This window comes from Spirosoma jeollabukense, from assembly GCF_054777855.1.
In genome coordinates this window covers 980,413-1,038,083 of sequence record NZ_BAAHAD010000002.1, presented here as the reverse complement: position 1 = coordinate 1,038,083, position 57,671 = coordinate 980,413, and the positions used below count along the sequence as shown (strand labels likewise).

At 48.0% G+C, this 57,671-nt stretch carries 49 protein-coding genes and 1 tRNA gene (2 of these 50 only partly in view); 22 read left to right on the top strand and 28 right to left on the bottom strand.

Going from position 1 to position 57,671, the window contains the following annotated elements; genetic code table 11:
* The 5 genes from ACYVEA_RS12685 to ACYVEA_RS12665 all read right to left on the bottom strand — a co-directional run.
* Positions 1-1,108, bottom strand: the beginning of a protein-coding gene (locus ACYVEA_RS12685) for an FG-GAP-like repeat-containing protein (RefSeq protein ID WP_461113792.1). 4,979 nt of this gene lie to the left of the window's left edge; only the first 1,108 of its 6,087 coding nucleotides appear in the window; the start codon lies at positions 1,106-1,108; the stop codon falls past the left edge of the window.
* Positions 1,109-2,560: 1,452 nt separating this feature from the next.
* On the bottom strand, positions 2,561-2,818 hold the full coding sequence (locus ACYVEA_RS12680; protein ID WP_461113791.1) for a hypothetical protein: 258 nt from the start codon (positions 2,816-2,818) through the stop codon (positions 2,561-2,563).
* A gap of 682 nt (positions 2,819-3,500) precedes the next feature.
* On the bottom strand, positions 3,501-3,638 hold the full coding sequence (locus tag ACYVEA_RS12675) for a hypothetical protein (protein WP_461113790.1): 138 nt from the start codon (positions 3,636-3,638) through the stop codon (positions 3,501-3,503).
* A gap of 647 nt (positions 3,639-4,285) precedes the next feature.
* A complete protein-coding gene (locus ACYVEA_RS12670; protein WP_461113789.1) occupies positions 4,286-4,780 on the bottom strand; it encodes a transposase in 495 nt (164 codons plus the stop codon).
* Between the two features lie 320 nt (positions 4,781-5,100).
* A complete protein-coding gene (locus tag ACYVEA_RS12665) occupies positions 5,101-5,544 on the bottom strand; it encodes a hypothetical protein (protein ID WP_461113788.1) in 444 nt (147 codons plus the stop codon).
* Positions 5,545-5,757: 213 nt separating this feature from the next.
* On the opposite strand from ACYVEA_RS12665, the gene ACYVEA_RS12660 reads away from it, so the two are divergent.
* Positions 5,758-5,976: a hypothetical protein gene (locus tag ACYVEA_RS12660; RefSeq protein ID WP_461113787.1), complete on the top strand. Its 219-nt coding sequence runs from the start codon at positions 5,758-5,760 to the stop codon at positions 5,974-5,976.
* 118 nt (positions 5,977-6,094) lie between these two features.
* On the opposite strand, the gene ACYVEA_RS12655 is transcribed toward ACYVEA_RS12660, so the two are convergent.
* Positions 6,095-6,307, bottom strand: coding sequence for a hypothetical protein (locus tag ACYVEA_RS12655; RefSeq protein ID WP_461113786.1), 213 nt, complete (start codon positions 6,305-6,307; stop codon positions 6,095-6,097).
* Between the two features lie 276 nt (positions 6,308-6,583).
* Here ACYVEA_RS12655 and ACYVEA_RS12650 point away from each other — a divergent pair, with 276 nt between their 5' ends.
* Entirely contained in the window at positions 6,584-6,919 is a 336-nt protein-coding gene (locus ACYVEA_RS12650; protein ID WP_461113785.1) for a winged helix-turn-helix transcriptional regulator, read from the top strand.
* Between the two features lie 651 nt (positions 6,920-7,570).
* On the opposite strand, the gene ACYVEA_RS12645 is transcribed toward ACYVEA_RS12650, so the two are convergent.
* From ACYVEA_RS12645 to ACYVEA_RS12630, 4 genes are all read right to left on the bottom strand, one after another.
* On the bottom strand, positions 7,571-10,672 hold the full coding sequence (locus ACYVEA_RS12645; protein ID WP_461113784.1) for a type ISP restriction/modification enzyme: 3,102 nt from the start codon (positions 10,670-10,672) through the stop codon (positions 7,571-7,573).
* A 151-nt stretch (positions 10,673-10,823) separates the two neighbouring features.
* Positions 10,824-11,690: a DNA/RNA non-specific endonuclease gene (locus ACYVEA_RS12640; protein ID WP_461113783.1), complete on the bottom strand. Its 867-nt coding sequence runs from the start codon at positions 11,688-11,690 to the stop codon at positions 10,824-10,826.
* A 117-nt stretch (positions 11,691-11,807) separates the two neighbouring features.
* Positions 11,808-11,891, bottom strand: a tRNA-Thr gene (locus tag ACYVEA_RS12635).
* Positions 11,892-12,026: 135 nt separating this feature from the next.
* Positions 12,027-14,384, bottom strand: a complete 2,358-nt coding sequence (locus tag ACYVEA_RS12630; RefSeq protein ID WP_461113782.1) for a DUF349 domain-containing protein — start codon at positions 14,382-14,384, stop codon at positions 12,027-12,029.
* A 94-nt stretch (positions 14,385-14,478) separates the two neighbouring features.
* Between ACYVEA_RS12630 and pdxH the strand changes: the two genes are divergently transcribed.
* The 7 genes from pdxH to ACYVEA_RS12595 all read left to right on the top strand — a co-directional run bounded on the left by pdxH (position 14,479) and on the right by ACYVEA_RS12595 (position 24,174).
* Positions 14,479-15,120 (top strand): pyridoxamine 5'-phosphate oxidase, encoded by a 642-nt coding sequence (pdxH, locus tag ACYVEA_RS12625; RefSeq protein ID WP_461113781.1) that lies wholly within the window; start codon positions 14,479-14,481, stop codon positions 15,118-15,120.
* Positions 15,121-15,261: 141 nt separating this feature from the next.
* Positions 15,262-16,824, top strand: coding sequence for an MFS transporter (locus tag ACYVEA_RS12620; protein WP_461113780.1), 1,563 nt, complete (start codon positions 15,262-15,264; stop codon positions 16,822-16,824).
* 70 nt (positions 16,825-16,894) lie between these two features.
* Entirely contained in the window at positions 16,895-17,155 is a 261-nt protein-coding gene (locus ACYVEA_RS12615; protein ID WP_461113779.1) for a DUF6814 family protein, read from the top strand.
* Between the two features lie 82 nt (positions 17,156-17,237).
* Complete coding sequence (gene acs, locus ACYVEA_RS12610) at positions 17,238-19,133, top strand: acetate--CoA ligase (RefSeq protein WP_461113778.1); 1,896 nt, start codon at positions 17,238-17,240, stop codon at positions 19,131-19,133.
* Positions 19,134-19,227: 94 nt separating this feature from the next.
* Complete coding sequence (locus ACYVEA_RS12605) at positions 19,228-19,812, top strand: Uma2 family endonuclease (RefSeq protein ID WP_461113777.1); 585 nt, start codon at positions 19,228-19,230, stop codon at positions 19,810-19,812.
* Positions 19,813-19,984: 172 nt separating this feature from the next.
* Positions 19,985-21,757, top strand: coding sequence for an ABC transporter ATP-binding protein (locus tag ACYVEA_RS12600; protein WP_461113776.1), 1,773 nt, complete (start codon positions 19,985-19,987; stop codon positions 21,755-21,757).
* Between the two features lie 824 nt (positions 21,758-22,581).
* Positions 22,582-24,174 carry a collagen-binding domain-containing protein gene (locus ACYVEA_RS12595; RefSeq protein WP_461113775.1) on the top strand — a complete coding sequence of 531 codons (1,593 nt, stop codon included), beginning with the start codon at positions 22,582-22,584 and terminating at the stop codon, positions 24,172-24,174.
* Positions 24,175-24,300: 126 nt separating this feature from the next.
* Here the strand turns inward: ACYVEA_RS12595 and ACYVEA_RS12590 are convergent, their stop codons facing one another.
* The 4 genes from ACYVEA_RS12590 to ACYVEA_RS12575 form a co-directional block, all read right to left on the bottom strand.
* Positions 24,301-25,458, bottom strand: coding sequence for a DUF1624 domain-containing protein (locus ACYVEA_RS12590; RefSeq protein ID WP_461113774.1), 1,158 nt, complete (start codon positions 25,456-25,458; stop codon positions 24,301-24,303).
* Positions 25,459-25,473: 15 nt separating this feature from the next.
* Entirely contained in the window at positions 25,474-26,376 is a 903-nt protein-coding gene (locus tag ACYVEA_RS12585) for a 3-keto-disaccharide hydrolase (protein ID WP_461113773.1), read from the bottom strand.
* A gap of 92 nt (positions 26,377-26,468) precedes the next feature.
* A complete protein-coding gene (locus ACYVEA_RS12580) occupies positions 26,469-27,437 on the bottom strand; it encodes a Kelch repeat-containing protein (RefSeq protein ID WP_461113772.1) in 969 nt (322 codons plus the stop codon).
* 250 nt (positions 27,438-27,687) lie between these two features.
* Positions 27,688-28,152 carry an Lrp/AsnC family transcriptional regulator gene (locus tag ACYVEA_RS12575; protein WP_461113771.1) on the bottom strand — a complete coding sequence of 155 codons (465 nt, stop codon included), beginning with the start codon at positions 28,150-28,152 and terminating at the stop codon, positions 27,688-27,690.
* A 177-nt stretch (positions 28,153-28,329) separates the two neighbouring features.
* Between ACYVEA_RS12575 and ald the strand changes: the two genes are divergently transcribed.
* Both ald and ACYVEA_RS12565 read left to right on the top strand, forming a co-directional pair.
* Positions 28,330-29,484 (top strand): alanine dehydrogenase, encoded by a 1,155-nt coding sequence (gene ald / locus ACYVEA_RS12570; protein WP_461113770.1) that lies wholly within the window; start codon positions 28,330-28,332, stop codon positions 29,482-29,484.
* 160 nt (positions 29,485-29,644) lie between these two features.
* Entirely contained in the window at positions 29,645-30,127 is a 483-nt protein-coding gene (locus ACYVEA_RS12565; RefSeq protein WP_461113769.1) for a group II truncated hemoglobin, read from the top strand.
* A gap of 7 nt (positions 30,128-30,134) precedes the next feature.
* Here ACYVEA_RS12565 and ACYVEA_RS12560 read toward each other — a convergent pair whose 3' ends face one another.
* From ACYVEA_RS12560 to ACYVEA_RS12535, 6 genes are all read right to left on the bottom strand, one after another.
* Positions 30,135-30,422: a hypothetical protein gene (locus ACYVEA_RS12560; protein WP_461113768.1), complete on the bottom strand. Its 288-nt coding sequence runs from the start codon at positions 30,420-30,422 to the stop codon at positions 30,135-30,137.
* A complete protein-coding gene (locus ACYVEA_RS12555) occupies positions 30,419-31,957 on the bottom strand; it encodes a hypothetical protein (RefSeq protein WP_461113767.1) in 1,539 nt (512 codons plus the stop codon). The genes ACYVEA_RS12560 and ACYVEA_RS12555 overlap by 4 nt, the downstream gene beginning before the upstream one ends.
* A 121-nt stretch (positions 31,958-32,078) precedes the next feature.
* Positions 32,079-32,876, bottom strand: a complete 798-nt coding sequence (locus ACYVEA_RS12550) for a DUF3298 and DUF4163 domain-containing protein (RefSeq protein WP_461113766.1) — start codon at positions 32,874-32,876, stop codon at positions 32,079-32,081.
* Positions 32,877-32,979: 103 nt separating this feature from the next.
* Positions 32,980-33,714, bottom strand: coding sequence for a LytR/AlgR family response regulator transcription factor (locus tag ACYVEA_RS12545; RefSeq protein WP_461113765.1), 735 nt, complete (start codon positions 33,712-33,714; stop codon positions 32,980-32,982).
* A gap of 105 nt (positions 33,715-33,819) precedes the next feature.
* Positions 33,820-34,938: a sensor histidine kinase gene (locus ACYVEA_RS12540; RefSeq protein ID WP_461113764.1), complete on the bottom strand. Its 1,119-nt coding sequence runs from the start codon at positions 34,936-34,938 to the stop codon at positions 33,820-33,822.
* A 133-nt stretch (positions 34,939-35,071) separates the two neighbouring features.
* Positions 35,072-35,710, bottom strand: a complete 639-nt coding sequence (locus ACYVEA_RS12535) for a histidine phosphatase family protein (protein ID WP_461113763.1) — start codon at positions 35,708-35,710, stop codon at positions 35,072-35,074.
* Positions 35,711-35,877: 167 nt separating this feature from the next.
* On the opposite strand from ACYVEA_RS12535, the gene ACYVEA_RS12530 reads away from it, so the two are divergent.
* From ACYVEA_RS12530 to ACYVEA_RS12510, 5 genes are all read left to right on the top strand, one after another.
* Positions 35,878-36,294, top strand: a complete 417-nt coding sequence (locus ACYVEA_RS12530) for a hotdog fold thioesterase (RefSeq protein ID WP_461113762.1) — start codon at positions 35,878-35,880, stop codon at positions 36,292-36,294.
* Positions 36,295-36,334: 40 nt separating this feature from the next.
* On the top strand, positions 36,335-37,357 hold the full coding sequence (locus tag ACYVEA_RS12525) for a hypothetical protein (RefSeq protein ID WP_461113761.1): 1,023 nt from the start codon (positions 36,335-36,337) through the stop codon (positions 37,355-37,357).
* 76 nt (positions 37,358-37,433) lie between these two features.
* The gene (locus tag ACYVEA_RS12520) at positions 37,434-39,701 is read left to right on the top strand and encodes an NADP-dependent malic enzyme (protein ID WP_461113760.1); all 2,268 of its coding nucleotides are present in this window, start codon (positions 37,434-37,436) and stop codon (positions 39,699-39,701) included.
* 111 nt (positions 39,702-39,812) lie between these two features.
* Positions 39,813-40,790, top strand: coding sequence for a tryptophan--tRNA ligase (trpS, locus tag ACYVEA_RS12515; RefSeq protein ID WP_461113759.1), 978 nt, complete (start codon positions 39,813-39,815; stop codon positions 40,788-40,790).
* A 57-nt stretch (positions 40,791-40,847) separates the two neighbouring features.
* On the top strand, positions 40,848-41,573 hold the full coding sequence (locus ACYVEA_RS12510; protein WP_461113758.1) for a TMEM175 family protein: 726 nt from the start codon (positions 40,848-40,850) through the stop codon (positions 41,571-41,573).
* A gap of 72 nt (positions 41,574-41,645) precedes the next feature.
* Here ACYVEA_RS12510 and ACYVEA_RS12505 read toward each other — a convergent pair whose 3' ends face one another.
* Together ACYVEA_RS12505 and ACYVEA_RS12500 are read right to left on the bottom strand one after the other, a co-directional pair.
* Positions 41,646-42,428, bottom strand: coding sequence for a TIGR03915 family putative DNA repair protein (locus ACYVEA_RS12505; protein ID WP_461113757.1), 783 nt, complete (start codon positions 42,426-42,428; stop codon positions 41,646-41,648).
* Positions 42,428-43,681, bottom strand: a complete 1,254-nt coding sequence (locus tag ACYVEA_RS12500) for a putative DNA modification/repair radical SAM protein (protein ID WP_461113756.1) — start codon at positions 43,679-43,681, stop codon at positions 42,428-42,430. Before ACYVEA_RS12500 ends, ACYVEA_RS12505 begins: the two co-directional genes overlap by 1 nt.
* 224 nt (positions 43,682-43,905) lie before the next feature.
* Here ACYVEA_RS12500 and ACYVEA_RS12495 point away from each other — a divergent pair, with 224 nt between their 5' ends.
* The 6 genes from ACYVEA_RS12495 to ACYVEA_RS12470 all read left to right on the top strand — a co-directional run bounded on the left by ACYVEA_RS12495 (position 43,906) and on the right by ACYVEA_RS12470 (position 51,669).
* Positions 43,906-44,607, top strand: a complete 702-nt coding sequence (locus tag ACYVEA_RS12495; RefSeq protein ID WP_461113755.1) for an NUDIX hydrolase — start codon at positions 43,906-43,908, stop codon at positions 44,605-44,607.
* Positions 44,608-44,807: 200 nt separating this feature from the next.
* Positions 44,808-46,478, top strand: coding sequence for a ribulokinase (locus ACYVEA_RS12490; protein ID WP_461113754.1), 1,671 nt, complete (start codon positions 44,808-44,810; stop codon positions 46,476-46,478).
* Positions 46,471-47,967: an L-arabinose isomerase gene (gene araA / locus ACYVEA_RS12485; protein ID WP_461113753.1), complete on the top strand. Its 1,497-nt coding sequence runs from the start codon at positions 46,471-46,473 to the stop codon at positions 47,965-47,967. Before ACYVEA_RS12490 ends, araA begins: the two co-directional genes overlap by 8 nt.
* 105 nt (positions 47,968-48,072) lie before the next feature.
* Positions 48,073-49,614: an alpha-N-arabinofuranosidase gene (locus tag ACYVEA_RS12480; protein WP_461113752.1), complete on the top strand. Its 1,542-nt coding sequence runs from the start codon at positions 48,073-48,075 to the stop codon at positions 49,612-49,614.
* A 15-nt stretch (positions 49,615-49,629) separates the two neighbouring features.
* Positions 49,630-50,328, top strand: coding sequence for an L-ribulose-5-phosphate 4-epimerase (locus ACYVEA_RS12475; RefSeq protein WP_461113751.1), 699 nt, complete (start codon positions 49,630-49,632; stop codon positions 50,326-50,328).
* Positions 50,329-50,499: 171 nt separating this feature from the next.
* Positions 50,500-51,669 carry an aldose epimerase family protein gene (locus ACYVEA_RS12470; protein ID WP_461113750.1) on the top strand — a complete coding sequence of 390 codons (1,170 nt, stop codon included), beginning with the start codon at positions 50,500-50,502 and terminating at the stop codon, positions 51,667-51,669.
* A gap of 166 nt (positions 51,670-51,835) precedes the next feature.
* Here ACYVEA_RS12470 and ACYVEA_RS12465 read toward each other — a convergent pair whose 3' ends face one another.
* The 6 genes from ACYVEA_RS12465 to ACYVEA_RS12440 form a co-directional block, all read right to left on the bottom strand.
* Entirely contained in the window at positions 51,836-52,177 is a 342-nt protein-coding gene (locus ACYVEA_RS12465; RefSeq protein WP_461113749.1) for a hypothetical protein, read from the bottom strand.
* 154 nt (positions 52,178-52,331) lie between these two features.
* Entirely contained in the window at positions 52,332-52,898 is a 567-nt protein-coding gene (locus tag ACYVEA_RS12460) for a porin family protein (RefSeq protein WP_461113748.1), read from the bottom strand.
* A gap of 113 nt (positions 52,899-53,011) precedes the next feature.
* Positions 53,012-54,550 (bottom strand): tetratricopeptide repeat protein, encoded by a 1,539-nt coding sequence (locus ACYVEA_RS12455; RefSeq protein WP_461113747.1) that lies wholly within the window; start codon positions 54,548-54,550, stop codon positions 53,012-53,014.
* A gap of 477 nt (positions 54,551-55,027) precedes the next feature.
* Positions 55,028-55,429, bottom strand: coding sequence for a hypothetical protein (locus ACYVEA_RS12450; protein ID WP_461113746.1), 402 nt, complete (start codon positions 55,427-55,429; stop codon positions 55,028-55,030).
* A 117-nt stretch (positions 55,430-55,546) separates the two neighbouring features.
* Positions 55,547-56,476: a sugar phosphate isomerase/epimerase family protein gene (locus ACYVEA_RS12445; protein ID WP_461113745.1), complete on the bottom strand. Its 930-nt coding sequence runs from the start codon at positions 56,474-56,476 to the stop codon at positions 55,547-55,549.
* A 78-nt stretch (positions 56,477-56,554) separates the two neighbouring features.
* Positions 56,555-57,671, bottom strand: the 3' portion of a protein-coding gene (locus ACYVEA_RS12440) for a glycoside hydrolase family 3 protein (RefSeq protein ID WP_461113744.1). 1,223 nt of this gene lie beyond the right edge of the window; 1,117 of the gene's 2,340 nt are visible here — the last part of the coding sequence; its start codon lies off the right edge, out of view; the stop codon is at positions 56,555-56,557.

The following is a 57,671-nucleotide window of genomic DNA, read 5'->3' as shown; positions in this document are numbered from 1 at the left end:
ATATCTCCTGCTTGCCATCCCCGTCATAGTCACCCGAAACCGCCTGAATGCCATTTCCACCCGGGATGGCTGTATTGATGGTCGTGGTCTCTACCGGCGTATCGCCGTACTTAAAAATGGTTGGGTTTAGCGGGGTATTGTCACTACCGAATTCGGTGACTGATTTTAGAAAGGAATTGATGGTATCGTAGCCATAATCAAACTGGTATTTCTTAACGACGGTGCCCTCTGCTTTTACCGTAATCAGGTCCAGCAGATACTTGCTCAGAACCGATGATCCTCCCTCGTAGGTCGTTCGAATATCGGACCGAATTTTATAGGCAAATTCGATGACATTGTAGGGGGCCAGGGACGAGCCAGGCGTATCATTGCCGGTATATTTGATGGCAGCGATGCGGGAGTCGCGTTCGGTCGACGTATCGGTGTATTCATACTCGATATAGTTGCCATCTGGGTAGCGGATTTTATTTAACCGCCAGACCATAACCGCGTTGCCCGTCTGGCTCACGAACCGGGAGCTGGCCGTATTGCCAAACTCCATTTTCGTGCCATCTTTGGCGAGCACCACAAAGGATACAGGGCCACTACCCTGGGTCCCGACGGAGGTGATGGTGGCAAAGCTTTCACTCTCGGTGGCGTAGATTGTCCCGTCAGAGCCATAGGTTTGAGTCGTATTGGTACTAATGAACCGGGCTCCATCCAGGGCAAACCGGTCATTGGCACTTAATTCCACTGGCCCGGCTGCTCCATCGTGATAAACCGTGCGGGCTACACGGGTAATCGCCGACAGACCAGATAGATTCCAGCCCATGCCCAACAGGCCATTGCCGCCCATGGAATTGTACTCGACTGAAAGACTGGGCGCAATGCCATTGGTGCCGGGTGGCACCGCGATGGGAATGGAATAGGAAGCCCCGCCCGAAGCGCCCGCCGAACCGGCCAGACTCCCCACTGGCAGGCTGACATTAATGGATTTTGCCGCAAAGGTAGCAGGCGTTGCTAAAGAGGAATAATTAACGTTTTGAGCCAGACCCGCTGAGGCAAGCAGCAGTAGCAGAAAGCCTTGGAGAAAGGATAATTTTTTACCCAGGTAAAGCGATACGCGCATAAATCGTGTGGACTAGGGATGAAAGATTTTCTGAAGAAGGGGTTAAAGGGCACTGACGAATCTGGCAGCAAGATTAGGCTCAATTGTTTTAAATCTATACGGGTTTTATCCAAATTTTGACTGAAATCACCCTTTTCCCGGACGAAATCAACTAAAAAGCAGTTATTATCACTTATTATATATTTATCTTTATAATGAATATTTTGTAGTACTCAAATTAATTAATAAGTACAATTACTTATAATATTATTACGAGATTAAGTATACATGAAGCTAAAATCATTTATATTGAGCTGTCTTATAACTTAGTTGAATTCGCATTGGTATATAAAAAAAGTACAAATTCAATCTTTTTGTTAGTTGACGGGGATAACAGTTGAATGACGGGGTCATAAGTGATGACTAGTGGAAAATTATGATCGCGTATCGCCAGCAACAAGGTCCTAAGAAGTTAGCCTGTTATTGAACCTGTTAACTGATCACTGGACGACGAAGCTGGTTCAACCTGATGCATGCTCGAAGAGGATACGAGGGAAAAGATCGGCCCATTCCGTACCGGCTTGACTCAACGTCTGCCTCTTCCTCCACTACTTCGATAAGTTGAACCGCTACTTTTTGATCGATAGCTACTGCCAGAGCTCCGTGTCCGAGTTCCCCCAGTTGACCCATAACTACTAGGACTACTCGACCGGCTTGATCCATTGCGGGGTAAGTACGTTTTGTTGCCGTGGCTATTGATGTAATACCTGCCTCCTCGTGGTCCTGTATGAATGGTAGCCCCAGTGGAAGGCGTATATCCATAGTTGTCAGGTAAACTTGTCGAATTATCGGGCACCGAAAGACGCATTCGGCCTGCATAGGCAATACCGGGAATTGCGGCATCACGTTTACGTTTAACTTTAACAATCCGGACGAATCTAGCACGAGCAGCGGGTGAGTAAAAGCGGTAGCCCCTATATTCTACAGGCACAGTTCTACCTAATGCCATTTGCCTGGTACCTGTGGCCGATACAGTGTCACCAACAGCAGCGGTCAGGATGGGAGTCCCAGAGAAAGAGGGAAATTCATATAGGTGGATAGGCTCTTCTGCTATATATATGTACCGATCAACTCGGCAACCGATTAAGCAAAAGCAGGTAAGCAACACAGCGATAAGGAAAGATAACTTCATGCGGAATAGCTGGTGTGTTTTTCCACAAAGAATATTATTTTCCCCTATTCATACAGCTGGATATATTAAGCGGTCATAAAAAAGCCCCGAATCGACAAGAATTCAGGGTGAATGGTAAATGCTCCTAACATAGTTACCTCCAACGACGGAGCTATTCGTTAGTCGTTACGTAGTATAACACTATGGCCGAAAATAGGGTGGGCATTTCTGAATCTAGCTGATCTGTGGCCATTGCCACTAAAAGTGTAGGCATAAAAAGCCTCCGCCCGCGTTGACTACTATTAGTTCAGGCGTTCTGCGTTCCAGAACGCAGCTATTTGCTCCGCTTCTTTGTAGGCATCATTCCGAGCCCGTAATGCTTTTTGACTCAAGTTTATCGCTTCAAAATACCGTCTTTGTGTTTCCCGGTGAAGATGATCCATTTGCTTTCGTTGTGCATGAACCTGCTTGAGAATCCGGTTCGTACGTACATAACTAAGGTAAGTCAGCCCTAAAAGTATAAACGCGATGCCAATTGTAATAGCCTCTGCCACGAGCATGGTGATTAATGTAAGGTTTATGAATCAGTAGCTGTTTTTACGAACTGAATAGGGTAAGTCTTGAGCAATAAAGTGGGCGGGTGCGGCTAAGTTTTGCGGCAAAACAAAACCCCAGTAAATACCAGGGCCTGTCTTGTCATATTCTAAACACGTAGACTTTTCATTAATACAAAAGTCACGTTGGTACTATGCTCTTTCCTGATTCGGTTGGAGTTTTTAAATAAGCTTACCTATGATCATCGACGCGTCAGTCCGCTTTCGCTAATCCTAATCTTTATTCTATTGGCGAAGGTAGAACAGGGTACGTTTACTTTTCTGATTAATAGACCATATGCCGCCAAACACCGACTAATAGTCGGTATAACTCGATAACTATATCAGCTCAAAAGAACGTAGAGGGGGCTTTTGGGCCATTTATTGCTCAGGTTTTCGACGCAGTAGGACGATATGCTGGAGGTAATTTAGTCAGCCTAAGTTTTCAACGACAGAGATCTAGCTGGTAGCGCTTCAACAGTCAGATGGCAATGATGAGATGGGAAGTATTTTGGGCGATTCAACCGGGCCCATCTATAAAGCCTCCTAGTGCTACAAAAACCAGCGTTGCGGTAGTTTAGTTGAGCGTGGGGATAAGGCCCGGTTTGCCAAGAAGGTAAGCTGGGCCTTTTTGATGTATTATTGCTCATTACTCATCATCCTCACTTTTCTCCGTCTTGGTGGTCGTTACTGGGCCACCCGGTTGTTCCTTCCCGTTCTCCTGGGAATCAGTCTTGACGGTCGTTGTTTTAGTGGTCGTTGTCTTGGTTTCTTCTGAATCTGGCATGTTGCTTTTGTTTAAGGTTCCTACTGACAACTAGTTAGTCGAAAACATGTTATCAACACTAACAAAAGATAAAGACAGCTTTAGCTAACTTACCAGCGCCCATATCCAGCTTAGAGCGAGCGCCACAAAGACCGTTATGGCGAAAACTACCCATACCCAGGGTCTATCAAGGAGTGAAAAAGTTTTTGTTTCCATACTTTACTAGACTAGTTATTACCTATCGAGTCACATTGTAAACAAATTATAGTGTAAACTACCTATTGGCAACAAAACGGAAGCCGCTTGTAAGTAGCTGGGTGTGCTTACCTAAAAGGCTACACGATCCGTGAGATAGAATGAAGTCCGGCTATTTCAGGCCTTTGTTGGTAAGCCTGGTGTAGGTAGGGTAATGTCCATCTCTTGCCTGTATAGATTTACCACAAAGGGTGGTTAAGAGTAGAAGAATTGAGCTAATTTGTCAGCTGTCAATTCACCTGACCGTTTCAGAGTGCCTACTGACTTGGTTGCCACCTAAAAAGAATATGATCCAACAGACTTTTATCTCTGAAGGACTCTAAATCGTTTCATAATACCGTTTGAGAAATCAAATCGCTTCGGTCAGTCCGCCGGTGCGGCTCCGATGAGCGATAATAAGCAAGATCTCAATTCTAAACGGCCCCTATAACTATTCGTAACGCCTTCGTCAATGTGTCTTTTTCCTCTTCTAGCACGCGTATTCTGTCTAATAAGTTATCGACTTGATCTTGTAAAAAACGCCAGTCTTTCTGATTCGGAATTTTATCTTCTTCACGCTCTATAGGCAAAGCAATTGCCACCTCTTCCTTGGCTTCCGTTTGCTCTGGCTGCCCTTCTCTTTTCCATTTGAAAAGTGTAACTTTTGAAACCCCCAGGGACCGAGACAATTTCGAAATAGTCACCCCATCTGCGATCTTATTAAGGACATCTCGTTTAAATTGGTCGTCATACAACCGACGTCCGTCACTTGGTGGGCGGGATGGATTCAGGTAGTAGCGTTGCCAGTAATAAACTTTACCAATGGGTAGGTTTAAGTCCGTTGCTATCTGAGAAGCTTTTTGTCCTTCTTTTAATAGTAGTACTGCCTTTTCTCGAAGCGTTTTAGGGGATTGAAAATGAGATTCCACAAAAGCAAATTCAGCTATAAACCCCTATATAATCCTTAGTTATCATATGTTGTTTGTGGATTTATGGAAAAAGATAACATTTTGATAGACAGACAGGAGGATTAACGCTTGCGCCAAGCTAATCCCACGGCATTTTATGTCATGTTGCTTAACTCTCATCCGCTTTGAATCAGGGGGTAGCTGACTCAGTTGGCACGGTCCGGCGACGGCCGACCGTGCCGCTGCCGTAGATCCGCCACGGGAAGGCTGTACACCAAGTCATGTACTAGCCTAGTCTTTTTTTCGGACCTTGACTTTGGTACGGACAATATATGATTTGACTACTTGACGCCCCACTGGGCTTTAGTCGTCTCAATACGCGCCTGTAGGGCATCCAGCCGGGCAAATAGCCTGTCGGTTCGTTTCTTTAGTTGCTCTTGCCGAAGACGTATACGGGCCTGGGTAGCCAGGGCTTGATCCCTGATACGCCACCCAGGTTCATGGTTCCCCAAGACGCTCGAAAAGTCGTCAGGATAGTCTAAGAGCGTATGCCAGGTGCGCTCTAACTGGGCCAGATGGTCAGCTACTACGTCGCCATCAAACGCCTCAACCGGTAATTTGAGTAGCTTATCTGGAGCCTCTCTTAGGGAAACTTCGTGCAGGTGCCAGCCCGCAGCCACCAGCATATTGAGAACATCAAAACAGGACTCTATATCGTCACCCCCATAACTACAGTTCCGATAGTCGCCTAGGGGGGATGTACAGGAGAATCGAATATAGACCATATGGCTGGGGGTTAAATTTGCCAGGCGGCAAAATAAAAAAGATCCGCTGGGCAGTTGGTTCCTCTAAGTTAGGGAATGGCCTAGATGGAATTACGTCAACTATGCCCTATTTTATGGGTATATAGATTGCCATATACATACAGCCGTTTCCACCTGGCTTTCTTGTTTGCTGATTACTAGGTTGTACCTTACTTGAGAGTAGATTCAACCTTTATGGAAAGACAAAACAAAGAGCACATATCGGAGGCTTTAATTAGAATGGAACTTACCAACCAGCTACTCACTCAACAACGACACACCGCTATAGCGAAACGAGAAGAACAGATGGGTAGGGGTATCCTCTTGCGGCATAGGATGCAGGTGATTGATGAGCGACTACTAGCCCTGCAATTTGAGGTTGACCGCTTCAAGCACGAATGCGGCCTACTTTGAACGCGAGCGGAAATTATCCATTCATCATCCAGCCTGGTAGGTTACCTTCGGAATGGGACTGTTGTCCAGGGTGTAACAGGGTTGAACCCGCAACGGTCAAAACCAACAGTGTAGCGTTTCAACCGTGACCCTGTTGGCCGACAAAACGATCAATCTCTTGCTGCATCCGATCCCTCGACTGGCGCATTTGCTCAATATCATTTTGGGTTAGCGCCCCCATCTGGTCAAGTTGCCAGGCCAACTCAACCGTCTGTTGCCGCCATGATCCCGCTGGCGTTGCTGGGTCAAGGGCATCAAAAATGGCTAGTTCAATTTCATCTCGGCTCATCATACCATGTCTTTACGTTGGGTCTAAAGATAGATGTCTTTCAGGGAATGCTAAAGGCTCTGGCTACAATGTTATCTACAGCACATCTACGCCGGGGGTATGGAATCTCCGTACTCCTTTACAGGTAAGTGACTTTTGAACGGTACGGTATCTCCATACTGTTTTGATGGCAAGTATCTTTCTTAGATTTGATCGAGATCAGCCTAAACCTCGTCTTAAAATTTCAATGGGTCAGGTTTCAACCGTGATCCTTGCCGCTGGCAAACACTACATTTGCTTATGCACAAAGAAGTTAGTAGTCAACAGCCGGATGAGCGGGCCAGGCTGGCTTTAAAGAAAACGCTGGCTATTGTTACCGGCAAATGGCGACTCCAGATCATCTATCTCCTGGCCGAGAGAACACACCGGTATGGGGACTTACGCCGTGCGATGCCCCAGATCAGTGAAAAGGTACTCATGACGGAACTGAACGAATTAGTCGCCTTGGGCTTCGTACAAAAAGAGGCCTTCCCCGAAAGGTCGCCCCGGGTTGAATACAGACTGACGCCAAAGGCGCAAACGATACTACCTGTTCTTGATCGGCTTGTCCTGGCGGTCGAGGCTTTTTTGACTTAATAAGGCTGATTATGCCCCTTTGGCAGTCCTGCAAGCGCCCTGTATCCATCAGGTGGCGAACCAACATTGGTACACAAAATCGGAATTTTGTTGCATCATTTCGGCCAAGGATAAAGCTTGGTGATTGCTAGCGACTAGATCCTAGGCCAATCTGTGTAGGAAGTGTAGAAAATGCAGGCAAAAAAAACATCTTTTTATTTTTCTTACCGTTTGTCCATTTCTAGTAACGGCAAAAAAAGCCTCCTTTTTAGCCGAATTTGGGAGAAAATAATGAAAGTAATAGACGCCTGAATTCCCACATTTTCCTTTTATAGGGTAGCAGGCGGAGTGCATTGAGTACATCGAGTCAGTACATTCAGCCAGGCCCATTCTGGCATTTCTCCTTTTTATAGATTTTTATCCACAGGGCCGAGGGGATGGCTGTGGATAAGGTCAAAAAGGGGTGTATAGGGGGCTTTTTCTGTGGGCAGATATACGCAGGTCATTACGGGCAAAACGTCCTTTTATAGTCGTGTTTTGGGTATGTTTAGTACGTTCCGTGACCTGCTAATCATACCCTTTTGTAGGTTTTGTAGGGTAGTCGTATAGGCGTTTTAGAAAAAGACATTATTGCTCAACAACAAGTTTAACAGTCAGAAAGACTTTTTATGATTAGTCTGTCTTTGGCATCTGATCAATGACTTTCATCGTTTCAACGCTTACTGTACACACGCGTTGCAACAGATCAATTACATGTTCTTTATAGTCAGCGAATCGGTAAGTATTGAACTTAGCCGCTATAGTTGGATCTGAGGGTTTTTTCTCTTTATATTGGTCTAGCACCCACTCCAGCGCTGAACGGTTGCCCAGTTTGTACTCCCAAGCAATAGCTGGAACGCCAGTAAGTGTCGTTAATTCATCAATTATGATTGCCCCCGCTGACTTATCTGTTTTTAAGTAAACTTTAGGTAATTTGCCAGCTAGTGGTGTATCAGCTTGAGGTAATTGGGTTTTAGGGATTGGCAGGCTGAACAAAGTTGGTTGTTGAGGGCCAGGTTTGCCTTCTCTGCGCTCCAAGGCATAAGGGGTAACGGTTTCGTACTTGATGTGCAAATCCATTAATGCTTTACCCCAAATGACCCATTGATCAAAGTTGGTATAGAAAGGTAGACGAGGAAATTCCCGCTTTAAATTTAGTCCGTATTTGGTGCGATATTCCGGGTGATGTAGTACTGCGTAGGTATAATGAAAGATAGCTTCCTTAGTTATACTATCATCTTTATAATTGACTATGAATTGCTGCAATCCCCAGTCTGTGATATTGTCCAAGCGGTTGCCGTTGCCATCATAGCGGTAAAGAGGGAGGCATTGACTATCCCCTGTAGCATGAAGGTCTATTATCTTATCTGTTCCCAAACAGTGAAAATCTTTATTATTACCCACAGTATTAAAGGCAATAAAATAGTTAATTTGGTTTGAACTATAAATATCTATCCATTGATAAGTCATTCCATTAAAATGTTTATCAAAATAGAAATGTTGCTTTATAAAAGGCCGATAAAGACTTGTAATAATTTTATTCTTCTCAAATTTCTTTGATACTCTTCTTTTTAGATAACCTTCTAGCTCTCTATCCCATTTTATATCAAATTTGTTTTCGAAATTTAGTTTATTCAATGTAAGATTGTATACGTCAATAAAAAACGCCATACGCTTTGATAAGGCTTCTTTATTAAAATCATAAACCCATTCATCACGTTGTGTCTTAATACCGCTAGTAAAAAGTTTAAAAACGGATTGTGCAGTTCCTTTCCCTTTGGCTCTTTTATCTATAATGGGAAGTAGCGTTTCAAAGTCATTCTCTGACTGATTTATCCAATTTTGTTTTGCATCTGGTATAATAAAATCGAAGTCAATTTCTTTTAGATGGTGCTCATCAAACCAACTTAACTTTTCTTTACGAGTCCACTCATCCAGCATAGAAGTATACCGAATTTGACATTTTTGCCCTCTTTCTTTTGTTTGCTTTATTAAAAACATTATTGCTACCCCTGTTTGAATACCAAACACATTATTTTTAGTGCCAGAAATTTTTGGATTAGCCCTTACATCGCTTTTCGTATCTATAATGTAAGCGTAGGTGTATTCTTCCTGTATACTTTTACGAAAACCGTCAAATGAACGACTATCAATAAAACTTCGATTTGTAATGAAAGCTATAATGCCATTATCATTTATCCGATCCATCGCCCACCGATAAAATCGGGTGTACATGTCATATACAACGATCTGATTTTGAGCTGTACCATTTTTAATGAACGTGTCCTTTATACGCTTATCAATTTGCTTATAAGTGCGGTTTGCATTTTGATAGTTGTAATTTTCCTGTTTTGCGTTATAGGGAGGATTACCAATAATAACCGAAATCTTGCGAGCATTTTGTGCCTTTACCCGCTCAGCATTTTCGGCACTCATACTTCCGAAAAGACTAGTCTGCTTTCCGGAAAATCCAAATCCTATATTATCGAGTGTATCAACAAAACATATATTAGGATATTCTTCATAATATCCCATTTTTTGTTTAAATGTAGCCTCAATATTCAGATTAGCTATGTAATATGGTAAAATAGATACTTCGTTACAATGAATTTCGTTCTTATATTTGTGAACTAATTTATTTTTTGGTAAATGCTCAAGTATATCACTTATAAATGTTCCAGTTCCTGTTGCGGGATCTAAAATTTCTACACCGTCACTTTCCAGAAATTTATTAAAGTGTTTATACAATAAGTAATCTGTACTATCAACCATAAACTTTACTATTTCATTAGGGGTATAGACAATTCCTAACTTGTCGGCTGCTTTAGGATTATAAGCTTTGTAAAAGTTCTCATACATTACTTTTAGAAAATGTTTTTTCTCTTTATGATCAGCAATTTGACTAGCACTACTTTTGATAACTGAATAATAAGGCTTAATATTATTTAATGTAGCACGTTTCACATTTCCTGTGAAAAATGTATTTTCTAATTTTTGCAGCTCTTTACTAATATTATTCTCTTGATGAAACATCGTATCATCAAAAATAGACACAAAAATATCCTCTGTTAAAATATGCTGAATGAGCATCTCATCAATTTCGGCCGAGGTAATATCGATGTTAATACTTTCCTTACAAAGAGACAAAAAATTTGTTTGTGCCTGTTTGAATGAACTATTATCAAGATTTTGTTTATCAATCATTTCCCGCAGGGTGCGAGCTATTTGGGGTAAGTCAGATTTGAGCTGCTCTAGAGCCTGTCTGAATCCCTTAACTTCGGGCCTTGTATAGCTGACAAAATCAGTAAGTAGATGGTGTAAGGGTTCTAGCTCTTGAACCGGGCACCTACCCAGTTCACTACCCTGACGAAATAGAATAGCTGTCTGGCTGTCCTCAAAGAGAATATTGCTATTAGGATAGCCAGCGGCAAACTTTCGCTCAATCTCTCTGCCTAGATCATCATTAGTGTCCTTACTTTCCCAATAGCCCCAGTCTAATCGTAAAGCATCCTTAAGGGTGCCATCTGGGGTAACCTTTTTGCCAAAAGGTGTCAGAAAATCCAGTTCAGGAATGAGTAGTAGATCTCTTGGTATAGCATAGCTATTTATTAGGTCTTCGAATGGTCTCCGGATTGACCGCTCGTTTTTAGATCCCCCATAATGAATACTCTTTTCAATCTGGGTATAGTATTGATGTATATTATATGTAGACATTAGAAAAGGTATATTTTTCATAGTAAAAACTTAATATTTTAAATTTCCAACTAAAATTATTAAGCGTACCTTTTACTAGTTATATCTTATTTATATATTTTAGTTATATTATAATTATTTTTTTAATGTAATAACTTGCATTTAATAAAAACAATAAACTTTTATTATAGAATCATAGATTTAAAGTCTTGTCTACCATCGTTTCAATCACTCGATGCACGCTCTCCGGCACATTCGACAGTAAATCATACCCCGTCTGTCGCTCTATTTCATCCACACTGACCCGATAGCTTCCCCAGGCTCCCTCGCCCGTAGCGTTTGTGTTCGGCATCCAGACCGCAATAACCCGCGTCTGCGCGTTGATCCTATTCACATCGTCCAATCCCGGCAGTACTACAATCACCTTCCAGAGCGCAGCAGGAACGCTAAGTTTGCCACTAGCAATAGAAGTAGCCTTGCCATTGTCGCCTTCACCACCTTTACCCGCTGTTCCCGCAATAATGTATAGCTCGTTTCCCTGAGCTACTAGCGTACGGGCGTAATCCTCCAGCCGTAGCCACGATTGCCTGTTAAAGGTAGGCGCTTGTGGTATAATGTTGGAGAGGATAAACGTGGTTTTATTCTCTTCCGCCGTGCTATCCCGATCATCCGACGGGCAGAGGTGGCCACGATCAAAACCCGTATTGGTGTAATCTGCATGCCTGGCGACGTACCAGCTAGCGGGTAAGAGCGTTTCGGGAATGAAGTTACCGGCGTATCTAGTAGCCGATCCTTTCCAGGCTGTGCTTAAATGCCAGCTACACCAATTGGCAATACCAGTAGACTGGTCGTAGGAAAGCGAATATGTTGAACGGGTGATCAGATAAGCGTTAGGACTGGACTCTGACGCCTTGGCTCCATCAGGATTACCCAGCGCCATATTATCGTCACGGGTAGGTGTTGTATTAGCCGGAACGGATGGCTGCTTACAATGGTCGAGGGCAAGAATTAGTACTAAGCCAACGAAAGTCCGGGTAATCCAAAAGAAATAATTTTTCATTTATGCCATCAGAGTGAAAGCCATATAAAACGCACTGTATGCAAATTCGTATGCAAACAAAAAGCCGCCAACATTGCTGAAGGCGGCTTTTTGTTTGTAACTATCTGTTAATCAATGAGCCAGTGGAGGGATTCGAACCCCCGACGCGCTTGCGCATCCTGATTACAAATCAGGCGGAATCGACCGCTATCCGACACTGGCATTAATTCTACAACTCATTTCTGAATCGTGATGCAAAAGTAGCCTTTTTAGCGGTTATGTGCAAGACCAGGTTTCAAAAAAAACGAAAAAGGAGGCTAGTTTTAAAACTAGCCTCCTTTTTCGTTTTTGACTTCATTAAGCCTGCGCTACACGTAGCTGATGACGCAGATCCTCCAATTGCTTTTCAGCATCGGCAATTTTCCGGTCAATATCAGCACGGAGTTTATCCGCATTTTTTGAACGGGCGAAAAACTCGATATTGTTCCGATACGTAGCGATATCATTTTCGATCGTCGTAATGCGCCGACGAATATCGCTTTCCCGCTTGTTGCCAGCATTACCACCGTCGCGGTCACCCCGATTGAAATCGCGATCACCCCGGTCGCGCCCACCACTACGTGTGGCTTCGGCTTCGCTTTGCAGCATGATCCGCTCTTTGTCTTTCGCCGGAATTTTACCCGTCGAGCCAACCAGCGCGTTTACGGCATTGATATATCGCTTTTGAATAGACTGCATGTCTTTCTTCGGAACAAAGCCAATGGCATTCCACTCTTTCTTGAAGTCATTCAATTGAGATAGGTCGGCATTTGCCGTGGCAGCCGCTTCAATACGTTCGATAAGCGCAATTTTCTGGGCTAGATTCCCTTCAAACTCGCGTTCTGTCGCCTGATTTTTAGAGCGCTTCTTGTTGAAAAATGCATCGCAGGCTGCTTTGAACCGGTCAAATATGGTATTTTTCTGTTTCTCAGGTACCTGACCAATATTTTTCCACTGGCGTTGCAATTCGATGACCGTCTGCGTGATTTCAGGCGACTCCTCTCCTGCCGCCAGGATGGCTTCTACCTGTTCGCAAAGGTCAATTTTAGCGCGCAGGTTTTCTTCCCGCTTACTTTCCAGTTGCTTGAAAAATTCACCTTTATTGTGGAAGAATGTTTTCAGAGCCGCCCAGAATTTCTTACTCAGTTCTTTACCTTCCTCACGAGGCATTGGTCCTTTGATGGCATTCCAACGGTCCTGCAAGGCCATTACAGCCTTCGTCTTGTCGTTCCAGTCGTTGATGCTGTTGGACGCAAACGAAGTGATCGGCACTAATTCTTCGTAAATCGCCGACTTCTCTTCGTACAGTTGGGCCGACTCTTTCCGCTGCTCATTCGTCTGACCACGACGTTTGTCGTATAGTACGTCCAAAGCAGCTTTCATGCGGCCCCACAGTACTTCCTGCTCAGCTTTTGGGGCTGGACCAATGTGTTTATACTCCTCAAACAAGGCGTTGGCTTCGTCAATTGTCTGGCGCGTTACCGGTGTTTCTTCCGACGCCTTTGCCATCGCTTCTACCTTCTCAATAACGTCCGTTTTGAGGGTGGTATTCCGCTTGCGGTCGAGTTCTTTTAATTCAAAATAGATATTGCGATTGCTGTAATACCGATCGACCAGCGCGTGATACGTAGCCCAGAGCGTGGCATTGTGCGGGGAGTTCATATTCCCGGCCGCTTTCCATTCGTCCTGAATTTTCTTGAACTCGTTCCAGCTTACCTTCGGATCACCCGCGTTGTTTTCGTCGGTTTCAACGAGTTCGCGCAGACGGGTCAGCAGTTCCGTTTTCGAGGCAAAATTGGTGTCTTTCGCTTTATCTAGATTCTGAAAATACGTATTCTTCTGGCTCTTGATCTGTTTGTACAGCTCCTCGAACCGCTGAACCAGTTCATCGTATTTGTATTCGAAACCTTCTTCAGAACCGGTTTCAGCCACGTAAGCCTGCAAAGCAGCCTCCCGTTCGGCCCGTTTCATCTGGTCGAATAAGGGCTTAACTTCTTTCAGAATTTGATCGGCTTTCTTGAAATCGCCGGGCGTAACAGACGCCACGCCAATAGCTGCCGTCTGGCCCTCAAGCAGGTTTACAAAATCTGCCTTCGAAAACTGGCTATAATCAACAGCGTGTTGAACCGGACTTTCGTCTTCTTCTTGTACGTCAGCATACTGAGCCGTAATTTCTTCGCTAAGCGCAGGTTCATCACGGGTTAGCTCAGGTGCTGTTGCTTCTGGAGTCACCACGTCTGGGGTCTCAGCAACGGGTGTCGACTCGGCTACAGGCTGCGCTGTCTCTTCAGCCATTACGTCCGGTACAACCGCACTGGAACTATCCTCCGAGTCAACAACGGGTGCCGTATCCTCTACCGGAGACGTTTCTGCTGAAGCAGTTGGAGATTCGATAGAGGCAGCCGGAGCGTCTGTCGGCTCAGTGCTGGCAGTTGGCGTATCGGTTGATTCTGTAGGTATAGCCTTAACACCCGCAGCGGCTGGCTGCGTCTCGTCCACTGGTGCGGATGATGCATCTGTCAACTCGGGCGCAGTATCTATGTCTTCGACCGTAGGTACAGATTCGACTGCCGCAACGGACGTTGTGGTATCTTCGAGCGTATTGACTGCCAGCTTGTCAGAAGCCTGATTAGTGGTTTCTGGCTGCTGGTTAATTTCCTGTTCTTGGTTTGCCATGTTGGGAACGTACCGATTACTTTTGCAAAACTACGACAATATGCGAATTTTCTTGTAGTATAGTCATCGAAAAGCCGTTAATGCACGCGAAAGAATGCCATCCATAATCAGCGATTTACGCAATGAATACACCCTAAACGGGTTAGACAAAGCCGATGTTTTACCCGACCCGGTTGCTCAGTTTCGGCAATGGTTCGATGCTGCCCTCACGGCTAACGTACCAGAACCAAACGCCATGCATGTTAGCACCGTTACGGCTGAAGGTCGGCCCGATGGGCGGATTGTACTGCTTAAGGACGTATCAGACGCGGGTTTTGTCTTTTATACCAATTATGAAAGCCGCAAAGGTCGTGAACTTATAGGGCATCCTTTTGCTACGCTTACCTTCTTTTATCCGGAACTTGAGCGTCAGATACGTATTGAAGGCCGCGTGGAGAAAGTTAGTGCCGAAGAGTCAGATGCTTATTTTTCGAGCCGTCCACGAGGGAGTCAAATTGGCGCGTGGGTATCGCACCAAAGTTTTGTTATCGACAACCGGGAAGTGCTGGAAACGCGTCAACGTGAGCTTGAAGCCCGGTTTGCCGACCAGCCCATCCCACGTCCTCCTTACTGGGGCGGCTTTCGGGTAGTGCCCGACGTGCTGGAATTCTGGCAGGGACGACCTAGTCGACTGCATGACCGCATCCGGTACCGCAAAGAAGGCGATAACTGGATCATCGAAAGACTATCTCCTTAGAAAGATTTATTGAACACAGAGGCACAGAGAACACAAAGAAAAAAAACTCCGTGTTCTCTGTGCCTCTGTGTTCAATAAATACGGTAAAATCTACCGCTTGGCCACTTTGACGGATAAGACTCTTCCTTTTCCCACGTAACTATGCCCGGCAAACAAGCCAAAGTTCAACGAACGGTTTCGAACCAAACGCTCTTCAGTGTGATTTCGGCCTCGTCGGTTGGCACGCTCATCGAGTGGTATGATTTCTACATTTTTGGCAGTTTAGCCGCCATTCTTTCCTCCCAGTTTTTCCCGAAAGACAATCCCACGGCCGCGCTCCTGTCGACACTGGCAACTTTTGCCGCTGGTTTTGTCGTACGGCCCTTTGGAGCGCTGGTTTTCGGTCGATTAGGCGATTTGGTTGGCCGCAAATATACGTTCCTGGTTACGTTGGTCCTGATGGGCGGCTCTACGTTTGCCATCGGGCTTATTCCCGGCTACGCAACGATCGGTTTCTGGGCTCCCCTACTCGTCCTGCTGCTACGGTTAATTCAGGGACTGGCGCTGGGTGGCGAATATGGGGGTGCCGCTACGTATGTGGCCGAGTACGCCCCCGAAGGACGGCGCGGTTACTTCACCAGTTTCATTCAGACGACTGCTACGTTAGGGCTGTTCGTGTCGCTGGGCGTTATTCTTATTACGCGGGAGTCGCTGGGCGTCGATAAATTCTCGGAATGGGGCTGGCGAGTGCCGTTTTTGTTGTCCATTCTGCTGGTCGGCGTTTCCATAGTGATCCGGTTGCGCATGGCCGAATCGCCCTTATTTTCCAAATTAAAGTCGGAAGGAAACCTCTCAAAAAACCCATTGGCCGAAAGTTTTGGTAAGAAACAAAACCTGAAAATGGTCCTGCTGGCGCTGTTCGGCGCCACGGCTGGCCAGGGCGTTATCTGGTATACAGGCCAATTTTACGCGTTATCATTTATTCAGAAAGCCTGCAATATTGAGTTTGTCCAATCGAATATTATCGTCGCCGTAGCCCTGCTCGCTGCCACACCGTTTTTCGTTATTTTCGGAGGATTGTCGGACCGCATTGGCCGCAAAAGTATTATGCTGGGCGGTATGTTGCTGGGCATTCTAACGTATCGACCGATTTATGACAAATTATATAGCCTGGCCGATTTAACGACCAAAAAAGAATTTGTCGACGCCCGAACCATTGACCGCAAACTGGCCAAACAGACCAACGGTGATCTGCTGACGACGACGACCACAACGCATTTTTTTGCAGATGGGTTAGTTGCCAAAGACATCGAGAAAACCGTTACGTCGACAACGAATCAGTCCACTAAACCTGAACTCACAAAAGCCGTTACGTTGCCCACGAAGAGTTTCTGGATCATGATTCTGCTGGTGTTCCTACAGGTGATTTATGTAACGATGGTCTATGGTCCAGTGGCGGCATTTCTGGTTGAGCTATTCCCCACCCGCATTCGCTATACGTCGATGTCGCTTCCCTATCACATTGGCAATGGAATCTTTGGCGGCCTAACGCCCTTTATCGCAACGGCCCTCGTCGCAACGGCCACAAAAGCGAACGAAGTCACACCGGGTTCGGTCGACAAGCCGTATCTCGAAGGACTCTGGTACCCCATTCTCGTCGCCGGGGTTTGTTTTGTCATTGGGCTGCTGTATTTAAATAACAAGAGTGAAAGAGCGCAAGAGTGAAAGAGCGATTTTCTAATACGGTTAAAATTACCTGCGTCAGCTTCTCGCTCTTTCGCCATTAAATAATCTTATGGAACTCCTCAAAAAATATCTCGGCATCATCTGGATAGTACTTGGTATCTACGTCGGCTACTCCCAAATTACGGACAGCTTAACCAAAATTGGCAGTGATAAACTCGAAGACCGCGTCTTTGGCTGGGTTATCCTCTGTGTGCTGGTGCCCATTGTTGTCGGCGGTTTAATTCTGTTCGGCAAGTATGCGCTGGATGGCGAATACGATTTTAAAGCGCGAAAGAGTGAACCGGAACACCGGAGCGGAGCGAAAAAGTAAATAAATTTGCCCACCCTTTAGTTAGAGCGGACAGTCGCTCATTCACTCCGCTTCGGCGGTCCGATTTTACTCTTTAGTCATTATGCGTATCCGAACCTTTGATGAGTACCAGGCCGCTTACCAGAAAAGCGTTGAAGACCCCGAGGAATTCTGGGCCGAAATCGCGCAGAATTTTCAGTGGCGCAAACCCTGGACCAAAACCCTGCAATGGAACTTTGACGAACCCAATATAAAATGGTTCGTTGGCGGCAAGCTCAACATTACCGAAAACTGCCTCGACCGGCACTTGGCTGAGCGGGGTGATCAACCGGCGATCATCTGGGAACCCAACGACCCGAATGACGCAGGTGTTACGTTAACCTACCGGATGTTACACGATCAGGTATGCCGGTTTGCTAACGTATTGAAACGCAATGGCGTCGTGAAAGGCGACCGCGTTTGTATTTACATGCCGATGGTGCCGGAGCTGGCCATTGCCATTTTAGCCTGTGCCCGTATTGGCGCGGTTCACTCGGTGGTATTTGGCGGATTTTCGGCGCAGAGTATCGCCGACCGGATCAACGATGCCCAGTGCAAAGTTGTCGTGACGGCGGATGGCGCCTACCGGGGAAACAAAGAAGTGCCGCTGAAAAATACGGTAGACGACGCGCTGATTGGCTGCCCGAGTGTTCAGAAAGTGATCGTGCTGACCCGTACCCGGACACCGGTTTCGATGCTGAAAGGCCGCGATATCTGGTGGGAACAGGAACTGAAGCAGGTTACGGCCGACTGCCCCGCCGAGGAAATGGATGCTGAAGACATGCTGTTCATTCTGTACACGTCCGGCAGCACAGGTAAGCCCAAGGGCGTGGTGCACACCTGCGGTGGCTACATGGTTTACGCAGCTTATACGTTCCAGAACGTCTTCCAGTACGAACCCGGCCAGATTTTCTTTTGCACAGCGGACATCGGCTGGATTACGGGCCACAGCTATATCGTGTATGGTCCGCTGGCGAGTGGTGCTACGTCGATCATTTTCGAAGGCACGCCCACTTACCCTGATTGCGGCCGTTTCTGGGATATCACCGATAAGCATAAAGTCAATATTTTATATACCGCGCCTACTGCCATCCGGTCGTTGATGGGTTTTGGTCTGGAAAAAGTCGAGAACCACGACCTGAGCAGTTTACAGGTATTGGGCTCGGTCGGTGAACCGATCAACGAAGAAGCCTGGCACTGGTACGATGATCACATCGGCAAAAACCGCTGCCCGATTGTCGATACGTGGTGGCAAACTGAAACGGGTGGTATTCTGATTTCGCCGTTAGCCGGTATTACCAAAACCAAACCGACTTACGCTACATTGCCCCTGCCGGGTGTTCAGCCGATTCTAGTGGATGAAAACGGCAAAGAAATTGAAGGCAATGGCGTCAGCGGCAACCTCTGCATGAAGTTCCCGTGGCCGGGTATTCTGCGTACTACGTATGGCGATCACGAACGCTGCCGTCAGACGTATTTCGCTACGTATCCGGGTCTGTATTTCACGGGCGACGGTTGCCTCCGCGACGAGGACGGCTACTACCGCATCACGGGCCGCGTGGACGACGTACTAAACGTATCGGGCCACCGCATTGGCACGGCCGAAGTCGAAAATGCGATCAACATGCACACGGGCGTGGTCGAAAGCGCCGTGGTAGGCTATCCGCACGACATCAAAGGCCAGGGTATTTACGCCTACGTCATAACCGATCAGCAACCCTCCGACCACGACGCTGACCTGACCAAACGCGACATTCTGGCAACGGTAACCCGCGTGATTGGCCCCATTGCCAAACCCGACAAAATACAGTTCGTAACGGGTTTACCCAAAACGCGTTCCGGCAAAATCATGCGCCGAATCCTCCGCAAAATCGCCGAAGGCGACATCAGCAACCTCGGCGATACGTCGACACTGCTTGACCCGGCCGTGGTTGATGAGATCAAGGCGGGGGTGATATAGGTTTACGGTTTTAAGTTTATAGATTTTGGAAAGTGCCGGGCGGAAACGTCCGGTGCTTTTTTGTTTATCTTTGGTGAAAACAGACGCGCACAAGATGGAAACGCCCACAATCCAGATCAACGCCTATTCTTACGGTATACCGAAACACGCCGGACAGCGTATGACGAAAGCCGATTTCCTGCGCTGGAAACCGGACGATTTCTACGTATATGAGTACAGCAACGGTACCCTTGAGCCCACCATATCCATGAGACAAGATGAAAACTATCTTTTAACAAACCTCGAAAATCAGTTTTTCAAAACATCAGCTTTTCAACATGGAGATCGTTTGCGTCCTGAAATGGATTCCTGGTTAACAGACGTGCAAATGCGCCGACCTGACGTTTCCTATTTTACAAGTGACCAGTTACGACAAATGGCTATCGGTGCCGACGTGGTTCCTGGTTTCGTCGTTGAGTCCGCATCGGAGAGTGACAGCGAACAGAAAGGCATTATAAAATTGCATGAATATTTTGTCGCTGGCGTTCAGGTTGTCTGGTGGGTGTATCCCTTATACAAAGAAGTTTACCTGTATACTTCGCCCAAAACTGTAACCATTTGTACCGACAATGATTTACTGAGTGCGGCACCTGTTCTGGCCGAATTGGAAATGACAGTCGATGAGTTATTTCAGAAATGAAAGAGCTTTATTTAGTCCACAATCATCGCCGAGCCACCAGGTCCGGCGTTTTTTGTGCGATTGAATTGACTCAAAACGCCACTTTTTTTGTTGCAGGGAGAGATGCAGTCCGGCAGTTAGTACGTCCGAATTATCACCAGGCATTGACTGCTGCCTTACCACCAACAAATCTATGCAACTCCTTTACAGTTATTTACGGCGCTATTGGGGCCTGTTGGCTCTAGCGCTTTTTCTGGCAGCCATTAATCAGATTTTCTCGCTGCTCGACCCCTACATTTTCCGCAAAATCATTGACCAGTACGTTGTTAAGCCGGGTGGCACACTACGTCCGCTGGGTTTCTGGGGCTTCCTGAAAAACGGGGCGGGTCTACTGATTTTGCAGGCGCTGGGCGTGGCCATGGTGAGTCGCATCGCCAAAAATTTTCAGGATTACTACGTTAATGTGATCACCCAGCGGCTCGGGGCACGACTGTACACAGACGGTCTCCGTCACTCGCTCGAACTACCCTACCAGGTATTTGAAGACCAGCGATCGGGCGAGACGCTGGGCAAGTTGCAGAAGGTTCGCGCCGACGTGGAGAAGCTGATTCAATCGTTTGTGAATGTGCTCTTTACGTCAGTGGTGGGCATTATTTTTGTGATGTGGTATGCCGCTACGGTGTACTGGCCCGTCGCCCCGGCTTATTTCCTGACCATTCCGTTGTTGGGATTCGTGAGTTCGCTGCTGAGCAAAAAAATCAAGACGGTTCAGAAAACGATTGTCGCCGAAACTACCGCACTGGCGGGTTCGACGACGGAAAGCCTGCGCAACATCGAGCTGGTCAAAAGCCTGGGTCTGGCGCAGCAGGAAACCGAACGGTTAAATGCAACGACGGAAAAAATCCTGAAGCTCGAACTCAAAAAGGTGCGCTACATCCGGTCGCTATCCTTTATTCAGGGCACATTTGTGAACCTGCTCCGTAACGCCATCATGCTGCTTATGCTGTTTCTGGTGGTACGGGGTGAAATTACAGTGGGTGAGTTTTTCTCGTTGTTCATCTACTCCTTCGCCATTTTCGGGCCATTGCAGGAGCTAGGCAACATCATAAATATCTATCGCGAAACGGAAGCATCGCTGGCTAATTTCCAGCAAATTCTGGATACACCCCGCGACGTGCAACCAGCGCTGCCACAACCCGTCAAAGCGCTCAGGACGCTGGCCTTTGAGGATGTTCATTTCAAACACCTCACGGCTGAAAAACCGGCCCTCGATGGCATTTCGTTCAACGCACAGGTCGGTGAAACCGTGGCATTTGTCGGTCCGAGCGGTTCAGGAAAAACTACGCTGGTAAAGTTGCTGGTAGGCCTCTACAAACCGCTGAGCGGCCAGATTTTATATAATGACATTCCGGGTTCCGAAGTGAACCTGGACGAGTTGAGGGAGCAAATCGGCTTTGTGACCCAGGATACGCAGCTTTTTGCCGGAACTATCCGCGAAAACCTTCGCTTCGTTGCGCCCAACGCCACTGATGCCGAATGCCTCACCGCCCTGCATCAGGCCGCTGCTGACTCACTACTAGCCCGCGCCCCGCAAGGACTCGATACAGTCATTGGCGAAGGTGGCGTAAAAGTGTCTGGTGGTGAAAAGCAGCGGCTCAGCATTGCCCGCGCGCTGCTCCGCAAACCGGCTCTGCTGGTATTTGATGAAGCTACCTCGGCATTGGACTCGTTAACCGAAGAGGAAATTGGTCGAACGGTACGTGATTTGTCGGGTTCCCGTCGGCACATTACGATCCTGATCGCCCACCGCCTGAGCACGATCCTCCACGCAGATCGGATTTTCGTGCTGGAACAGGGACACGTAGTGGAGCAGGGCCGCCATGCCGAATTACTGGAGCGCAAAGGGCTTTATTACGCTATGTGGCGTCAACAAATCGGGGAACGTAAAGAGCTGGTACCCGCCTGATTTATAGAGCGCTGATTTTTATAGCTGCCACGTCCGCGCATCAGGCTATCGCTGGGGAAATTAGAATCGCCGGGTTTACTCTGCTTGCCATTACCTAAGTAACATATGTTTTCATAAGTCTACCTGGTTTGAGATCACGGATCAACGATCAGGTAGATTCTTTTTAACGCCTTGCTGCATACCGTTACATATACATATAGTCTCTTGCCAGTATACTACTCAGGAAAGCGCTAATCAACATACCCCAGGTTGTACTTTTTATCACTAAAGCCTGCTCTCCTCTCCTGACTACACCCTAATTTATCCTAAAAATAAAAATACAGTTACTTTTTAATTTAAGTTACCACATACTGTAAACATAAATAAATTACATTCCACTAATTCACAACAATCTGCAAATTACTAACCTTAGCGACAAGAAATATATCATTCTATTAATTCTAAATAATTAAAAAATGAGTTAATTATTTAGCAGTATAACGTAGTATTTATATAAACTATTAATAATAACCCCACTTATTTAACCCATCGTTATTAAATGATTTTTGTTACTAAATCCTCAGTAATTTTATTACTAAGAATGAAAATCCTATTGTAAAATATATTCAAGTTATCAGATTTAATAAAGTGCAATAAATTACATATCAAGCATTTACACAAAAAATATATGCTTTAAAATTCGGTTACAAAAATACCTCGCTTAATAAATTTCCAAAAAACAAGTATGGCGAAATTTGTTTGCAGAAGCAATTTATAAAACATTTATACCACCTTTTAAAAAACCCTACTTATTAATCACACCACTCATTTATTTATTCTCATTTATGAAATTTTTTACTAGTGCAAAGAGTTTTCTTTTCGTCTTATTATTCTTATGTACGGCGTTTACCGATAAAGTAAACGGACAAAATCCTTTAACGCCAGCCGGCGTTTTTAATGTATTTGTAGAAGGAAATTTTACTGTCTATAGTAGTGAGACAGAAGGTTCAGTAGCGGTAGGTGGTAATCTGATCGTAAATGGTGGCTACGGCATTGCCGCTTCGACAAGAACCTTACCCCTCTACAAAGTTGGTGATATTCCAATCGGGCTGGTGGTCAATGGGGGGGTTAGTCTCAATGGTGGGTTGCAGGTCCTTAATAACACCTACATGAAAATTGGCAACTGCGCATCGCCGGACCCATTAATCACGTATTACAAAGACAACAACAATACATTTTCCCCTATCCGGATCAACAAAACGTCTACCCCCTACGGTCAAAGCCCTACGATTTTGTTGTCAGCGGCAGCCAACTACTGGACACCTGCCAACCCCGTCAGTGCCTCAAACAATCCCGTATGCGGCACAACCGGCATTAACTTCTCGACGGCTTTCTCCAGCCTGCGCACCAACTCAACTACCCTGGCGTTGTGTACTGGCAATACAGAGGTCACTAACTCAAATGGAACGAAAATTCCAACGACGAATCTGCCGAATCAGATTAAGATCAATTTGCACTCGGGCGTGAATGTGCTAAACATAACCGGTTCGGACCTGAGTAAAGTTCAGGATTTCATCCTTAACAACTCTCCATCGGCAAGCCAGATTTTAGTGATTAACGTAGCGGCAGTTGGGGCCTACAGCTGGAGTGTACCTAACATTAATGTGCCGGGCGATAAGTCAGCCTTACGTTACATCCTGTGGAACTTCCCGTCCACCACGGTCTTAACCATCCAGGGTGCACAAATTGAGGGTAGTGTGCTGGCGCCCAATGCCGATGTAATCAAAATGGGGTCGTCAAATATTGAAGGGCAGTTTATTGCCAAATCGTTCAGCAATATTGGTGGCGAAATGCATGACTATCCCTTTAACGCCAGCGTTCCTTCGTGTGCCCCCATGCCGGTGCGTCTGGTCAAGTTTACGGCCGCGCCAGAAGGATCGGCCGTACGCCTGGCCTGGGAAACGAGTTGGGAATATAATAGTGACTATTTTGTCGTAGAACGCAGTAGCGACGCCATCGAGTTTGGTTCATTGGGCCGTGTATTGGCGGGTGGACAAACGAGCCAAAGCCAGCGCTATTCGTTCACCGACCAACTTCCATCCGCCCAGACAGCCTATTACCGCTTACGGATGGTCGATAAGGATGGAAGTTTTGATTACTCTAAACTAGTAGCCTTTTCCCCCAACAGTGATGAGCCGCTATTGCAGTTACTGGAAAATCCAACGACGAACCAGGTCCTTCGCATCCAGCTACGTTCCTGGACGGTAGCTGACCTGCGACTGACCAACATGCAGGGTCAACTTGTGCCGTTCAAGGGAATGGCAGAATCGAATGGGACTATGACGCTGCGACCAGACCAGACTTTACCAGCAGGCGTTTACGTGCTGACGGCCAGACGGGGTATTACGCATCAGCAGGTGCGTCTGGTAATTCTGTAAGCGTCTTATTTGTACCCAAGTCACAATACGTCAGGAAGATAATTGGAAGCAACGCGATGAAAAAGTCCACCCGGCTGGGTGGGCTTTTTTTGTATCTTACGGAAGAGCGATTTAGTCAGCATTCCCTCACACGTACCGCAACCATCCAATCTCCGGATGAGATGCTTTGTAGCGGCCATACCAGTTGCACAGTGGATAGAGCACTAACACTAAGCTGATCCAGACGACGTAGACCCATCCAAGCGAAATGCCAGCCCCGGCGGGCCGACCAAAATTCAACGGACCGGAAGGGATATCGGCCAGGGAATAACCCTGAAGCAGGCTCATCCCAATCATCGAGAGATGGACCAGATACCAATGCAGAATGTAATAAAACATAGGCACTTTTCCGTACACTGTCAGCCAGCGCGTGAAAGCGTTATTAGCCCCATCGGCAGCGAACAGAATCAGGAACATACAACCCAGCAGAAGCAAATCATAGAGTAGCGAAGGCGGATATTTCGATACGTTGATAAACGACAGGAACGTAAACAGGCCGTCTTTTTGGGAACTCCAAGGAGCGGGGTCGCCATATACGTTCAGGAAACGCAGCAGAATAAATAAAGCCAACGAGCCCAAACCAATACGTAGCAGTAAGGGCTTTCGCTGTTCCATAGGCCGCTCCATCAACGGCCCGCACGCGTAGCCAACCAGCATAATACCCAACCAGGGAATCAGTGGATAAGCCGCCAGTAACGCAAATGAAGGGCTAACGGGAAAAAACTCGGTGCGGAAAAGTAGCGCCCAGACCAGCCTAGCGGCTGGGTCGGTAAAAGGCCGGACGATTTGCAGAATATTATGGCCAAACACGATGATCAGCCCGATAATTCCAACCCATTTAACGGGTAATTTTGCCAGCAACGACAGGATGATTAACCCGCCACCAATCGCATAAATGACCTGTAACATCAGGGAGTGAAAGTGAATATCGAACCAGAATGCGAAGTTGACAATCGTTAGTTCGAGCAAAATGAGCACGAGACCACGTTTGAGCAAAAATCGCCGGGCCGACACGTCATTTCGTTTCCGGAGTGACAGATACGCCGATGTCCCCGACAGAAAGACGAACGTGGGGGCGCATAAATGCGTAATCCACCGGGTCAGAAATATCTCGGGCGTTGTGGTCGCTAAATCGGCGGGATTCTGGGTTAGTGCGGGCGTATGCAGCAGGTCACGGACATGGTCCAGCGCCATAATCACCATTACCAAACCACGCGTTACATCAATGGTCGTTACACGCTTCATGTAGCAAACAGGAATTTATTTCTTCTTATACTGACACTGCGTATTGTCCGATTTGACGTAGTAAGACTTATAATTCAGCGCTTTAGGGTCCATGCAGCCTTTGAGATTAAGCACTTCAACCTGCTTGAAATCAATGGGATGGCTTTCGGCCTGAAGCGCAATGTATCCTTCCTTCAACGACGTATTGGCCCGATCATTCCAGTATTTGGCCGCTTCAGGGCTAAAGTGCCCCGCACTCCAGTCATGATCCTGACTGACGAAGCCGCCCCCAACTTCCGGTTTCTCGTAGGTCAGTACGGTGTCGCCGTTGATGAGCTGATGCACAATCGAATCGCCCAGCACGATGGCTTCGGCCGTTACCCATTGGTCCCCATCGTAGGTTTTCGAGTCGGAGTCGGTGCAGTGTTCGGGGCGGAGTTTGCCACTCATGTACACCTGCGTGCCGGGTGTGCATAAGTTGCCCGTCGAGCGGGGTCCTTTACCAAGCCCACCCAGGAACTGCATTTCGAGTGATACGGGAAACGTCTGCCCGATTGATAAACTTTTCGCCGACTGCGAGTGAAGCATGATACCGCTATTACGCACGTTCCAGCTATCGCCACCGGGCGTCTGATCACCGACAAACCGATACGTTACCCGCACCTTGTAGTAGGAAAAAGGCTTGTTATAATAGATATGTCCGTATTTACCATCGAAGGTTTTATACTGGTCATACATTACCCGCATCATGCCATCTTCGACGCGAAAGGTGTTTTTGTAGTTGTCATTCAGCGGTTGACCGGCAATTTTTATGTCCCAGCCGCTGAGGTCTTTCCCATTAAAAATGGGAACCCACTCCGGCTGATCAGGCCCTTTTTGGGCGACTATAGCCGTAGCAGAAAGTAGTAGGGCAAGAAGTATGTAGCTTATCTTTTTCATAATGGGTTCAATATCCAGCCGGGTTTTAACCCGGTGCAAGTGATAAAATTTGATGCATTGCGCCGGATTTTAACCCGACGAGAGAGTATTCATTATTTCATCACCTCTACCGTATTCAGCTCTGGCCCTCCACCATGATTGGCTGATCCGGCAACGATGTAGATTTGACCCATGTAAACAACCGCCTGCGTACCGTGTCGTCCCTGGTTCATTTTCGGGCCAGCCGTCCAGCGATTTGTTTTTGGGTCGAGTGCTTCGGCTTCGTTGTGCGACAGCAGTTGCACCGTTTCACCACCCATGATCCAGACTTTTCCGCCCTGCGTTACCGCCGTGGCTCCAGCCCGCTGAGTCGGGATGTTGGACGTAGCGGGCAGTGTTGTCCAGCGGCCCGTTTTGAAATCGTACACATCCACCTCTGCAATAGTCGTTTCCAGCACTTTATTGATCCGGGCCGTCGAGTTGCGGCCACCCGCCAGATACAATTTATCATCGACAACGGCCGCACTGATATGGTCGCGGGTGCGGGGCGCATCGGGCAGTTTTTTCCAGGTATTGGTTTTCGGATCATACTCGTCCAACCAGGCCACGTGCCCATCATAATGACCGTCGGTGATCCCGCAGGCTACGTAAATTTTGTCTTTATACACCACAACGCCTGCCGATCCCCGAAGCCGCTCTTTCGGAATCTCCGGCCCTACCCGCCATTTCCCCTGTTTAGGATTATAAATGTAAATATTCGGGATAGGCGTCTCGTGTGGGTATTTTCCCTCAAACGCACAGATGGCATACAGTTCACCACCGTAGGTAATGGCCTGAAAGTGATTCATTTCAACGGGTGGAGCAGGGTGCGTTTGCCATACCAGCGTTTTCAGATTAAGCGCTTCCAGGGGTTTCATACCCCGTCCGCCAACGGCATATAAACTATCACCAATTAACGTAGCAGCATTTTCGTGCCGGGATGAGCAAGCATTTTGCGTTGTAACGGGTTGCCAGCTTTGCGCCTGAACCGTCAGGGCCGTGCTGCTAATCAGGCCAAAACCGAGTACAAATCGTAACGTCATAACAAAGAGGTTGCAGGGAATAAATAGTCGTTTTTTAACAAGTTAAATTTCTTACGATACTACTTTAAAATAGTATTCATTCCTTCAAAAAGGACCAGACTATCCCACTGAGTAAACCTAATCATCGATAGTGAAGCCCTTCGGGTTTATACAGACTGCCTATGACTATTTCAGGTTCCATTTTACTGGATAAGCTGTCTACAACCCAAATAGGCAAGTGTTTCTGTCCCCATTTAGCTCAAAAATCCAATTACTCCAACTGAACAACCGTTGAGTTTTTTACCTCAGCCATTACAAAAAAGCTGCTGATGTGCAACGTCCCCGGAATGACTGACAGTTGCTCCTGATAAAAATGATTGTAGGTTTCCATATCGCGGCTAACAATCTTAATCAGGTAATCGAACGTACCCGATACCCGATTGCACTCCAGCACATCGGGCAGTTCCCGTACGGCCGCTTCATAATCGGCGAAGGCGTCCCGGGTCTGCCGGTCAAGCGTCACCTGGCAGTAGATCATGAGAAGACTTCCCAGCTTTTTTTTGTCTAAAATGGTCACGTAGCGGTCAATGACACCAGCGCGTTCGAGCCGCTTGATACGTTCGTGAACGGGTGTTTTCGATAAGTTAATCCGCTGGCCAATCTCCTGAATTGTGAGTCTTGCATCGACCTGCAATAAGCTCAGAATTTTACGATCTATTTTATCCAAAATTTCCATAGCGGCATTTTTTACGAAATGACAGTACTTATTTGGGTGACGTGCAGGACAATATCCTTTAAAGAAAGAAAAAAGTATTCATATATCCCAAAATAAGAGCGTATGTTAGAAAATAGTCATAGCAATTTTACCTTTGTATAGTAGTTAATCAAACCCAACCCAATCCACTCAGACGTTATGGTCATTGGCGTTCCCAAAGAGATTAAAAATAATGAAAACCGGGTGGCGCTAACCCCCGCCGGTGTGACGGAGCTTCGCAAATATGGCCACACCGTTTACGTGCAGGTCAATGCAGGTGAAGATAGTGGATTTGAGGACGAAGGGTATATCGAGGCTGGTGCCATCATGCTGCCAACCATCGAAGACATTTACGGCATTGCCGAGATGATTATGAAGGTTAAAGAGCCCATCGCGGCTGAATACGACCTGATCAAAGAAAATCAACTGCTGTTTACGTATTTCCACTTTGCTTCGTCAGAAGAACTGACGCAGGCAATGCTGGCAAAAGGGGCCGTTTGTCTGGCCTACGAAACAGTTGAGCGTCCTGATCGTAGCCTGCCGTTGCTGGTTCCTATGTCGGAAGTAGCAGGCAGGATGGCGATTCAGGAAGGCGCCAAATACCTGGAGAAACCATTGAAGGGCCGGGGTATTCTGCTGGGTGGTGTACCGGGTGTAAAACCAGCCAACGTACTTATCCTGGGCGGTGGCATCGTTGGTACACAGGCCGCTAAGATGGCTGCCGGACTCGGTGCACACGTAACGATTATGGACGTGAGCCTGCCCCGTTTGCGCTATCTGTCGGACATTATGCCACCGAACGTGCAGACGATGATGTCGAACGAATACAACATTCGGGAGATGATCAAGGTATGCGATCTGATCGTGGGTGCGGTCTTGATTCCGGGCGCCAAAGCTCCTCACCTCATTACGCGGGAGATGCTGAAGCAGATGCGTCCCGGTACGGTATTGGTCGACGTAGCCGTTGACCAGGGTGGTTGCATCGAAACCTGCCGCCCGACGACCCACGAGAATCCAACCTTTATTATTGATGAAGTTGTGCATTACTGCGTTGCCAATATGCCGGGCGCTGTGCCTTACACCAGCACTGTTGCGCTAACCAACGCTACGTTGCCCTACGCTCTGCAATTAGCCAACAAAGGCTGGCAACAGGCGTGCCGCGACAATATGGACCTCAAACTTGGCCTGAACGTAGTGGAAGGCAAGATTGTCTATAAAGGCGTTGCTGACGCTTTTGGATTGCCTCTTACAGATGTGAATGATGTTTTAATTGAAGAAGACACTCCGTACCAACGGGGTGATATGTACGCTTAGGCATCGGCTTTCTATTATTAGTGGGAAAGTGAGTTAGAAAATTTCGCTTTCTCGATCAACATTACCTATTCATCGACAGACGTAGGCCACATTCTTCGGAGTGTGGCTTTTTTTTGGCTAAATCGTTTTATCTTAATCGAAAAATCAACCAGTTGATCCGATGGAAACGCAATCAAACACCACAGTGCCGACCTTGTATGAGTGGGCGGGGGGCATGGAGAAATTTGAAGCCTGGACTCGTTTGTTTTATCAGCGCGTTAATGAAGACCCCATCCTGGAACCAGTTTTTCGGGGCATGTCGCCGGAGCATGCCCGGCATGTCGCCCATTTCATTGCCGAAGTATTTCGTGGGCCAGCCACCTACAGCACCAGCGAAGGCAGTCATTATGAAATGATTCACCATCACTTGGGGAAGAACCTGACCGAAGTCCAGCGCCGTCGCTGGGTTAATTTAATTCAGGAAGCGGCCGATGAGGTTGGTGTACCTGATGACCCTGAGTTTCGCTCAGCGCTGGTGGGTTATCTGGAATGGGGCTCTCGACTGGCCGTGATCAACTCCAATACCGACACGATCGGCGAGGCCGTGGACGCGCCCATGCCTAAATGGGGATGGGGTGAAACCGGTGGCCCTTACGTTCCCTGATCTGTAGCTATAAATTCTGCTGTACCAATTCCCTCCATTCCTCCTCCAGCGACCCGTCGAAGAACGTAGCTTTTGCCCGACGATACCAATAATTAGCATTGAACCGATCGCCTTCCTTTCGGTGCAGGTAGGCATGTAGTCGATCGTACGACTGCTCACCTTCGTGACTTTGTGCAATGTTGTGCGCCTGTTCCCAATCGCCTTTGGCATCATACCAAAGCCCCTGAGCAACGGGGTGAACATCAGATGGTGGCTGAGATTGCGTGAGAGACGCGTTGAATTGTTCCAGTGTCATTTCAGTACGGGTTTACTTGATAAGGAAGCATTTACGTAGGATTCGTAGGCTGGCGTGACGAAAATAGTGTAAGCGGCCAAAGGTATAGATCGGTATGGTTTTTTCATGACCCTCGGCAAGCGTGCCCCCAGTTTCTGAAAGTCCCGTTTGGGAATAATAGCCAGGTCGGCATTTTCCCACTGGTTGTCCGTCGGCCAGATGTTGTAATGTTTATGAAATATCGGGATTAGAAAATCGAATACAAACACGTTGGAGTGCGCCGGAATTATCTGGGCCAGGTTCTGAATCACAGCCACATCCGACGCCGGTAGTAAAGGTTCTTTTAGAGGGTCGAAACGATGCCTTACTACGTTGCGCAACAGGGAAACCCAGCGAACATCAGGGCGGGCATACTGAACAATGGGTAGTTGCATGAGGATCAGCACCAGCCCTATTAATATGGGTTTCCAACTGGCTATTGGTCGCTCGCCAGCGTTGAACCAGATCCAGACAATCAGGGTATACGTTACCGAGAAGGCGTAGACCAGCACAAAACGAGGTGGCCACGTTAATGACACCAGATCAAATAGCGCGTTTGTGCCATAATAAGTGGCGCCCTGCACCCAGTTGGAGAGTAGCAACGCCAGTTGCGCTACCCCATATACGAGCAGAACACTCCCCGCCTGTCGCCAGCCAACCCGATACAAGCCATACAGCAAGATGCTTATGGAAGGCAGAAGCAGCAGCCATGTCTGGAATAGCAACGTAGCATTTTTGCGAATAAAGTCCCGGCTATGCAACCCGTTACGTATAGCTGTAAGCGCCTGTTGCAACCGGGGTTCTGGTTCAATCGCGTGGTTTTTATAAGACAGAAAAGCCATGCCCGCAATGAAAACTGCCGCCCAGCCAGCCAGCACAATCCAGAATCGGGGCTGGGTCAGCATACCAAAAATGTTTCGCTTCCGATCAGCAGCCAGGTAGTGTATGCTCAAAAATCCCAGATGAATCGCGCCGGCCAGCAACGCACCATCTTCCTTAACAAGGACAATGAGGGCCGCCGTTAGCAGAAACCAGCCCCGTTGATACGTAAATAGCGCCAGCATGAACAGAATCGAAAGCGGGAAATAGGTCAACTCAGGATGCCACCCAATGCCAGGATGGTCATTGAACCAGAACCAGACAGGGCCTACCAGCAACACCAACAGAACGAGCCAGACGACCCAACTGGCCATTCTCCTGCTAAGGCTACGTAGCAGCAGTCCATAACTCAGGAGCGACAGAATCGTTTGAACAGCAAATGCGCCATAGGCTCCGCTTACATAGATCAGCGGCCCCCAGAGCAACATCGCGTAATTGTTGTGAATCCGGTCGTCGTACCCCCAGATATTCTCGTACAGCAACGGTCGTCCGTTCATCCAGCTACAGGAAGCCTGCAGGAAGATGTACATGTCGTTGAAGGAGTAATACAAGCCTTGAAAGCGAATTACTTTAAACCCGAAAAACAGGAGTATAATCAGACTGCTGGCAGCAACCGGTACAATCCACTTTGTTCTCATACAGCAAGCAAACGACCCATCGTCAGGAAACGACAGGCTCCTTGAAAGGGGCAAACATACGGAAATAACGGCGGGCAAGGGGTTCCGACCGATCAATTTCGGTTGAACTGGGTCCAACCGACTACAACCAATCCTTCTCCAGAATCCCCCCAAGCTGGTTATAGGGAACCGTCACCTGAATGGGTCCGACGGCATAAGCCGCAATTTCGTAGGGGTTGTAGTAGAAAATCAATCCGTCTCGACTCAGGCCCACGTTGGCCGGGAGAAAAAATTGGCCATCCCGCAAGAAGTATCCCTGTTCTTCAAGATTCGCTTTTGGAGGCAGCTTCTGTTGTTTGCGAAACGTTTTTTCAACCAGACCCAGCAAGGCCGTCGTATCGGAAATCATGTCGGATAGCGTTAACATTGCCCCTGTCTCCCGATCAAATGTGTAAAACGACAGGCTGGAATTTGGATGCGCTCCGCCCGTGTAGGCATACGTATCGAACTTGACGGTTAGCGCTTTTGAGCTGGCGTGAACGGTATCGGCACTGGTTTTCAGCTCCCAGCAACCACCCAGGCCACCAATATCTTTCCGCATGGCTTCATAATCGGAGGCAAATAACGTAGCGGCTTTGACCAGGTTGGTGCGGGCTTCAGGATTTCGACCTACAGTTGCACTGTCCAGCCAGCCGACCACGCTACCAGCCGCCAGTAACCGCAGGCTATCGTTGATTTTTCGTGCTCCTTCCGAATCATCCTTCAACAAAATATACGATACCGATACGTCAACACCTGTGTTACGGGTTGTGTCGCAGTGGGCAGAACCGGAAAATGTATATTGCTGATGATCTAAAGTGGGTGGCCCAGAATATGTTGACGAACAAGACGAAAAAATACCGATAGAACTGAAAAATATAGCTACAAGAAGATACTTCATACAGAGCAAGCAACCGCCGTTTGGTAGTCGGATTAGTTGCTTCAGAAAGATTGTATTCATTAAGCAGAGTGAGCGTTACTACTGCAACGCTCACTCTGACTTACTACAAACTTAACAAATCTTTAAACCGAATTGCCTGTCGGCGGCTAATTTCAATTTTATCGCCCCCCCGAAGCGTAACCAGTAAACCCCCGCTAAACCAGGGTTCAATTTTTTCAATCCACTGCAAATTGATGATGTGCTTGCGATTGGCCCGGAAGAACGTAGCGGGATTAAGTCGATCCTCCAGCGCATTCAGCGACTTGAGAACGAGTGGCTTCTGGTCATCAAAATAAAGCCGGACGTAGTTACCCATCGACTCGAATAACCGAACTTTCCCTAGTTTGACAAACCAGCACTTCTCGCCATCTTTTACAAATACCTGGTCATTTTCGCCCAGCATTTTTGTCGATATCCCCGGCGATACGCCCGAGGATTCAGGTACGTGCTGCTCCTCTTCTACCCGATGAATAGCTTCGGATAAACGGGCCAGTTCGACAGGTTTGAGCAGGTAATCGAGGGCATTGAACTCAAAAGCCTTGATGGCATACTCATCAAAAGCCGTTGTAAAAATAACTTCAGGGGTTTTACCTTCGATAGACTGCAATAACTCAAAGCCGTTTTTACCCGGCATCTGAATATCCAGAAACAGCAGATCCGGCTCCAGCTCATCGATCATGGGCAGGGCCTCGTCGGCGTTAGCGGCTTCGCCTATGATCTGGATTTTAGGAAAGTTTTCGAGCAGCCGACGCAGTTCGTTGCGGGCTAACCGTTCATCGTCAATGATAAGGGTTTTCATATTAATTAGTAATGTGTTAGGCAGTCGGCAAGTGGTTATCAGTTAATCAATACGTGAGTCAGTAGCTAATAGAAGGAAATTTAGGCGTGTCAATCGCACACCAACTTACTGAATTACTGACTGGCTGACTGATTTTCGGAACATCCCTTCCGATTGGGCAGGAATCGTTATCTCAGCACAAACGACTGGTCCACCGTTGTGCAATACACCGGGTCGATCGGTTTGATCACGACTGTCTTCCTGAAAAATATGAAATTGTGCTTCGGGGCCGTAAAGGAGTTCGAGCCGTTGAGCCGTATTGGCTAACCCAAACCCACCCGACGCTTCTTTGTCACCCAACACCCCCGTATTTCGAATAATGATATGCAATTTATCCATTACGATCGTAGATCGAACCTCCACAAACCCGCCACCAACCGCCGTTGATACCCCGTGTTTGATCGCATTTTCGACCAGCGTTTGCAACATCATCGGCGGCACCTGCCAGAACAAGGTCCGCCCATCAAGATCGATATGTGACTCTAAGCGTTCTTCGTAACGAACTTTTTCCAGTGCCAGATAATCCTCAACGGTTTTAATTTCTTCACGGAGTTCAACCGTTTTACGCCGGTCGGCCAAAAGTGAGTTACGCAACAGGTTAGAGAGTTGCGTAATACCCTGCTGTGCTTTGGTTGGGTTTTCGTACACCAGCGCCCGAATGCTGTTCAACGCGTTGAATACGAAGTGAGGATTCAATTGCGACCGTAATACCTTAGCTTCCGTTTCGCGAATGCTTGACTTGAGCAAAATCTTCTCAATTTCGGCATTTCGGTTCTCCTCCACGTAGTGATAGGTTGTATAACTGAGCACCCAGGTGAGCATACTTTTACCCCAGCTTATCAGATAGCCGATTATGATCCACGGTTCTTGAGAGAAATATTGAGGGAACAATTTTCGGTCAACAGGGATGTTAACCATTGTCATGATCAGGGACAGCACACAAATGGACAGCAACACACGCGGTGCCAGTCGAAAAAAAGGCAGCCGAACCCAGTTCCACCGCCGGAGCATGAGCCGATAGAGATGGGTAAGGGTAATGCCAAGAAAAATGTTGGCAACGGCTAAATATAACGCGTCGGGATCAAAGCCAGAATCAGATTCCAGTACGTAGGCCACATACTCCACCATAATGAGGAGCGACCAGCCGAAAAACTGACAAAACCAATATATTTTCTGCTTTGACATATCCATTTCATCGCGCCCCTGATACCGGACAATGAGCGAATATACAGTAACCTAAACACACTACCCAGCTATCCGTTATCAGCGGGGAAATGTCTGGATTATTGGTTAACCCAACCCGTTGACTGGTAATGAATCAGTGCATCATGGCCAGCGACAGCAAATGCGACGTATCATTAGACAGTTCGATGGTGAACGTCTTTGAATCGTAATCATACTGAAGCTTGTATAGACAAACATTACTGTGCTCAAAGTGATCCATTTCTGAAAGCGGCTGATTGGTAATCCAGCAAAGCAGAATACGCATCGCCCGGCCATGCATCGCCACTAAAATAAGCTCTTCGTCGGGATGCGACAGAATCGTATCAATGGCTACTTTCTGGCGAACAACAACCTGATCGGGACTTTCGCCCCCTTCTGTCGTCACGCTGGTGTCACCTGAGGACCAGGCTTTAACCAGACTGCTGTAGTATTCATTGTCTAGATTGCCGGGGGCTTTCCCTTCCATTACACCCCAGCTAATTTCATTCAGGCCGGTCAGTTTTTCGTAGGGCAGCCCCAATTCGATAAAGGGCTCGGCCGTTTGGTAAGTACGTTTCAGACCGGAGATATAAATCTTGTCAAAGGGCACATGCTGATAGGCCTGAAAGAAGGCCATTGCCTGCGCGCGTCCCATATCGTTGAGGTCAGAATCGACGCCACTTCCCTGGACCACGCCCCGTCGGTTGTAGTCAGTTTCGCCGTGGCGAATCAGATAAATTATTTTTTGTGTCAAGCGTACTGGTGTCGAATGGCAAATTTTTCCAAAATTGACCCGCAAAATTACACAAAAACGCTGCATTTATCCGTCACAACGCATCATGTTTCCTAGTCCATTATCAATGTTAATACGAAACTTGAGCGATGATTTTCGTATTTATAACCTTTTCAATTTAATATAGTATGAAAGCTGGCTTTGATCTGAGTAACCTTGACTTTGCCCACACCGATTCTATTGTTAAACACCTGGGTATTGAGTTCACCGAAGCCGGCGAAGGCTATCTAATCGCCCGAATGCCGGTGGATGGCCGAACCCACCAGCCATTCGGGATTCTACACGGCGGGGCATCCGTTGTGTTGGCCGAATCACTGGGCAGTGTAGCCTCGTGGATGCTCCTGGACGACCCTGCCAAACAACAGGCCGTTGGTCTGGAAATCAACGCGAACCACATTCGGTCAGTACGTGACGGATGGGTCTATGGTCGCTGTACGCCTATTCATACGGGCCGCACCACGCATGTCTGGGACATATGTATCACCGACGGGCAAGGCAAGCTGGTGTGTATAAGCCGGTTAACCATTGCCATTATTGGAGGATAGGGCAAAGTGAAGCGCTACCTTTACGAAAACGACTTGTCCGATGGTCAGTCAATATGAACGAATTTTCAAGGTTAGCCATAAAGCGCTACGCCTTCAATGGCTGATGCTGTTGCTGCTTTTCACGTCAACGATTTTTATACCCATCATGATCGCCACCAGCGGTCAGGAATATCCTGATCTAAATGTCGCACCGATCTTCTGTGCGGCATTTGGCTTTATCTGGGTGCCGCTTTTGGCCGAGTGCTGGCGGCAAACGACCCGTATTGAGTTGGCAGCCAATCATTTCATAGTCAGGAAACTGGGACAAACATCGAAACAGTTTGATTACAAAGCTATTCTGGCCTACAACGAACGGCTGAAAGTCGGTAGAGGAGGTACGTTTAACGTATTAACTGTTTACCTGCCGAATGATTATATTAGTATCAAATCAAATGAGTTTGAAGAATACGAATTACTAAAAGCCTGCCTTTGTCAGCATGGTCAGTCCATCACCTATCAGCAGGTTATGACGCTGCCTGAACGAAACAGGATCCGGTGGAAGATTAGCGGGTTAGCTCTATTCATTATCGCAAACATTGCATTCGGCTACCTGGCGCATAATCCGGCTTCTCCAGCTAAACTTATTGCTTTCACCGATCAGATTACCAGCGTTCATGACGATAGGCCAAAAGGCATGCTTAAAGGTGTAACATTGTCACTACGTTCTTACCCGACCTTTTCGTTCTATGTTTCGCGCCGGGATTACGCCATCCGTTTAGATACCTTAAAATGGGCTATTGCCACCGGACGACCTATTGAGTTACGCATTCGGGAAAGTGACTACCGCAAAAAACTGATAAAAATCGAGCCGCTTACCGTTGGTGATAAATACGACAATTACAAACAGATTCCGGTTTTTGGGTTGAGTCAGCGGGGCAGCGTTCATATTCAAACGGCCAAACCTGTCCATGAACCAACCCACACAAACCCGCTTCAGCGCACTATGCTGCTAAGTTTTTTTCTGCTCCTTTGCTGGACGGGATGGGTGTATGTCGATCAGCATAAAGTTCTCCGGGTGGATTGATACGTTACCCCGCTAACTTTTTCCGTACCTTCGCGCTCCCAAACGTTGAGACAGAAAACGCATCAACAACCGTAGTATGAATCAGAAAATCCGGCGCGAAGATGCCCTTGATTACCATGCCAAAGGGCGTCCGGGGAAACTCGAAGTCATTCCGACCAAAGAGTACAGCACCCAGCGCGACCTCTCATTAGCCTATTCGCCGGGCGTCGCAGAGCCTTGTCTGGCCATCGAAGCCAATCCCGACGATGCCTTTAAGTACACAGCCAAAGGCAATCTTGTCGCCGTTATCAGTAATGGGACGGCCGTTTTAGGCCTGGGCGATATTGGTCCGGCGGCCAGCAAGCCCGTTATGGAAGGTAAAGGATTACTCTTTAAAATTTATGCCGACATCGACGTATTCGATATTGAATTGAATACCAAGAACATAGACGAGTTTGTGCGTACGGTCAAGATTATGGAACCGACGTTCGGCGGGGTCAATCTGGAAGACATCAAAGCGCCGGAATGTTTCGAGATTGAAGAGCGGCTTAAACGCGACATGAACATCCCGGTCATGCACGACGACCAGCACGGCACGGCCATCGTGAGTGGAGCCGCTTTGCTCAACGCCCTCGAACTGGTTGGCAAAAAAATCGAAACCGCTCAGTTTGTTATTCTTGGCGCCGGAGCCGCGGCTATTTCCTGCACCCGTCAATACGTAGCATTGGGCGCTAAGGTCGAAAACATTGTCATGTTCGACGTCAATGGACCGCTACGTGCCGACCGCACCGACCTGAGCGAGATTATGCGGCCATTTGCCACGTCGCGGGATATTCGTTCCCTGGCCGATGCTTTTGCGGGAGCCGACATATTCGTGGGCCTTTCGAAGGGCAATATCGTTAGTCAGGACAACATACGTTCTATGGCGGAGAACGCCATTGTCTTCGCTATGGCCAATCCGGTGCCTGAAATAAGCTATGACGATGCGATGGCTGCCCGGCCCGACATTATTATGGCAACGGGTCGCTCAGACTATCCGAATCAGGTCAATAACGTACTGGGTTTTCCGTACATTTTCCGGGGAGCGCTGGACGTGCGGGCTACGGAAATCAATGAAGCCATGAAATTAGCCGCTACGTATGCATTGGCGGATCTGGCAAAAAAATCCGTTCCCGATCTGGTCAACCTGGCGTATGGCGAATCGAACATGATTTTTGGGCGTACATATATATTGCCCAAACCAGTTGACCCGCGCCTGTTATCGACTGTAGCGCCAGCCGTAGCGAAGGCGGCTATGGAGTCGGGTGTTGCGCGGTTACCCATTACCGACTGGGAGGCCTACGAGCATCAACTCGCCCGACGGCTGGGCCATGACAATCAGATTTCGCGTGTCATTCTGACCAAAGCCAAAGCGAATCCGAAACGTGTCGTCTTTGCTGATGCCGAGAATTTGAAAGTTTTGAAAGCGGCCCAACAGGTTCGGGATGAAGGCATTGCCCATCCAATTCTATTGGGAGAGACGGCTAAAATTCAGCAGATCATTCAGGAAAGTGGCCTCGATCTGGGGCAAATTCCGATCATTGATCCACGGTCCCCCGAGCAGGAACCGCTGATTCAACGGTTCGGCGATCTGTATTTCCAGAAGCGTAAACGCAAGGGTGTCAACGCTACTGAATCCCGAAAGTTGATGAACATCCGCAATTATTTCGGCGCTATGATGGTCGAAACGGGCGAAGCCGACGCGCTCATTTCCGGCTTGACACGTAGTTATCCGGACACCATTCGGCCAGCCTTGCAAGTTATTGGCAAGGAACCGGGCGTGCAGAAAGTAGCCGGGATGTACATTCTCCTGACCAAACGCGGCCCTCTCTTTTTCTCCGATACGACGGTAAATTTTAACCCCACCGCCGAAGAGATTGTCGAGATAACGGAGTTGACGGCTCAAACGGTGGAGCGATTCAACATCAAGCCACGTATCGCCCTGGTAACCTATTCAAACTTTGGCAGTGCGAAGGGCGAGGATGCGGAGAAAATGAACCGCGCCGTCGAGATTCTGCAACGAAAGCATCCTGATATGGTGGTAGATGGCGAGATTCAGGCTCACTTAGCCTTTAATACCGAATTGCTTCAGCAGAATCACCCGTTCAGTACGTTAGTTGGTGAAGGGGCGAATACGCTCATTTTCCCAAACTTATCGGCGGCTAACATTGCCTATAACTTAATGAGCGAAGCCGCCGGTTTCGACACCATCGGCCCGATCCTGCTTGGTATTCGTAAACCGGTTTATGTACTTCAATTAGGCTCTTCCGAGCGCGAAATTGTCAATATGGTGGCCATTGCGGTCGTTGAAGCACAAGGAAAATGAATTATAAATTTTGAATGATGAATGATATTGGCGCAAGGTTTGTCTGGCGCAGGCATCATTCATCGTTCATCATTCATCCGCACGGGCGGCCCCGATTTATCATTCAAAAAAATGTCACGAATCTTAACTGGTATCCAAAGCAGCGGACGGCCGCATTTGGGTAATATTCTGGGGGCTATTAAGCCCGCTATCGAGTTATCGAAACAACCCGACAATGAGTCGTTTCTATTCATTGCTGATCTACATTCGCTAACCACCATAAAGGACGGGCCGATGCGTCAGGAATTTACCCGAGCCGTGGCCGCTACGTGGCTGGCGTTTGGATTAGATACGGAGAAAAACACATTCTGGCGGCAGTCGCGGGTGGCTGAGCACACGGAATTAGCCTGGCACCTGAGTTGCTTTACGCCCTTTGCGATGCTCAACAATGCGACCTCGTTTAAAGAAAAATCCGATCGGTCAGCTTCTGCCGTGAACGCGGGCTTATTCGTCTATCCAGTCTTGCAGGCAGCCGATATTCTTCTCTACGACGCCGAAATTATTCCCGTTGGGAAGGACCAGCGGCAGCATATCGAAATGACACGCGACATTGCCAGTACGTTCAACCATCAGTATGCCGATGAGGTATTTGTGCTTCCAGAACCACGAATCGACGATCGACTGATGACGATTCCCGGCATTGACGGTGCCAAAATGAGCAAGTCCTACAACAACTACATCGACATTTTTTTGCCCGAAAATGAGCTATGGAAAGTGATCAAAAAAATCAAATCGGACTCCACACCACTCGAAGAACCGAAGAATCCTGACACCGACATTACGTTTCAGTTATATTCACTACTGGCATCAGACGAGCAGATCGCCACGATGCGTGGCCTTTACGAAGGTGGTAATTATGGCTATGGGATGGCAAAGAAAGCCTTCTACGAACTTATAATCGAGCAATTTGCCACCGAACGGGAACGCTTCAATTATTACATGACGCACCACGACGCCCTGGAAGCCGAGCTTCAGGCGGGCGAGAAAAAAGCCCGGATCGTGGCCGGGAAAACCATTGCACGGGTACGGGAGAAGCTGGGGTTTAGCTAAGTGCCGAATGAGTCTTTACATAGATTTTATCCTAAGTGTTGACAAAACGCAAGAGCCGTGTTAGCAGAAGATGAACGAGAGAGGGCTGACAACAAAAATCTGCAACTGGAGCGCCTGGTTTTCTTCAGTGACGCGGTTGTAGCGATTGCCATAACACTACTGGCGTTGGACATAAAAATTGAGCCTATTCCAAGCGGTCATTTAAGTTTTTCGAATATATGGGGAGAATGGAAAGTGTTTTCTGCTTTTCTGTTATCGTTTATTAACATCGCTAATTTCTGGAAAACGCACCACGCTTTCTTCGCCTATATCAAAAAAATTGATGAGCGATTGCTATGGTATAATATTATCTGGCTTTTTTTTATTGTGCTACTCCCGTTCTCTACGTCGCTGGTCAGTTCCTATTTTTTCGACACGCCCGCCATTTTTCTTTACAGTCTGAATATACTGCTCATTGCCTCCTTCCAGAATCTTATCTGGGATTATGCGTCTGATACGAGCTGGTTCTCTGAGCAAAAGCCTAATCGGTACGAGTTCTTAAAACAGAATACCATAACCGACTCTATGATTTCTCAATACCGGTTATTTTGTAATCTGGATATGATCAATGCGCTGGTAGCCTTAGTCCTGTCGTTTATAAGTCCGGCGGTTGCCTTCATCTCCCTTTTCACTAAACTGCCACTCATTGTTATAGCCCGACTAGTTTACGGAACGAGAGATCAGCGATCCGATTTAAAACGACCCGGCGCCACTAACAAAGGCCCCAAAAGCCGAAACAAGTAAGTGAATAATTAAAAGTAACAATCGGTACGTCTTTATGACTGGATTTGCCAGCATTTCATAGAGCAATTTCACTTAGACCAGCCCCAGATCGTCAAGTTTTTCTGTGAGATAGCGCCAGTACCGCTTGGGCACATGCTGTAGATGAAGTCTTGTATTTTTACGCTCGACAATGTTGGTACTTCGAAAATAATCGCCCCATAACGTAGCGTAAAGCTGTTCGCAGCCATCCAGCCCAATTTCCAGACCGTCATGCCTGGTGTATTCCTTTGGTTTACTGGACAGCACAACTTCGCAAACAGTGTTTCCATCATAGTAAATCCCGTAAGCCCGTCGTTCATCGTAAATGATCCAGGGCTGATCGGCGTATCGGTTACTGAAATGTTGGCAAATCAGGGGCAGTACGTTGAAATCAGGATTTACGGTGGCCATAAACAGACCGTTCTGGTGTTTTTTGAAGCGCACGAACGCTTCCATCCGATGCTTTTCCCGATGCACTTTCTGGGCAGCCTGCGTCATAGCCAGCACATCCGCGTTCCCGTAATTTTCGGAATAGCCACCGGGATGACAAAAAACGTATTGCGCAAAATTGAACAGATGCTGGTAAACGGCAGGATCTTCGGATAGAAAGGCTTTATAAAAACGCTGTTGTTCCTCCCCGACCAGTTTCTTTTTAAGGCCCAGCCATACGCGTTTTGCTTTACCAGGATCGGTGACGATACGTACTGACGTACTAAAAAAAGCGGGTTCAAACCGTTTTCCTTCCGTCAATCTTACCACGCTCTGTTTCCGCACAAAGGAGTCAAAAATAGCGGTTAACAGACCATGAAAACTGCCATCGAAGGTGTAGACAACCATCAGAATAAACTCAATTGCTGGTGCTGGTTCATACGATATTTGCTCTGACTGCTTCGTAAAATAATCCGTTTAATCGTCTCAGGATCATTCTCATTAAGCCGAAATGGCGTATCGACACAGCGAATAAAATGCTGAGCCTTGTTATACGCTATACCAATCTTTTTCAGCTGATCGATACGCAGTTTGCCAAACCGCCGGGCGGCCACTATTTTCTGCGCCGAACCGATACCGATACCGGGTACACGTACAATTAGCCGATAGTCGGCCGTATTGACATCAACCGGAAACAGATGTACATTCCGTAGCGCCCAACTCAACTTGGGGTCAATGTCGAGATCGAGATGCGGATGCGTCTCGTTCAGAATTTCCGCTACCTCGAAGCCATAAAAACGCATCAGCCAGTCTGTCTGATACAGCCGGTTTTCCCGGATTAACGGTGGGGCTGTACCGATGGCAGGCATTCGGGCGTCGGTACTGATGGGAATGTACCCGCTATAGTACACCCGTTTCAGCGTAAACGCTTTGTAATACTGATCCGCCGTTTGCATAATTTCCTGGTCAGTTTCCGCCGTCGCACCAATAACCAGTTGTGTGCTTTGCCCGGCCGGAACAAACCGGGGTGTGCTTTTGATAAGTTTCCGTTCATCGGCAAACTGAATAGACTTCGCCCGGATTATGCCCAGTTCCCGCTGCACCTCCGCATGCGATTTATCGGGAGCCAGTAGCTTGAGTCCTGTCTCGGTTGGCATTTCCAGATTGATACTCATCCGGTCGGCGTATAAACCGGCTTCCGTCACCATCTCCTCACTGGCACCCGGAATCGTCTTCAGGTGGATGTACCCATGAAAGTTTTCTTCCAGCCGCAGTTTCTTCACGATACGCAGCATCCGCTCCATTGTATAGTCGGCATCCTTGAAAATCCCCGAACTGAGAAACAGCCCCTCAATGTAGTTCCTGCGGTAAAAATTCATGGTCAGCGCCACAACCTCCTCCACGGTGAAGGCCGCCCGTTTGATATCATTACTGGAGCGCGAGACGCAGAACGCACAATCGTAGATGCAGTAGTTCGTGAGCAATATTTTCAGCAACGACACACAGCGACCGTCTTCCGTATAGCTATGACAAATTCCGGAACCCGTGTCGCCAAGTCCTTTTCCATCGTTTTTTCGATTGCTTCCACTCGATGAACAGGATACGTCATATTTGGCAGCATCGGCCAGAATCCTTAGCTTCTCCCTTAATCGGTCTTCCATCCTATTCAATTAGCTTATTTACTAGAACATTTAGTATTGTCCTTTAAGACAAGGTTCAAACCTAGACTTTATTTCGCCACTAACATACAACTAAAACAGTTTATGTTTTTCTTTTTATATAGTAAAAAAATTAGTTAGAAGTACTTCAAGAGTTAACTATATTTCATTGCAACTGTGTCTACCAAACACCATTCACGTTTATCGAGTCTTTTACACTTTGCTCTATGATTCATTATACACACCCTAGTCGAATCCTCGTCGCCCTCGACTGTATTATCTTCGGTTTCGACGGGGAGGAGATCAAATTGCTGCTCATCAAGCGCAACTTCGAGCCGGAATTTGGCAAGTGGTCATTAATGGGTGGGTTTCTAAACGACAACGAAGACCTGGAGGCTGCCGCCCAACGAATCCTGTTTGACTTGACCGGGATGACCAATACGTACCTCGAACAACTACAAACGTTTGGTGCCATAAGTCGCGACCCCGTCGAACGTACTATTTCAGTGGTTTATTATGCGCTGGTCAATATTCAGGATCAGGATGTGAACGCCATCCGCTCCCACAATGCCTCGTGGATTAATCTGAGCAACAAACCCAGTCTGATTTTCGATCACAACGCCATGGTTGAGCAAGCCATGCATCGGTTACGCTATAAAGCGGCCCTTCACGCGATAGGATTTGAGCTGATGCCCGAAAAATTTACAATTCCGCAGCTTCAAAAGGTGTATGAAGCCATTTTTAAAACACCCCTGGACCGCCGAAACTTCAGCCGAAAAATTTTATCGACCGACTTATTAATTGGCACGGGTGAAAAGGATACCAACTCCGTTACAAAGAAAGGACAGCTATATCGCCTGAACACCGAAAAGTATCAACAGTATCTTACGGACTATGTCAGCTTTTTCCCTGAACTGACACTGGCTTAATCAATTGAAAATCAACACTGAAAACCCATAAGATCCTGAAAATCTTATAGATTAAAAAAATTATTACTATTTCTCATGGAAATAACACAATGGCGCTGTAATATTGTGTCAATAAGACACTATCCTAAAAAGAATCACTTTCTACGTAACGCTGAACTTTCATCAGATATAACTTCCGATCAGGGAAGCACCCTTACCCCATGAAAAACCAATATGTAATCGGTGTGGATTTCGGTAGCGATTCTGTCAGGGCGCTGGTTGTTGATGCCCAGACGGGACAAGCCGTTGGCACGCACGTACACGAATACACCCGATGGAAACAAGGCCTTTACTGCGACCCGGCTACGTCGCAATTTCGCCAGCACCCGCTCGATTATCTCGAAGGGCTGGAAGCAACGATCAACGGAGCGTTAGCGCAAGCCCCCGCCGACGTTCGGCAGCAGGTCGTTGGCATTTCGATTGATACGACAGGGTCGACGCCCGGACCAGTCGATGAAACGGGCCTGCCGCTGGCACTACGTCCCGATTTCGCCGAGAATCCGAATGGGATGTTTATTCTCTGGAAAGATCATACGGCTAACGCCGAAGCGGAGGAAATCAACCGACTGGCGCATCACTGGGATGTCGATTATACGAAATACGTAGGAGGAATTTATTCGTCGGAGTGGTTCTGGGCCAAGATGTTACGGACGCTACGTGTCGATGAAGCCGTTCGGGAACACGCCTTTTCCTGGGTCGAACATTGCGACTGGATTTCGGCAGTACTTACCGGTAACACCAACCCGCTGACGCTACGTCGGTCGCGCTGCGCGGCTGGACACAAAGCCCTGTGGCACAGTGAGTTCGACGGCTTACCATCCGATGATTTTTTAACAAAACTTGACCCGCTACTAAGTGGACTACGTGATCGACTATTCACCGATACCTACACCGCCGATCAATCGATGGGCACTCTTTCGGCCGAATGGGCGGAGAAATTAGGGCTTTCTACCAATGTCGTAATCGGAGTTGGCGCATTCGATGCACACATGGGTGCCATTGGTGCCGAAATCGAGCCGTATGCCTTCGTGCGTATCATCGGTACGTCTACCTGCGACATTCTAATGGCGCCCAACAAGGAAATTGGCCATCGGCTCATTCGGGGAATCTGCGGGCAGGTGGACGGGTCGGTAGCGCCGGGCATGCTTGGACTGGAAGCCGGCCAATCCGCTTTTGGTGACGTCTATGCCTGGTTTGCTGGTTTGATAGTCAACCCGGTACGTGAATTACTGGGCAACGAAGCGGCCGATACGTTGAGCCGTCAGCTTATCCCGCATTTGTCGAATCAGGCAGCTAAGTTACCCGTTACGGAGAAGGACATAATCGCGCTCGACTGGATCAACGGCCGCCGGACACCCGACGCTAATCACACGCTTAAGGCAGCGATTGCCGGGCTAAACCTTGGTTCGGATTCAGCCAAAATCTTCAAAGCGTTGGTGGAGGCTACGGCCTTCGGATCCCGCAGTATCGTGGACCGATTTATTGAGGAAGGCGTCCCCATCAAAAAAGTGATTGCCATTGGAGGTGTCGCAAAAAAGTCGCCGTTTGTGATGCAAACCCTCGCCGACGTATTGAACAAACCCATACAAGTGGCCAGCGCTGATCAGGCGTGTGCATTGGGTGCAGCCATGTGCGCGGCCGTTGCAGCTGGCATCCATCCAACCATGGAAGCTGCCCAGAAAGCGATGGGCTCGGGCTTCGATGCAGAATATTACCCTCGTCCAGCACAGGCTGCGACCTACGAAACGCTCTACCAAAAATACTTGACGCTGGGCGAATTTATTGAAAACAAACAAGTTAACAGTTCCCAATTTGCAACGCAGCATGCTTGATCTGAAACAATTTGAAGTCTGGTTTGTCACCGGCAGCCAACACCTGTACGGCGAAGAAACGCTGAAACAAGTCGATGCCCACTCGCTTATAATTGCCGAATTTCTGGGTAATGCTCCACAGGTTCCCGTACGGGTCGTTTTCAAACCCGTCGTGAAGACACCCGACGAAATTTACGCCATTTGTCAGGAAGCCAACGTAGCACCGAATTGTGTGGGCATTATCACCTGGATGCACACCTTTTCGCCCGCCAAAATGTGGATTCGGGGGCTGACCGCACTGAAAAAGCCATTGCTTCACCTCCATACGCAATTTAACCGCGACATTCCCTGGGGCGAAATTGACATGGATTTCATGAACCTCAATCAGTCGGCCCACGGCGACCGGGAATTTGGGTTCATGATGTCGCGCATGCGTCTGAACCGAAAAGTGGTGGTTGGTTTCTGGCAGCAGCCTGATGTCATTGCAAAAATTGCTTCATGGACACGGGTGGCCGTAGCTGCCTATGAGTTAAAGACCATGAAAGTCGTGCGTTTTGGCGATAACATGCGGCAGGTGGCTGTAACCGATGGCGACAAAGTGGCCGCTGAAATGACGTTCGGCATGTCGGTAAACACGCACGGCATTGGCGATCTGGTGGCAGTCATCAATCAGGTGACAGATGCGGAGGTCGACCAATTAGTGACCGAATATGCTGACAGTTACACACTTATGGCATCGCTATTAAAAGGCGGGGCACAACACAGTTCGTTACGTGACGCGGCAAAAATTGAAATCGGGCTACGGGCATTTTTGAAAGACGGTAACTTCTCTGCCTATACCGATACGTTCGAAGATCTACACGGCATGACGCAATTGCCCGGTATTCCGTCGCAACGCCTGATGGCCGACGGCTACGGTTTCGGGGGTGAAGGCGACTGGAAAACGTCGGCGATGGTACGGACTCTGAAAGTGATGGCGGCTGGTTTGCCCGGCGGCAACTCATTCATGGAAGATTATACGTATCACTTTGATCCGGCTAACCCGCTGGTGCTGGGATCACACATGCTCGAAATCTGCCCATCCATTGCCGTTGGTAAGCCGTCGTGCGAAATTCATCCATTAGGTATTGGCGGCAAAGCCGATCCTGTTCGGCTGGTGTTCAATGCACCCGCCGGGCCAGCCATTAACGTATCACTCATCGACATGGGTAACCGGTTCCGGCTGTTGGTCAACGAAGTAGAAGCGGTAGACGTCCCTGAAGCGTTGCCCAAACTACCTGTGGCCCGTGCCATCTGGAAACCCCTCCCCGACATGCAAACGGGCTGCGCTGCCTGGATTCTGGCCGGAGGGGCGCACCATACCGTTTACAGCCAAAACCTGACAACGGAATACATGGAAGATTTCGCCGATATTTTCGGGGTTGAACTGGTCGTCATTGACCGGGATACCAAACTGCGTCAACTGAAAAACGAACTCCGCTGGAGCGAAGCGGCCTACCGGTCGTATTGATATTATTTGATCGCCGGATTAAAACCCGGCGCAATGCAACAATGTGGTTCACTTGCGCGGGGTTTAAACCCGGCGATCAATTAATTAGTACCCCAAACCTTTCCTATGAAAAAACAACTAACAACCCTTGCGTTTGCCTGCCTGACGCTCATTGCTTCCGCGCAGAACAAAGTAACGCTCAACGCCGATGAAGGAAAAACCGTCATTAGCCGCCATATCTACGGTCACTTTGCCGAACACCTGGGCCGATGCATCTACGAAGGATTTTATGTGGGTGAAAACAACACCAAAATCCCGAACAAAAACGGGGTACGTCTGGACGTAGTAAACGCGCTGAAAAAACTCAAGATTCCGAATTTACGCTGGCCGGGCGGTTGTTTCGCCGATACATACCACTGGAAAGATGGGATCGGGCCAAAAGCAAAACGGCCAAAAATTGTAAATACATGGTGGGGTGGTGTTACGGAAGACAACAGCTTCGGTACGCACGACTTCCTGAATATGTGCGAGTTATTAGGTACAGAACCGTATCTGGCGGGCAATGTAGGGAGTGGAACGGTGCAGGATCTGAGCGAGTGGGTGCAATACGTCAACTTCGAGAAGAACAGCCCGATGTCAAACTTACGGCAGCAGAATGGTCGCGAGAAACCGTGGAATGTACGGTTCTGGGGCGTAGGCAACGAAGCCTGGGGATGCGGAGGGAACATGAAACCCGATTACTACGCCAACATTTACCGACAATATAGTACGTTCATGAACTCACAAGTGGGCACTGAAAAGATTTTTCGGATTGCCTCGGGCGCCAGTGACGACGATTACAACTGGACCGAAACGCTCATGAAAAATATTCCGGTGAACATGCTCGAAGGGCTGGCGATGCACCATTATTCGGTGTTTAGCTGGGACGCTGGCAAAAAAGGATCGGCCACTAATTTCACCGAAAGCGAGTATGCCCGAACCCTGAAAGAAGCGTATAAGATGGACGAGATGATTCAAAAACACTCGGCCGTTATGGACAAGTATGATGCGCAGAAAAAGGTAGCCCTGATTGTAGACGAATGGGGTGCGTGGTACAACGTAGAGCCCGGCACAAATCCTGGGTTTTTGTACCAGCAAAACACCATGCGCGATGCTATGCTGGCCGGTATGACGCTCAACATTTTCCACAAACACGCCGAGCGGGTACGCATGGCTAATCTGGCGCAGGCGATCAACGTATTGCAGGCGGTGATTCTGACCGATAAAGAGAAATTACTGCTCACGCCAACCTACCATGTACTGGAAATGTACAATGTGCACCAGGACGCTACGTTGATTCCTATTGATGTAAAATCAGACGATTATACCGTTGGCGATACGAAACTACCGGCCATTTCGGTATCAGCATCGCGCGATAAAGCGGGTAAAGTTCACATCTCTCTCGTGAACATCGACGCCAACAAACCGCAGGAAATTTCGGTCAATCTAAAAGGGATCAAAGCGTCGGGCGTAACGGGCCGGATATTGGCATCGGCCAAAATGCAGGACCACAATACGTTCGATAACCCGAATAAAATCAAGCCCGCACCTTTTACCGGAGCCAAACTAAACGGCGACAACCTGACCGTTACGTTGCCGCCCGTGTCGGTGGTAGTTCTGGAAATGTAATTCACTCATTAAGCCATGTACACGACCTTAAAAGAAGAATGTTTCGAGGCCAATATGCAGCTCCCCAAACTGGGATTGGTGCTATTCACGTTTGGCAATGTCAGCGCGGTTGATCGGGAACGTAGCGTGTTTGCCATTAAGCCCAGCGGTGTGCCGTATGAAAAATTAACGGTCGACGACATCGTGATCTGCGATTATGATGCCCAGATTGTTGAAGGAAAAATGCGGCCGTCGTCGGATACCAAAACCCACGCGTCGCTCTATAAAACCTGGGATTCGATTGGTGGCATCGTGCACACACATAGCACCTACGCCGTGGCCTGGGCGCAAGCCGGGCTCGACATTCCTATTTTCGGAACGACCCACGCCGACCATACGCATCAGGACATTCCCTGTGCCCCTGCCCTCACAGATGAGATGATCGAGGGGGATTACGAATACGAAACCGGTAACCAGATTTTCAACGTCTTTGCCGAGAAAGGTTTGTCGTACAAGGAAATGGAAATGGTCCTTCTGCAAAACCACGGGCCGTTTACCTGGGGTAAAGACGCCGAAAAAGCCGTTTATAACGCGGCCGTACTCGAAGAAGTAGCCCGTATGGCCTATCTAACGCTCCAGATCAACCCCAATACACCCCGCATTAAAGACTCGTTACGCCTGAAACATTACGAGCGCAAACACGGTGTCAACGCCTACTACGGCCAGGGTTGTTAAGTCGGTTTTTTGTCTACAGCCGTACCATGGTTCAGAACCGTGGCACGGCTGTAGACAAAAACTGTAAGTATTAATGGGGTACCATATCCTTTTCCTGTACGTGTCTGCGTAGGTACGATCTTAACACGAAAACACGTTTACTTACTCTCTCCCCAAAACCCGCATTCGTTCATGAAATTATTCCCTCAACTACTATCTCTGGCTCTTTTAACGGGCGCATTAACTATGAATTCCTGCTCCTCCAAGAAAGACGATAAAGATACCAGCGAGCAAAAACCGGGCATCGAAAAAACGGCATATGGCAAACTACCCGACGGACAAACGGCAGACCTGTTCACGCTACGTAACGCAGTTGGCATGACGGCCCAAATCACCAACTACGGCGGCATTATCGTGTCGCTGACAGCGCCCGACAAGAATGGCAAATTTGAAGACGTTACGTTGGGCCAGGATTCGCTGTCGAGCTATGTGAAGAACAACCCGTATTTCGGAGCGCTGATTGGTCGATACGGCAATCGGATTGCCAAAGGGAAATTCACGCTGGATGGAAAAACCTATACCCTTTTCGTCAATAACTTTGGCAATCACCTGCACGGTGGCAAAGTGGGTTTCGATAAAGTACTCTGGACCGCTACGCCCGTTGACGGCGACGAACCCGCGCTTAAGCTCAAATACACATCGAAAGATGGCGAAGAAGGGTATCCCGGCAATCTGTCGGTTGAAGTAACGTATACCCTGCAAAAAGACAATGCGCTGAAGCTTGATTATCAGGCTACAACCGATAAGCCAACCGTCGTTAACCTGACGAATCACACGTATTTCAACCTGACAGGTGGCGCCAAACGCGACATCCTCGACCACGTTGTATCGCTCAACGCTGACAAACTCATACCGGTTGACAAAACCCTGATTCCAACCGGCAAATTGCAGGACGTAGCCAATACACCTTTCGATTTCACGAACCCAACCGTTGTTGGTAAGCGCATCAACGACTCAACCGATACCCAGATTAAATACGGTGGTGGCTACGATCATGGCTGGGTCCTGAATGGTCCTGCCGACTCGCTGAAACTGGCCGCTACGGTCTACGAACCCACCAGTGGCCGCCTGATGGAAGTTCGCACAACCCAACCTGCGATCCAGTTTTACACGGGCAATTTTTTGGATGGTACAGTTGTTGGCCGCGAAGGGTTCCCCTACAAAAAACGGTACGCGCTCTGCCTGGAAACGGAACATTACCCCGATTCACCAAACCACCCGACGTTTCCAACGACAACACTACGTCCTGGCGAAACCTACAAAACCACAACGATCTATCAGTTCTCGACTAAAAAAGAGTAACGTATCTTAATTAACTTTTACGCATAACCCCCAACCCCCTGAAGGGGGCTTTGCTCGACTATTCGCAGCTAAAGCCCCCTTCAGGGGGTTGGGGATTATGCGTAAAAGCTACAGAAAACAATCTTTTTAAATAGATTCCACATATCATAATTTAAATGACGCTAACTTATTTGAAGACCTTGCCTTCACATTCAAAAGGGAACGCCAGAACGGTGTCTTTTTTGTGGACATAGAACACAAGTTCATTCTTACGCTTAATCACCGTATCACCTATGGCAATGTGCTCCGTAAATAGAGGATACCAGCTGCCCAGATCAGAATACGTATTCTGGGTTCCATCAGTGGCATTCGTACCCGAGATACTGAACCAATGCCACTTGAAGTCTCGTGACACTACTTTGATGGCGCATTCCCTGGGTCGGTAATTGTCGGCATCTCTTTCGCAATTATTCCCTCCGCACCCCGAAGTTAACCCTATAAGTGTAAAAGCTGCGAGCATTCGCTTCATTGTCTCTGATCTGATACGTGTTTATGCCTAGCTTTTTTCAACTTCACGTCCTACAGATTAACCCGGTAGGATCTTTCGCAAAGCAGTTTTTTTATGAGGGTGCAAATTACAGATACGACCTTCTGGAAAGCTTAAAAGCTCATAAAACATCCGATTATTTCAGCCGGTAATTAATGCCAATACTGGTCTGCCAGCGGTTATAATCGGGCGTCAGGTAAGACGTTGGTAGCCAGCTCCGCTCAGCAATGGCTTCGATTGACCAGCGTTTGCCTAATCGGTAATGAACCCCTACTCCCGCGTTTGTCTGCCAGTTGCTATTGGGTATATTTTTTAAAGACGCGTCAACATCCGTAGGGTCCCATTTGTGGTATTTGCTTTGTCCATAAACCGTCCCCGCCTGAGCGAACACCGCAAACCGTTTGCCTCTCACAAAATAAAATCGGGTCGACACCCCTCCACCTACGTACGTTAGATCGTAAACCGAATTTGCCTTAAGCAGGCGTCCCTCCGCAGCAATAGACCAGCCATCTGTGAGGAAATACTGGATGCGCGGTGACAGATACCGGGTCGTTGGATAATTACCCCGATAGCCCTGTCCAACGTTCATCCCTACGTTAACATGTCCCTTCCCTAATAAGTCCTGTTGCTTGTTTTTGATCAACGTTTGCGCGACTCCACCCAAGGGTAATGCCAGGCCTGCCAGTATTAAATATCGTTTCATAGTAAACACCGTTTGTTTACCAGTGAGATACGTAGTAGACGAGCCCGGTTGTAAAGGGTCAGGTTTTTTAAGGCTTTTTAACGTCTAACCGATCAACGATACGCTGATAAAAATCAATAGACAGACGACGCGGGGATATGCTCTGCTTTGGAAAAGGCATTCTGATAGCCCGCCTTAATTTTCGGCAGTTCAGCGTTTTTGCCTTGCAAACTAAGTGCTTTATGAAGACCCACCAAAGACCAGCCATTCCCCGGATGATGAACCAAATCCTCACGATACACCGCTTCGGCTTCGTTTAACTTATTCATTTTAAGCAAGTAAGCGCCTAGAAACTGCCTGGCGGGCAAGGGCCAGTCACTCGGCTCGGTATAAATCAGTTGATCTTCAATGAGGATCGCCTTATGAAGACTTGCCACGGCCTGCTCCTGTTTTTTTTCAGCAAAAAGGATGGAAGCATCCAGAATATGATCGGCAATGCGAGCCACGGGCAGCGGAGCATTGAACGGAATCCGTCGCTTTTCAAGAATGGGGTCCTTCAATCGTTCGGCGAGCAGTTGCCGCTGTTGTTGGGCTTCCGCCAGTTTTCCAGTAGCGACAAGCGCCATGCCGCGTGAAAAATGATCCAGCAGCATGGCATAGCCCCAGTTTTCAGATGGTTTCTCTGAGGTCAAGATTTCATTCCATTTACCCAGCCTGACCAGCGTCAGCGATGGGAGCATATAGAGGTATTGATCGTAGGGATTCGCGGCTACCGGAGCGACGGATTTACGGCAGCGCAGGGCGTCTTTCAGGCCCGTTTGATACATGCCACCGGTCAGGGCGCAATACGTCTGTACCGCAAAATAATGGGGCGAATGCTTCACCAGACCAAGGCTTGCTACCAGTGAATCATAGTGTACAAGGTTTTCATCCGCCTTGTCATTAACGAGTACTCCCTGTTCGAAAAGCCCATTCCGCTGGTACTCATGACTCGCCATGTGGACCATATGCCCGACGCCCGGAAGCTGTGTTTTGAGCTTATCAGCATTGGCTAAAGCCACTTCCGGATGGCGGGACGCTTCGGTAAGGTGGATCTGATAATGCAAAGCCGCCGGATGATTCGGGTTCTGCTTCAGTACGTTCCCGGTGAGGTCTACGACTTCCTGAGTCCAGGCTTTCGGTGTACCATCAGGCGTCCAGAAATCCCAGGCGTGCAGTAGCATGATCGCATCCACATAAAGCATTTTAATATCCGGATCGTCAAATTCAGTCAGCAATTGCCTGGTGGCGGTAGCATAATCCTGATTGAGTTTTTTCCGTTCTGCATCCGCAGGATCGGCAGAGTATCGGGCGTTCATCACCTGAATCAGCCTTTTTTCTTTCGGACTAGCGGTAGCGGACAGGTCATTCATGCGTGCCAGCACAGCACTCATACCCGGAGGAACCGTGTACAAATGAGCCGCATTATAGAAAGGTCCGCCCGCCAAAGCCTGCCCCCACCAGGCCATCGGGCAAGTTGGATCAAGGCGAGCCGCTTCTTTGAACGAAGCCATAGCTTCCTTCGTATGGTAGCTGTAATACATGGTCAGGCCCTGATCAAAATAAAACTGAGCACTGTCGCTAGTCGTAGAAATCTTATAGGAATGGTTACCCCAGCCCGGCAAGGGAATCATAAACTTCCCGTTTCCCATTTGATCAACACGGCCATCCCATCCAGATCCGCAAAGAGGTATGATGCCCTCTCTCCTTTCCAAAACTGGACTAATTGCTGAATTGAATCCCGAGAATATCGCAAGGAGGGCAGCTACTGACGTTAGATGGAAAACGTTTCGACGCTTCATAATGATCTGGTTGTATGAGTACTGTCCTGAGAATAGCCCTGATCTCTCCACGGCATGACCCGAGCATGCACCTAAGATATAAACCGGCCTTGGGAAAGCGGCCATATTTTTAGTAAATGGACGAGCAGTCACGTTGGTAGTCAGGAAAATCTGTTTTTAAACAGCTTCTTTATAATCGAACCTACTAACCAAAGTCCCTTAAAGCCAACATGCGTTTTTAAAGGACTGACAACCGGTTCAAAAAATGGAACGGGGTGACAGGTTTAAACCTGTCACCCCGTTCCATTTTTGCTTAAAAAGCCCACTACATCACTTTTTAGTAGTTAATATAATTGGGCCATCTGGGTATTGAATATCAACGTTATCTTCTGCGGTAATGAAAATATCGGTCGGTTCATCCGTGGCGGTTGCACTTAAACTAGCTTTAAGCAACTTGGAAGCGGGCATGATCTGACCTAACTTTTTGGTTCGACTCTCGCGGGATTCCATCCAGACTAAGTAGGTGGTTTTGGCAGGCGTAAGTTTCTGAGGTTCAGCCAGATTTATCACATTTACATCAATGATGTAATTCTTGTTTTTATCCTTTTTCACTTTTACCTCCCCCGTCGCAGACGGAACGATAGTAGACGTAGTGAACGTCATTTTCGGCGTACACGAACTTACCGACAAGGTTATCAAAAGCGCAATGGCTACAAAATTGATCGTTTTCATCTGTTCAAAAATTCAGTTAGTAACTAAACCGATGTAGTTGTAAAGATGTTTGCCCGCCTTCTTTCTATCCGTTAAACAACTAACAAGGTCTGGCGCGCGAAAACGAGGAATTTCACTTTACCCGATTTTACCTCCTTCTGATTCCAGTAAGGCCTTTGTTCGACGTATACCTTCCACTTCGTCCATGCCTTCGCCCTCAAATTCGACACCAATATAGCCCTTGAAACCTGTTGCTTTTACCAGTTTTAACATTCGCCCATAATCGATCTTGGTTTCCTGTCCCTGTGCATTGAACCCGTAACTTTTTGCACTCACACCACCTTTGGCATAGGGCAGCATTTCGGCCACACCTTTGTAGCGATCATACAATTGGTCACATTTTTTTTCGCTACTGCCCCAATCATGCGACTGACAGAAATTGCCAAAATCGGGCAGCAAGCCACAGTTGGGTTTGTCAACGGCTTTGGCTACCGATGCCATCCAGCTACCGTCCGAAGAATGCCCACCGTGATTCTCTGCGACGACATTGATGCCCAACGAGCGAGTACGTTCGGCGAGTCGGCCCATACTCTCAATGGCTCGGTTACGTACTTCATCGGCAGCATCTTTGCTTTGCAGATTCACTCGAATGGTTTTACAACCTAAGAATTTAGCGGCTTCGGCCCAGGCATAATGTTTATCAATAGCAACGGCCCGTTTAGCAGCATTGGCGTCTACCAAATTCCCGGCGGTGTCAATCATCAACAGGTGATTCGTGACGCCCTCGTCTTTACTACGTTTGAGTAATTCTTTAAGGAAATCCGGTTCGTTTTTAACAAACTGATCTACGTATTCGACAGCCGTTATCCCAAAATCACGACGGGCTCTGACCGGGAAATCAAGCGTGGTCGTTTCCTTCTTAAGCAAGGCGCGATGTAATGACCACTGCGCTAGTGAAATACTAAAGAACAGGGGCTTCGGAGCCGCGATAACATCAAATGAAGGTAATAAGGGCAGAGCGGCCAAGGTGCCAAGCTGTCCTAAAAACTGGCGTCGCGTTGAATTCATTGTAGAATTAGTTACTATTTTTATCAGGTTGTTTTTTTGTCCCGCTGCATCAGCAGGACAAAATGCAATGGTGATCCTTTACTTTAGACTCAGCGTCGACTGCTTATACTTCGCCGTGCGGGCATCCTGGATAACGCCCTTCCAGTTCAGACCAAAACCAAAATCGTATGAATTTCTATCAGAATCAACGTAGCATTTCATGTCGCGCGGCACGTCTTCGGCCTGGGTTTCTACGGTTTTCATATCGGCGGGAAACTGCATGGGCAGCAAGGCCGATGGTTCATGCACACCCGTCAGGATGTCCATCAATGCCTGATCCTGTACGCCAAAGTGAGCCAGCACAGCGTTCGACTGGCTTTCAAACTCCCCGACAACCGTAGGGTTCGAAACCTGTATGGCCACAATCACGGGCTTGCCTTTCATCTGGGCAAACGTCTCTTTGACCATATCTAAATCACTAGTATTGATGGTTTTGGCCGTTTTTCCGTTATAAGTCCGGTTCGTAAATTTCTCCAACGGATCGCCCCCGGCAATGCTCGGATCACGAGTCCCCTGAGCGGTGTAGTCGCCATATTGCAGACTGACAGGAACGTAGCCAGTGCCACCCGCTTTCGCATCGGCAGTGCTGTAGCCACCACCCGAATCCGGACTTCGCATGAACACCAGCGCGTAATCGGCTTCGGCGGGATTGTCCGTTACAGTAAAAAACTTCTTTACGATCGCCAGATTGACAGGATACTCCCGTTTTTCGGGGATGTCCATGCCGAGGAAGTTGCGGCCCGCTGGCGTAAAGCGTTTGGGGATATAAACCGTTTTGCCCTTCGTGAGCGGCAAGGCTTTCGCTTTGTTTTTCAGCATCACGATGGACTCCAGCTGCGCCTGATACCCTTCCTTCATGAACTCAGCCGTTCCTACCGACTTCTGCGATACCTGCGGATCTAGATACGGGTTTTCAAACAGCCCAACCTGGAAGATGTTACGTAGCAAGCGCGTAGCCGACTGCTCAAACCGCGTCCGCATAAAGGCTTCCCCGTGTTCCTTAACGCCCATTTGATACGCATCTGTCACGGGCTTGGATTCGTTGTTGCCCCCAAACTGATCTACCCCATTCATCAGGATTTTGTAGTGCCGTTGCGCCACCGATAGCTTTTCGACACCCCACGATTTGCCCGTTAGAAATACGTCAACAGCGGTT

Bases quoted from the DNA above. Each gene is read 5' to 3' on its own strand.
- ACYVEA_RS12495 (WP_461113755.1), top strand. From the start codon at position 43,906: ATGATTCATTATACACACCCTAGTCGAATCCTCGTCGCCCTCGACTGT.
- ACYVEA_RS12490 (WP_461113754.1), top strand. From the start codon at position 44,808: ATGAAAAACCAATATGTAATCGGTGTGGATTTCGGTAGCGATTCTGTC.
- ACYVEA_RS12540 (WP_461113764.1), bottom strand. From the start codon at position 34,938: ATGTCAAAGCAGAAAATATATTGGTTTTGTCAGTTTTTCGGCTGGTCG.
- ACYVEA_RS12640 (WP_461113783.1), bottom strand. From the start codon at position 11,690: ATGAAAAATTATTTCTTTTGGATTACCCGGACTTTCGTTGGCTTAGTA.
- ACYVEA_RS12520 (WP_461113760.1), top strand. From the start codon at position 37,434: ATGAATCAGAAAATCCGGCGCGAAGATGCCCTTGATTACCATGCCAAA.
- ACYVEA_RS12675 (WP_461113790.1), bottom strand. From the start codon at position 3,638: ATGCCAGATTCAGAAGAAACCAAGACAACGACCACTAAAACAACGACC.
- ACYVEA_RS12575 (WP_461113771.1), bottom strand. From the start codon at position 28,152: ATGGAAATTTTGGATAAAATAGATCGTAAAATTCTGAGCTTATTGCAG.
- ACYVEA_RS12660 (WP_461113787.1), top strand. From the start codon at position 5,758: ATGGAAAGACAAAACAAAGAGCACATATCGGAGGCTTTAATTAGAATG.
- pdxH (WP_461113781.1), top strand. From the start codon at position 14,479: ATGCCATCCATAATCAGCGATTTACGCAATGAATACACCCTAAACGGG.
- ACYVEA_RS12590 (WP_461113774.1), bottom strand. From the start codon at position 25,458: ATGAAGCGTGTAACGACCATTGATGTAACGCGTGGTTTGGTAATGGTG.
- ACYVEA_RS12450 (WP_461113746.1), bottom strand. From the start codon at position 55,429: ATGAAAACGATCAATTTTGTAGCCATTGCGCTTTTGATAACCTTGTCG.
- ACYVEA_RS12480 (WP_461113752.1), top strand. From the start codon at position 48,073: ATGAAAAAACAACTAACAACCCTTGCGTTTGCCTGCCTGACGCTCATT.
- ACYVEA_RS12650 (WP_461113785.1), top strand. From the start codon at position 6,584: ATGCACAAAGAAGTTAGTAGTCAACAGCCGGATGAGCGGGCCAGGCTG.
- ACYVEA_RS12680 (WP_461113791.1), bottom strand. From the start codon at position 2,818: ATGCTCGTGGCAGAGGCTATTACAATTGGCATCGCGTTTATACTTTTA.
- ACYVEA_RS12600 (WP_461113776.1), top strand. From the start codon at position 19,985: ATGCAACTCCTTTACAGTTATTTACGGCGCTATTGGGGCCTGTTGGCT.
- ACYVEA_RS12465 (WP_461113749.1), bottom strand. From the start codon at position 52,177: ATGAAGCGAATGCTCGCAGCTTTTACACTTATAGGGTTAACTTCGGGG.
- ACYVEA_RS12500 (WP_461113756.1), bottom strand. From the start codon at position 43,681: ATGGAAGACCGATTAAGGGAGAAGCTAAGGATTCTGGCCGATGCTGCC.
- ACYVEA_RS12665 (WP_461113788.1), bottom strand. From the start codon at position 5,544: ATGGTCTATATTCGATTCTCCTGTACATCCCCCCTAGGCGACTATCGG.
- ACYVEA_RS12595 (WP_461113775.1), top strand. From the start codon at position 22,582: ATGAAATTTTTTACTAGTGCAAAGAGTTTTCTTTTCGTCTTATTATTC.
- ACYVEA_RS12605 (WP_461113777.1), top strand. From the start codon at position 19,228: ATGGAAACGCCCACAATCCAGATCAACGCCTATTCTTACGGTATACCG.
- ald (WP_461113770.1), top strand. From the start codon at position 28,330: ATGGTCATTGGCGTTCCCAAAGAGATTAAAAATAATGAAAACCGGGTG.
- ACYVEA_RS12530 (WP_461113762.1), top strand. From the start codon at position 35,878: ATGAAAGCTGGCTTTGATCTGAGTAACCTTGACTTTGCCCACACCGAT.
- ACYVEA_RS12565 (WP_461113769.1), top strand. From the start codon at position 29,645: ATGGAAACGCAATCAAACACCACAGTGCCGACCTTGTATGAGTGGGCG.
- ACYVEA_RS12505 (WP_461113757.1), bottom strand. From the start codon at position 42,428: ATGGTTGTCTACACCTTCGATGGCAGTTTTCATGGTCTGTTAACCGCT.
- ACYVEA_RS12460 (WP_461113748.1), bottom strand. From the start codon at position 52,898: ATGAAACGATATTTAATACTGGCAGGCCTGGCATTACCCTTGGGTGGA.
- ACYVEA_RS12585 (WP_461113773.1), bottom strand. From the start codon at position 26,376: ATGAAAAAGATAAGCTACATACTTCTTGCCCTACTACTTTCTGCTACG.
- ACYVEA_RS12455 (WP_461113747.1), bottom strand. From the start codon at position 54,550: ATGATTCCCTTGCCGGGCTGGGGTAACCATTCCTATAAGATTTCTACG.
- ACYVEA_RS12630 (WP_461113782.1), bottom strand. From the start codon at position 14,384: ATGGCAAACCAAGAACAGGAAATTAACCAGCAGCCAGAAACCACTAAT.
- ACYVEA_RS12560 (WP_461113768.1), bottom strand. From the start codon at position 30,422: ATGACACTGGAACAATTCAACGCGTCTCTCACGCAATCTCAGCCACCA.
- ACYVEA_RS12550 (WP_461113766.1), bottom strand. From the start codon at position 32,876: ATGAAGTATCTTCTTGTAGCTATATTTTTCAGTTCTATCGGTATTTTT.
- ACYVEA_RS12655 (WP_461113786.1), bottom strand. From the start codon at position 6,307: ATGATGAGCCGAGATGAAATTGAACTAGCCATTTTTGATGCCCTTGAC.
- trpS (WP_461113759.1), top strand. From the start codon at position 39,813: ATGTCACGAATCTTAACTGGTATCCAAAGCAGCGGACGGCCGCATTTG.
- araA (WP_461113753.1), top strand. From the start codon at position 46,471: ATGCTTGATCTGAAACAATTTGAAGTCTGGTTTGTCACCGGCAGCCAA.
- ACYVEA_RS12470 (WP_461113750.1), top strand. From the start codon at position 50,500: ATGAAATTATTCCCTCAACTACTATCTCTGGCTCTTTTAACGGGCGCA.
- ACYVEA_RS12445 (WP_461113745.1), bottom strand. From the start codon at position 56,476: ATGAATTCAACGCGACGCCAGTTTTTAGGACAGCTTGGCACCTTGGCC.
- ACYVEA_RS12545 (WP_461113765.1), bottom strand. From the start codon at position 33,714: ATGAAAACCCTTATCATTGACGATGAACGGTTAGCCCGCAACGAACTG.
- ACYVEA_RS12615 (WP_461113779.1), top strand. From the start codon at position 16,895: ATGGAACTCCTCAAAAAATATCTCGGCATCATCTGGATAGTACTTGGT.
- ACYVEA_RS12645 (WP_461113784.1), bottom strand. From the start codon at position 10,672: ATGAAAAATATACCTTTTCTAATGTCTACATATAATATACATCAATAC.
- ACYVEA_RS12620 (WP_461113780.1), top strand. From the start codon at position 15,262: ATGCCCGGCAAACAAGCCAAAGTTCAACGAACGGTTTCGAACCAAACG.
- ACYVEA_RS12555 (WP_461113767.1), bottom strand. From the start codon at position 31,957: ATGAGAACAAAGTGGATTGTACCGGTTGCTGCCAGCAGTCTGATTATA.
- ACYVEA_RS12525 (WP_461113761.1), top strand. From the start codon at position 36,335: ATGGTCAGTCAATATGAACGAATTTTCAAGGTTAGCCATAAAGCGCTA.
- ACYVEA_RS12580 (WP_461113772.1), bottom strand. From the start codon at position 27,437: ATGACGTTACGATTTGTACTCGGTTTTGGCCTGATTAGCAGCACGGCC.
- ACYVEA_RS12475 (WP_461113751.1), top strand. From the start codon at position 49,630: ATGTACACGACCTTAAAAGAAGAATGTTTCGAGGCCAATATGCAGCTC.
- acs (WP_461113778.1), top strand. From the start codon at position 17,238: ATGCGTATCCGAACCTTTGATGAGTACCAGGCCGCTTACCAGAAAAGC.